This window comes from Rheinheimera oceanensis (assembly GCF_018831085.1).
Taxonomy (GTDB): Bacteria; Pseudomonadota; Gammaproteobacteria; order Enterobacterales; family Alteromonadaceae; genus Alishewanella; species Alishewanella oceanensis.
The window spans coordinates 230,686-288,356 of record NZ_JAGPNM010000004.1 but is presented as its reverse complement, the minus strand read 5'-3'; the positions used below and the strand labels follow the sequence as shown (position 1 = coordinate 288,356).

47 protein-coding genes (2 of these 47 only partly in view) are annotated in these 57,671 nt (G+C 47.8%); 33 read left to right on the top strand and 14 right to left on the bottom strand.

The window, feature by feature from the left end:
• Together J3B89_RS11435 and J3B89_RS11430 are read left to right on the top strand one after the other, a co-directional pair.
• Positions 1-2,404, top strand: the 3' portion of a protein-coding gene (locus J3B89_RS11435; RefSeq protein WP_215397696.1) for a S41 family peptidase. It extends 875 nt beyond the left edge of the window; 2,404 of the gene's 3,279 nt are visible here — the last part of the coding sequence; its start codon lies off the left edge, out of view; the stop codon is at positions 2,402-2,404.
• Positions 2,405-2,542: 138 nt separating this feature from the next.
• Positions 2,543-2,791 carry a TIGR02647 family protein gene (locus J3B89_RS11430; protein ID WP_215397695.1) on the top strand — a complete coding sequence of 83 codons (249 nt, stop codon included), beginning with the start codon at positions 2,543-2,545 and terminating at the stop codon, positions 2,789-2,791.
• Here the strand turns inward: J3B89_RS11430 and J3B89_RS11425 are convergent.
• From J3B89_RS11425 to J3B89_RS11410, 4 genes are all read right to left on the bottom strand, one after another.
• A complete protein-coding gene (locus J3B89_RS11425; protein ID WP_215397694.1) occupies positions 2,756-4,711 on the bottom strand; it encodes a transglutaminase TgpA family protein in 1,956 nt (651 codons plus the stop codon). The two genes, J3B89_RS11430 and J3B89_RS11425, sit on opposite strands and share 36 nt — an antisense overlap.
• Positions 4,705-5,685, bottom strand: a complete 981-nt coding sequence (locus tag J3B89_RS11420; RefSeq protein WP_215397693.1) for a DUF58 domain-containing protein — start codon at positions 5,683-5,685, stop codon at positions 4,705-4,707. The genes J3B89_RS11425 and J3B89_RS11420 overlap by 7 nt, the downstream gene beginning before the upstream one ends.
• Complete coding sequence (locus J3B89_RS11415; RefSeq protein ID WP_215397692.1) at positions 5,673-6,584, bottom strand: AAA family ATPase; 912 nt, start codon at positions 6,582-6,584, stop codon at positions 5,673-5,675. The genes J3B89_RS11420 and J3B89_RS11415 overlap by 13 nt, the downstream gene beginning before the upstream one ends.
• Positions 6,585-6,702: 118 nt before the next feature.
• The gene (locus J3B89_RS11410) at positions 6,703-9,192 is read right to left on the bottom strand and encodes a S8 family serine peptidase (protein WP_215397691.1); all 2,490 of its coding nucleotides are present in this window, start codon (positions 9,190-9,192) and stop codon (positions 6,703-6,705) included.
• A gap of 287 nt (positions 9,193-9,479) precedes the next feature.
• On the opposite strand from J3B89_RS11410, the gene J3B89_RS11405 reads away from it, so the two are divergent.
• The 5 genes from J3B89_RS11405 to J3B89_RS11385 all read left to right on the top strand — a co-directional run bounded on the left by J3B89_RS11405 (position 9,480) and on the right by J3B89_RS11385 (position 13,043).
• Positions 9,480-9,881 (top strand): curlin subunit CsgB, encoded by a 402-nt coding sequence (locus J3B89_RS11405; protein WP_251372356.1) that lies wholly within the window; start codon positions 9,480-9,482, stop codon positions 9,879-9,881.
• 81 nt (positions 9,882-9,962) lie between these two features.
• Complete coding sequence (locus J3B89_RS11400; protein ID WP_215397690.1) at positions 9,963-11,441, top strand: hypothetical protein; 1,479 nt, start codon at positions 9,963-9,965, stop codon at positions 11,439-11,441.
• Between the two features lie 49 nt (positions 11,442-11,490).
• Positions 11,491-11,871: a curli production assembly/transport protein CsgE gene (locus J3B89_RS11395; protein ID WP_215397689.1), complete on the top strand. Its 381-nt coding sequence runs from the start codon at positions 11,491-11,493 to the stop codon at positions 11,869-11,871.
• A gap of 11 nt (positions 11,872-11,882) precedes the next feature.
• Entirely contained in the window at positions 11,883-12,266 is a 384-nt protein-coding gene (locus tag J3B89_RS11390; protein WP_215397688.1) for a curli assembly protein CsgF, read from the top strand.
• The gene (locus tag J3B89_RS11385) at positions 12,267-13,043 is read left to right on the top strand and encodes a CsgG/HfaB family protein (protein WP_215397687.1); all 777 of its coding nucleotides are present in this window, start codon (positions 12,267-12,269) and stop codon (positions 13,041-13,043) included. It begins immediately after the preceding gene.
• Here the strand turns inward: J3B89_RS11385 and J3B89_RS11380 are convergent.
• Positions 13,016-13,693: a response regulator transcription factor gene (locus J3B89_RS11380; RefSeq protein ID WP_215397686.1), complete on the bottom strand. Its 678-nt coding sequence runs from the start codon at positions 13,691-13,693 to the stop codon at positions 13,016-13,018. The genes J3B89_RS11385 and J3B89_RS11380 overlap by 28 nt on opposite strands.
• Positions 13,694-13,828: 135 nt before the next feature.
• On the opposite strand from J3B89_RS11380, the gene J3B89_RS11375 reads away from it, so the two are divergent.
• The 3 genes from J3B89_RS11375 (at position 13,829) to J3B89_RS11365 (ending at position 16,879) form a co-directional block, all read left to right on the top strand.
• The gene (locus J3B89_RS11375) at positions 13,829-14,311 is read left to right on the top strand and encodes a low molecular weight protein-tyrosine-phosphatase (RefSeq protein WP_251372354.1); all 483 of its coding nucleotides are present in this window, start codon (positions 13,829-13,831) and stop codon (positions 14,309-14,311) included.
• 128 nt (positions 14,312-14,439) lie between these two features.
• Entirely contained in the window at positions 14,440-15,789 is a 1,350-nt protein-coding gene (locus J3B89_RS11370) for a class II 3-deoxy-7-phosphoheptulonate synthase (protein WP_215397684.1), read from the top strand.
• Between the two features lie 22 nt (positions 15,790-15,811).
• Positions 15,812-16,879: a 2-dehydropantoate 2-reductase gene (locus tag J3B89_RS11365; RefSeq protein WP_215397683.1), complete on the top strand. Its 1,068-nt coding sequence runs from the start codon at positions 15,812-15,814 to the stop codon at positions 16,877-16,879.
• Here the strand turns inward: J3B89_RS11365 and ppsR are convergent.
• Positions 16,876-17,685, bottom strand: coding sequence for a posphoenolpyruvate synthetase regulatory kinase/phosphorylase PpsR (gene ppsR, locus J3B89_RS11360; protein WP_215397682.1), 810 nt, complete (start codon positions 17,683-17,685; stop codon positions 16,876-16,878). The genes J3B89_RS11365 and ppsR overlap by 4 nt on opposite strands.
• Before the next feature lie 137 nt (positions 17,686-17,822).
• Here ppsR and ppsA point away from each other — a divergent pair, with 137 nt between their 5' ends.
• The 3 genes from ppsA (at position 17,823) to J3B89_RS11345 (ending at position 22,641) form a co-directional block, all read left to right on the top strand.
• Complete coding sequence (gene ppsA / locus J3B89_RS11355; protein WP_215397681.1) at positions 17,823-20,201, top strand: phosphoenolpyruvate synthase; 2,379 nt, start codon at positions 17,823-17,825, stop codon at positions 20,199-20,201.
• Positions 20,202-20,354: 153 nt separating this feature from the next.
• Entirely contained in the window at positions 20,355-21,041 is a 687-nt protein-coding gene (locus tag J3B89_RS11350) for a glutathione S-transferase (protein ID WP_215397680.1), read from the top strand.
• Between the two features lie 82 nt (positions 21,042-21,123).
• The gene (locus tag J3B89_RS11345) at positions 21,124-22,641 is read left to right on the top strand and encodes an alanine/glycine:cation symporter family protein (protein WP_215397679.1); all 1,518 of its coding nucleotides are present in this window, start codon (positions 21,124-21,126) and stop codon (positions 22,639-22,641) included.
• A gap of 168 nt (positions 22,642-22,809) precedes the next feature.
• Here J3B89_RS11345 and J3B89_RS11340 read toward each other — a convergent pair whose 3' ends face one another.
• A complete protein-coding gene (locus J3B89_RS11340) occupies positions 22,810-24,657 on the bottom strand; it encodes an ABC transporter ATP-binding protein (RefSeq protein ID WP_215397678.1) in 1,848 nt (615 codons plus the stop codon).
• A 302-nt stretch (positions 24,658-24,959) separates the two neighbouring features.
• Between J3B89_RS11340 and ribA the strand changes: the two genes are divergently transcribed.
• The 3 genes from ribA to ydiJ all read left to right on the top strand — a co-directional run bounded on the left by ribA (position 24,960) and on the right by ydiJ (position 29,224).
• Positions 24,960-25,544: a GTP cyclohydrolase II gene (gene ribA / locus J3B89_RS11335; RefSeq protein ID WP_252349449.1), complete on the top strand. Its 585-nt coding sequence runs from the start codon at positions 24,960-24,962 to the stop codon at positions 25,542-25,544.
• A 93-nt stretch (positions 25,545-25,637) separates the two neighbouring features.
• The gene (locus J3B89_RS11330) at positions 25,638-26,105 is read left to right on the top strand and encodes a YehS family protein (RefSeq protein WP_215397676.1); all 468 of its coding nucleotides are present in this window, start codon (positions 25,638-25,640) and stop codon (positions 26,103-26,105) included.
• 80 nt (positions 26,106-26,185) lie between these two features.
• Positions 26,186-29,224, top strand: a complete 3,039-nt coding sequence (ydiJ, locus tag J3B89_RS11325; RefSeq protein ID WP_215397675.1) for a D-2-hydroxyglutarate dehydrogenase YdiJ — start codon at positions 26,186-26,188, stop codon at positions 29,222-29,224.
• Between the two features lie 51 nt (positions 29,225-29,275).
• Here ydiJ and J3B89_RS11320 read toward each other — a convergent pair whose 3' ends face one another.
• A complete protein-coding gene (locus J3B89_RS11320) occupies positions 29,276-31,837 on the bottom strand; it encodes a TonB-dependent receptor plug domain-containing protein (protein ID WP_215397674.1) in 2,562 nt (853 codons plus the stop codon).
• Between the two features lie 216 nt (positions 31,838-32,053).
• On the opposite strand from J3B89_RS11320, the gene J3B89_RS11315 reads away from it, so the two are divergent.
• On the top strand, positions 32,054-32,620 hold the full coding sequence (locus J3B89_RS11315) for a GNAT family N-acetyltransferase (RefSeq protein WP_215397673.1): 567 nt from the start codon (positions 32,054-32,056) through the stop codon (positions 32,618-32,620).
• A gap of 14 nt (positions 32,621-32,634) precedes the next feature.
• Positions 32,635-33,972: an NAD(P)/FAD-dependent oxidoreductase gene (locus J3B89_RS11310; protein WP_215397672.1), complete on the top strand. Its 1,338-nt coding sequence runs from the start codon at positions 32,635-32,637 to the stop codon at positions 33,970-33,972.
• 31 nt (positions 33,973-34,003) lie between these two features.
• Here J3B89_RS11310 and J3B89_RS11305 read toward each other — a convergent pair whose 3' ends face one another.
• The gene (locus tag J3B89_RS11305) at positions 34,004-36,352 is read right to left on the bottom strand and encodes a TonB-dependent receptor (RefSeq protein ID WP_215397671.1); all 2,349 of its coding nucleotides are present in this window, start codon (positions 36,350-36,352) and stop codon (positions 34,004-34,006) included.
• A 174-nt stretch (positions 36,353-36,526) separates the two neighbouring features.
• On the opposite strand from J3B89_RS11305, the gene J3B89_RS11300 reads away from it, so the two are divergent.
• The 5 genes from J3B89_RS11300 (at position 36,527) to J3B89_RS11280 (ending at position 40,052) form a co-directional block, all read left to right on the top strand.
• On the top strand, positions 36,527-37,171 hold the full coding sequence (locus J3B89_RS11300; RefSeq protein ID WP_349814214.1) for a LysE family translocator: 645 nt from the start codon (positions 36,527-36,529) through the stop codon (positions 37,169-37,171).
• Positions 37,172-37,216: 45 nt separating this feature from the next.
• Entirely contained in the window at positions 37,217-37,747 is a 531-nt protein-coding gene (locus J3B89_RS11295) for a YaeQ family protein (RefSeq protein ID WP_215397670.1), read from the top strand.
• A gap of 94 nt (positions 37,748-37,841) precedes the next feature.
• Positions 37,842-38,756: an oxygen-dependent tRNA uridine(34) hydroxylase TrhO gene (gene trhO / locus J3B89_RS11290; protein ID WP_215397669.1), complete on the top strand. Its 915-nt coding sequence runs from the start codon at positions 37,842-37,844 to the stop codon at positions 38,754-38,756.
• 163 nt (positions 38,757-38,919) lie between these two features.
• Positions 38,920-39,468, top strand: a complete 549-nt coding sequence (locus J3B89_RS11285) for a cytochrome b (protein ID WP_215397668.1) — start codon at positions 38,920-38,922, stop codon at positions 39,466-39,468.
• A 14-nt stretch (positions 39,469-39,482) separates the two neighbouring features.
• Positions 39,483-40,052, top strand: a complete 570-nt coding sequence (locus J3B89_RS11280) for a YceI family protein (RefSeq protein ID WP_215397667.1) — start codon at positions 39,483-39,485, stop codon at positions 40,050-40,052.
• A gap of 20 nt (positions 40,053-40,072) precedes the next feature.
• Here J3B89_RS11280 and J3B89_RS11275 read toward each other — a convergent pair whose 3' ends face one another.
• The 5 genes from J3B89_RS11275 to ubiG all read right to left on the bottom strand — a co-directional run bounded on the left by J3B89_RS11275 (position 40,073) and on the right by ubiG (position 46,035).
• Positions 40,073-41,164, bottom strand: coding sequence for a tetratricopeptide repeat protein (locus J3B89_RS11275; RefSeq protein WP_215397666.1), 1,092 nt, complete (start codon positions 41,162-41,164; stop codon positions 40,073-40,075).
• A gap of 70 nt (positions 41,165-41,234) precedes the next feature.
• Positions 41,235-41,489 (bottom strand): class I ribonucleotide reductase maintenance protein YfaE, encoded by a 255-nt coding sequence (yfaE, locus tag J3B89_RS11270; RefSeq protein ID WP_215397665.1) that lies wholly within the window; start codon positions 41,487-41,489, stop codon positions 41,235-41,237.
• A gap of 8 nt (positions 41,490-41,497) precedes the next feature.
• On the bottom strand, positions 41,498-42,628 hold the full coding sequence (nrdB, locus tag J3B89_RS11265) for a class Ia ribonucleoside-diphosphate reductase subunit beta (protein WP_215397664.1): 1,131 nt from the start codon (positions 42,626-42,628) through the stop codon (positions 41,498-41,500).
• A 70-nt stretch (positions 42,629-42,698) separates the two neighbouring features.
• Positions 42,699-44,984: a class 1a ribonucleoside-diphosphate reductase subunit alpha gene (gene nrdA, locus J3B89_RS11260; RefSeq protein ID WP_215397663.1), complete on the bottom strand. Its 2,286-nt coding sequence runs from the start codon at positions 44,982-44,984 to the stop codon at positions 42,699-42,701.
• Positions 44,985-45,324: 340 nt separating this feature from the next.
• Positions 45,325-46,035: a bifunctional 2-polyprenyl-6-hydroxyphenol methylase/3-demethylubiquinol 3-O-methyltransferase UbiG gene (gene ubiG, locus J3B89_RS11255; RefSeq protein ID WP_215397662.1), complete on the bottom strand. Its 711-nt coding sequence runs from the start codon at positions 46,033-46,035 to the stop codon at positions 45,325-45,327.
• 187 nt (positions 46,036-46,222) lie between these two features.
• On the opposite strand from ubiG, the gene gyrA reads away from it, so the two are divergent.
• The 10 genes from gyrA to J3B89_RS11205 all read left to right on the top strand — a co-directional run.
• Positions 46,223-48,841, top strand: coding sequence for a DNA topoisomerase (ATP-hydrolyzing) subunit A (gene gyrA, locus J3B89_RS11250; RefSeq protein WP_215397661.1), 2,619 nt, complete (start codon positions 46,223-46,225; stop codon positions 48,839-48,841).
• 144 nt (positions 48,842-48,985) lie between these two features.
• Complete coding sequence (gene serC / locus J3B89_RS11245) at positions 48,986-50,068, top strand: 3-phosphoserine/phosphohydroxythreonine transaminase (RefSeq protein ID WP_215397660.1); 1,083 nt, start codon at positions 48,986-48,988, stop codon at positions 50,066-50,068.
• Entirely contained in the window at positions 50,065-51,345 is a 1,281-nt protein-coding gene (gene aroA, locus J3B89_RS11240) for a 3-phosphoshikimate 1-carboxyvinyltransferase (protein ID WP_215397659.1), read from the top strand. The genes serC and aroA overlap by 4 nt, the downstream gene beginning before the upstream one ends.
• A gap of 144 nt (positions 51,346-51,489) precedes the next feature.
• Positions 51,490-52,179, top strand: coding sequence for a (d)CMP kinase (gene cmk / locus J3B89_RS11235; RefSeq protein ID WP_215397658.1), 690 nt, complete (start codon positions 51,490-51,492; stop codon positions 52,177-52,179).
• 110 nt (positions 52,180-52,289) lie between these two features.
• The gene (gene rpsA, locus J3B89_RS11230; protein ID WP_092793925.1) at positions 52,290-53,966 is read left to right on the top strand and encodes a 30S ribosomal protein S1; all 1,677 of its coding nucleotides are present in this window, start codon (positions 52,290-52,292) and stop codon (positions 53,964-53,966) included.
• Positions 53,967-54,030: 64 nt separating this feature from the next.
• Entirely contained in the window at positions 54,031-54,315 is a 285-nt protein-coding gene (gene ihfB / locus J3B89_RS11225) for an integration host factor subunit beta (RefSeq protein WP_068237962.1), read from the top strand.
• Between the two features lie 41 nt (positions 54,316-54,356).
• Positions 54,357-54,599 (top strand): DUF1049 domain-containing protein, encoded by a 243-nt coding sequence (locus J3B89_RS11220; RefSeq protein WP_215397657.1) that lies wholly within the window; start codon positions 54,357-54,359, stop codon positions 54,597-54,599.
• 3 nt (positions 54,600-54,602) lie between these two features.
• Positions 54,603-55,739 (top strand): tetratricopeptide repeat protein, encoded by a 1,137-nt coding sequence (locus tag J3B89_RS11215; RefSeq protein WP_215397656.1) that lies wholly within the window; start codon positions 54,603-54,605, stop codon positions 55,737-55,739.
• 14 nt (positions 55,740-55,753) lie between these two features.
• Complete coding sequence (gene pyrF / locus J3B89_RS11210; RefSeq protein WP_215397655.1) at positions 55,754-56,458, top strand: orotidine-5'-phosphate decarboxylase; 705 nt, start codon at positions 55,754-55,756, stop codon at positions 56,456-56,458.
• Positions 56,459-56,475: 17 nt separating this feature from the next.
• Positions 56,476-57,671, top strand: partial view of a potassium/proton antiporter gene (locus J3B89_RS11205; protein ID WP_215397654.1) — the 5' portion only. It continues 529 nt past the right edge of the window; 1,196 of the gene's 1,725 nt are visible here — the first part of the coding sequence; its start codon is at positions 56,476-56,478; its stop codon lies off the right edge, out of view.

Here is a 57,671-nt window from a genome sequence, read left to right as displayed (position 1 = left end):
GTCAGATTTAGTACAGCAGCGCGAACGGATTATCAGCAAACCGCTAGAGTATTTTAATTCGGCTATTTATCAGGCGCAGCACGATAACAGCGACAAAGTGGTGGTAACCGCCCGCAGCCAGATTGCAGTTGCCGCGCCGGGTAAACAGCGCCTGGTGCAGATCAGTACACCGCCAGGCAGTCGATCCCGCGCGGCGGTACTGTCTAAAGACGGTAAATGGGTATATGCCATTAACGATCATAGCGGCGAGCATGAAATTTGGCGCTTTGCTGCCGATGGCTCAGATAACGCGCAGCAATTAACTAAAGATGGCAGTGGCCATCGCTGGCAACTAAGGTTATCGCCTGATGGTGACTATCTGGCACATGATGACAAAAACGGCGATTTGTGGCTGCTGCAGCTTAGCACTGGCCGCAATAGTAAAGTTCACAGCGGCGGTATAGGCCTGGCGGGTTACGATGATATTAGCTGGTCGGCCGATAGCAAACTGCTGGCTTTTACGCTTAACCCATCCAGACAAAGCCGCTCGCAGGTTGTGTTGTATAGCCTGGCCGAGCAAAAAAGTGCGGTACTGACTTCGGATAAATACACTTCTTTTGCACCGGCATTCAGCCCCGATGGCCTGTGGCTGTATTTTGTCTCGGATCGCCAGTTCACTGCCACTCCCGGCCATCCCTGGGGCGATCGTAACCTTGGCCCGATGTTTGACCGGCGCAGCCAGCTGTTTGCTGTCAGCCTGAAGCAACAAGCCTGCTTTGCATTTCGCCCGGTGCAGGAGTTGGAAAACTGTGACGACAAGGCAGCTAAAGCCAGCCTGGCTGGTAAAAAAGCGGCATTAGTGGATTGGGACGGCCTCAGTGCCCGTTTGTGGCAGGTACCGCTGGCATCAGGTAACTACAGTCAGCTTGCGGTAACGGATAAAAGGCTGTACCTGCTGGATCGCAACAGCGGCCCTGATAGCAAACCGGCATTAAAGCAAGTTAAATTCAGCCAAACGGAAGCCAGGGCTGAAGTGTTTGCTAATGATATTGCTGACTATCAGTTAGCGGCCAACGGCAAAAAGCTGTTTATGCGTAAGCACAGTGCCAACGGCGCCGGTACTATGTATGTGGTGGAGGCAGGTGATAAAGCACCTGCCGATCTGGCCAAAGCCCGGCTTAATAGTGACAGTTGGCAACTGAGTATTAACCCGGCGCAGGAATGGCAGCAAATGTTTGCTGACGGCTGGCGTATGCACCGTGATTTTCTGTTTGATAAGGGCATGCGTGGTCTGGACTGGCAAGCCAGCAAAGCGAAGTATCAGCCATTATTAGCACGGGTTACTGACCGCTATGAGCTGGATGATATTTTTGCCCAGATGATGGGCGAGCTTAATGCCTTACACTCGCAGGTACGTGGTGGCGAATATCGTACTGATGAAACAACAGCAAAAGCTGCCAGCCTGGGGGCAGAATTTAATGCCGGTAAAGATGGCCTGGTTATCCGGCATATCTATCGCACTGACAATGAGCTGCCGGCACAGGCCGCGCCACTGGCTAAACCCGGTGTTAATGCCAGCACAGGCGATACCCTTATTGCTGTTAACGGCCTGACGGTAAAAGATTTACCGGCCCTTACCCAGGCACTGCGCAATCAGGCGGGTAAACAGGTGCTGTTAACCCTGCAGCGCGGTAAGCAGCAATGGCAAACGGTAGCAGAGCCGGTTAGCAGCGCCAGCGACAGCATGTTGCGGTATCAGGACTGGGTTACGGCTAACCAGCAGCAGGTTGCTGATGCAACCAATAACCGGTTAGGTTATTTACATTTATATGCGATGGGCGCCAATGATATTGCCAACTTTGCCCGCGAGTTTTATGCCCATTATGATAAACCCGGTTTAATTATTGATGTAAGGCGTAACCGCGGCGGTAATATTGACAGTTGGATTATTGAAAAACTGCTGCGCCGCGCCTGGGCGTTCTGGCAACCGACACAGGGTGATGCCTATACCAATATGCAGCAGGCGTTTCGCGGCCATTTAGTGGTATTAGCTGATCAGCTTACGTACTCAGACGGCGAAACCTTTTCTGCCGGTGTTAAAGCCTTGGGGCTTGGGCCACTAATTGGTAAGCGCACAGCAGGTGCCGGTGTCTGGTTATCCGGCCGCAACCGGCTGGCAGATAACGGCATGGCACGGGTGGCCGAAACCGCTCAGTTTGCCATGGACGGGCGTTGGATCATTGAAGGCTATGGCGTGACACCGGATCAAGAAGTGGATAACTTACCTTATGCCCGCTTTAATGGCAAAGATGCACAATTAGAGCAGGCTATTGCTTATCTACAGCAGAAATTACAAAGCCAGCCTGTTGCGCCGCTAAAAGCACAACCTATGGCAAAGCCGCTGGCAGCGGATATTCTGCCATAGCGTCTTTGGCGTCAATTCAGGCTGATATAAGCCCGGTAATATAACCGGGCTTTTTTTACTGCCGTATTTAACATCAGAACTTTGCTTTTAGCCAAAGGCCAGCTATGGTGAGTAAAACAACAGAGCAGGAACGCACCTATGCCAATATCACCACAACTTAATGCTGAAATTCACGTGTTAACCTTGTTTAATCTGGACAGTGCCATGGAAGGGATTAAAGTGCACAAATCGGCCGATACAGATACGCTGGCAGCCATAAAGCGTCTGTACGAAAAAGGGCTGGTAACACAGGAAGACGGCGGTTACTTAACCGATCTGGGTATCCATTGTGCCGAGCATCTGCAAACGGCGTTACGTATTCTTAATGGCGCGGCGCAACCGGCCTAACTCTGCTTTGTGGCACTGAAGGTATTGTTTCAATTGCTTAAGTGCCACTGCATCTTCTTTATATAATGCCTGCTCGTATAGTGCAGTTAACTGCTTAAGGCATACATTCTGCCCCGGGGAATGGCTGACGTACTGCAGTAAAAATGCTGAAACAGATAGCGATGGCGGTTTTGCTGCCAGTGCCTTGCCCAGATAACGATACAGCTGTTTTGTTGCCTCTGGCGTATTGCCAGTGCTGCTTCGGGTTAAACGGTAATACAACAGCAATACAATAATAATACTAAACAGAACAGCCACCGCATAAGCAATAGCAGGCAAGTGGCGGTATAGGTTGTGCCACAGCTGCTGCTGGCTGTTTTCATTAAACCCCAGTACCCATACCGACCAGTAATAGTCGAGATGCATCAGCTGTTGCCGCACATTTTGCAGCAAAGCCAGCTGGCGCCAACCCGGATCCAGTAAAGCGCGCTGATCTTCCGGTAAGGCAGAGTCCAGGCTATTCAGAATGCGCTCAGGCGCTACCGCTGCGGTTGGATCAAATGGCTGCCATACGCCGTTATCAAGATACTCTACCCAGGCATGTGCTTCGCGCTGCCGTACCGCCAGATAACCTTGCTGCGGGTGCCAGTTACCCCCCTGATAGCCACCAACCACCCGTGCCGCAATACCGGCATGGCGCAGAATAACGGCGCTGGCCGACGCATAATGGCTGCAAAAGCCGGTACGGCTGTCAAACAAAAAGGCATCAATACTGTTGCTGCCAAGCGGTGGCGGGGTAAGGCTGTAATAAAACGGTTGCTGGCGAAAATGCTCAGCCAGAGCCTGCACCAGAGCATGGCTTTGTGGATACTGCTGCTTAAGCTGATAGGCAAATTGCTGTGTCTGCGGGTTACCCGCTGCTGTGCGCAGGTTAAGTTGTTGCTCCTGCTCAGATATCAGCATAACGGGTATAAGGCTGCCGCTTACCTGATAACTTAACCGCTGGCTTACCGGTTTGCTGCTGCTTAACAGGCCGCCCGGGCTGATAAAAACATTACTGCTGCTGGTAACCGGGGTAGCTAAAGCAAATAAGCCGGTTTGCTGGCTGGCCTCAGCAATAACACGGTAACTCAGGCTGCTATCTGCAGCATTGTCAGGCGCGCGCTGGCGGCTGGCATTTTGCCGCAGCGCATTTACCTGCCAGCGTCTGCCATCAAAATCTTCGTATAGCCTGGCGCGCCAGTACAGCTGCTGCCGGGGTGGCAGGGCACCGTCAAACTCGACCCGGAATGCCAGGCTGTCATCCTGCACCAGTTGCTCTATGCTGCCCGGATCCAGTGTATCGCTAAGGCCGGTACTGGCAATGTTAGCATTGGGGATCTGCCAGAATGGTGGCAGGCGGGGGAACAGCAAAAACATTGCCAGCCACAGTGGCAGAATAATCAGTAAGCTGCGGCCGCTCTGCCGCCAGTTTAAACGGCTGACAGAGGGCGAAAACAGCCGGTAGTGACTGTACAGGTTAGCAGCAAACACCAGAAAAATAAGCAGGGCTATCAGCATGTCCTGATGCAGAATAAAGCAACAGGCGATCAGAAAGTAATGTACCCACACCAGTTGGCGGGCTTCGTATAAATGCTGCAAAGCCAATAGGCGGGCGATGGCTGCCAATAGCAAAATTTGCAGCATAAAGTGCAGTACACCGGCTTGGCGGAGCTGCAAAAAAAATGTTATGGCGATAATACCTGCCAGCAGATTTACCAGTTTAAGGCTAACCGCCGCTTTGGCTTGAAATATACTCAGCAACCGGTATAGCAGTAACAAGGCAAATATGGCAATAACCCAGCCGGCAAACGCCTGTTGCAATAGCAGTAACAACGAAAGCTGAATGGCTGCCCAGCAAAGCAGTAACTTTTTTTGTTGCAGCATCTGTTGGGTCAGCACAGTGCCAGCTCCTGCAGGCAGCGCTGTAAATGCTGCGGGCCCTTTGCCTGCGGCAGTGTCAGTGCTGGCAATTTAAGCCCGTAACTGCTGCCGGATTGCTCCAGTTGCAATAATTGCTGGCAGGCATAACGTAGTGCACGCTCTAAAGCGTCGCCTGACAACGCCGGCACGACCACCCAGCTTGGCTCTGCCTGAGCCGAAAAGTGTTGTTGCCTGACAACCGGGTTCGCCGGGTCGCGGGCCAGGCGTTTCCATACCATATGCCGCACACTGTCGCCGGCGCGGTAAGGTGCCAGTGTTTCACCGGCATCGGTTTTAGCCTGTTGGCTGGCAGCATCTGATGAGAGGTTAACCGCAGATTTATCGGCATCGGGGCTGGGGTAAACCCAATAGTATTGCGCCAGTGCAACATAGCTCCAGGCACGCCATAAACCGAACGGATACTGGCTGGTTATTTTGATGCGTGGCAGGGCGTATTTGCCACGCTTTGTACCCACAAGGTTTAGTGATGCTGTTGTAGCGGGCTGGCTTAACAGTACGGTTTCATTCTGCTTTGTGTTATAGGGATTGGTGTTATAGGGCTGGACAAAATGCATATTCAGCATAAAGTGCTTTTTATCACTGCTAAGGTTTACCGCCACAGTGGTTTTTGTACCGGCAAAGCCTTCTGCAGCATGGCGGCACTGCAGTGTTAAGCCACTCATATTCTGGTAAACCAGCACAATACTGACCAAAAACACACTCAGCAGTAAATAACACAACAATAAGATCAGGTTGTTCTGATAGTTAGTACCCAACAAATATAACAGCGCAATTAATAACACAAACCACCAGCCATAGCGGGTTGGCAGAATAAAAATCAGTTTTTGCACCAGCCGGACCTTATCTGCAGCCGGTTGGCGCTTATCCAGATAGTGGCTGAGCAGTTGCCAGTATCGCTGATATAGCCGCTGTTTTAACATCAGATTGGGCATGGTGTCTGTAATAGCAGCAACTGGCTTAAACGGCTCTCCTGTGCATCCGACGCGGGCGCCAGGCGGTGTTCAGCCACATAAGGAAACACCTGCTGTACATCTGCTGCGGTAACATAATCACGTTGGTTAATTAAGGCGAACGCTTTGGCGGCACGCAAAATAGCTTTTGATGCTCGCGGTGATAATGGCAACATATCGCTGCGATGGCGGCTGCTGTTAACCAGTGCCAATAAATAATCAATCAGCGCATCTGATGCGGCTACTTTGGGCACTTGTTGCTGTAAGGCTCGCAGCTGTTCAGTATTCAGTTGCTCGGTTAACAGCTCCAGCCGCGAAGTACTGCTGTCGCGCTGTAATAACTGATGTTCAGCCTGATGATCGGGAAATCCCAGCGACAGGCGAAACATAAAACGGTCCAGCTGTGATTCTGGCAGTGCAGAAGTGCCGGCATGAAATAACGGATTTTGGGTGGCAATAACAAAAAACGGCGTGGGCAGGGCGCGGGTCTCACCATCGACAGACACTTGTTTTTCTTCCATGGCTTCGAGCAATGCGCTTTGTGTTTTCGGGCTGGCACGGTTTATTTCGTCGGCCAGCAATACCTGGCTGAATACCGGACCGGCCTGAAAGCGGAATTGTTGTGACCGGGCATCGTAAATGTTCATGCCGACTAAATCGCCGGGCAGTAAATCGCTGGTAAATTGTACCCGGCGGTAACTAAGGCCGAGGCTATTTGCCAGAGCATGCGCCAGGGTGGTTTTTCCCATACCGGGTAAATCTTCCAGCAGCAAATGGCCTTCTGCCAGCAGGCAGCATAGCGCCAGCCGGATCTGGCTGCTTTTTCCCAAAATCACCTGATTAAGGCTTTGCTCTACATTATGCAACTGAGTTAACACCATGGCTCCTTACTGCTGTGAGCGGAAAACACTATACCGTTGGCTCATACTACCTCTGCAATGCAGAACTGCAAATAAAAAAGGCGGCCGAAGCCGCCTGCAGATATTTTTAACGTTGCGATCAGAAGTTAACGGTTAAATCGGCTGAACAAGCATCTGTACCTGCCAGACAAATCTTGTATGTTACCGTTGCAGCTTGTGAGTTAAAACGATCACGGTAGCTGCCGCTGTTATCAATAGTGTCTACCAATTGACCATCGCGGAACAGATCTAACTCACCGGATGCGCCTGTCCAGCGCAGATCAACAATGGTTGAACCGGTGCGGGTACGTACAGAGCGTTGCAGGCTAAGTACAATAGTGCTGTCGGTTACGGTTACTGTTTTCTCTGCTGTGTTGCTCAGGCCGGTGCTGTCAGTGGTGGTCAGGCTAACACTATAACTACCGCTGCTGGCATAGGTATGGCTTGGGTTGGCTGTATCGGCCTGATTACCGTCACCAAAATCCCAGCTCCAGCTGCTGATGTCGTTATCATCATCGGTAGAAAGATCAGTAAAATTAACCGTTAAGCCCGACGCGACAAAACTGAAATCGGCTACCGGTGCCACGGGGCCGGGTGGGGTATCATCGTCAGATAATGCTGTCAGAGTCAGTGTCCAGCTATTGAGGGTGCCGGTATCCAGGCCAGCGTTATCAGACACTAGCAGCGTCCAGTCGCCCTGCATGCTTTCGCCGTTAAAGCTGTCTACTTGCCAGTTTTGTATCAAATCGTCAGCACTGCCGCCGGTACGGTTATGCAGCATGTGCTCTGTGCCCTCTGGCGAGCGCAGTTTAACGATTAGATCTCCGCGCCAGGTATGGGTAATATTTACGCCAACATCAGTACCAAACACCACGCCGGTTTGTGGCACATTAATAATGCTCTCTATACCGGCAGGATTGTTGTCCGGAATAGCCACTGCAGTGTTGTTGCTAAAAGAGTAATCCTGCAAGCCTTGCGGCAGTATACTCAGGCTGGCATTGACCGATTTCACCAGCTCACCGGTCGCGCTGTCAACGCCGGTAACAGTAAACTGATAGCTACCCCAGTCAGTTTCGGCCGACGTTGCAACGTCCAGCGTTACCGTATCGCCCGGTTGCGCTGTGCTGGCAGACAAGCTGACGCCGTCTAAAGCGGGTTGCACATCAACACTTAGTGCAACTTCACCTGTCCAGTCGGCAATATTACCAACGTCCAGCGTATACTGCGCGGCATCACCGGCGGTAATCTGCTGAGTACGCGGGCTGATAGCCAGTTTAAATGACGGGGTAGGATCGGCTTCAACCATGGCACTGGACAGATTCAGCCGCTTGCCTGATACCGTTTTACCTTCTAATGCAGGCAGGCTGTCGCCTGAATCCATCAGAATGGCCTTCATTTCAAGCGCTGTAATATCAGGGTTAACTGACCACAACAGCGCCGCAGCGCCCGCTACATGGGGTGATGCCATAGAAGTACCTGAATAGCTGGCATAGCCGCCACCGGGTACGGTAGATAAGATAGCAGAGCCCGGCGCACCCAGATCTACCGAGGTTGCACCATAGTTAGAGGCACCATTGACGAAAATAGACAGATTGTCATTTCTGTCGGTAGATGCAACAGACACGATAACATCAAGATCATAAGCTGCCGGGTACATTGGTGTGCTGTCGGCATCTGCGCCATTATTACCTGCTGCGGCAATAAACAGTATACCGGCATCGCCTCCGGACTGAATGGCAGCCCTTAACGTTTCAGAAAAGGCACCACCCCCCCAGGAGTTATTGGTTGCTTTAATATCAACACCATGGTTGAGTTTTAAATCGGTAAAATAGTTAATACACTCAATTGCGCCAGCAGTACTGCCGCCTAACGGCCCTAAAAACTGACAAGGTAATAAGGTTACACTCCAGTTTACGCCGGTAATGCCAATGCCATTATTACCTGATGCTCCTATAGTACCTGCTACGTGTGTACCGTGGCTGTCGCTGTCCATCGGATCTTGTTCAGCATTTAACGTTGAGTAACCATAAGTGCTGCCTGGCAGATTACCCGGATTTACCCAGCGGTTGTCTATAAGGTCCGGGTGGGTGTAATCCATACCGCTATCAATTACACCAATGATAATGTCATGGCTGCCCGTCGAGATATCCCAGGCATCAACTGCTTTAATATCGGCCCCAGCGGTACCGCCGTTTTGTCCGGTGTTTTGCAGGCCCCATAAATCACCAAAGCTGGGGTCATTTGGCACTGCCAAAGCATGTAACGGATAATCTGGCTCGGCTACTTCAACTGCCGGGTTTGACGCCAGTTTCTTGATCAGATGATCACGCTGAACCCCTTTAGGTACCTGAACTTTAACAATACGACCATCTGCAACATAGCGCATTTTCATATCGCGGCCTTGCGCGTCTAACTGACGCAGGCTGGCACCATGCTGCTGAATAACAGTTTCACGTTCTTGTTTGGATACGCCATGTTTAAACATCACCAGTACAGCATTTTCTGCTGAACTTGCTGCGGTGTCAGCCAGTGCATTTGCTGATAACAAGGCTGCCGCTACAGCCAGTGCGATCATTTTTTTATTAGTCATAACTGTCCCCAGATTAATTAATTGTGAAAAATATGCTTATTTTTAGCACCAGATAGGAATAGCATGCAATGCAACAACTATTAAACAATTTATACAAAAATAAGCCAAATTAACTAGGTTAATAGGTGGGGTAGTTGTAAATAATAATCTGTATATTTTTGTTTATTAAAGGTTATATTATTTTAACTGGTGTTATTAATTGTTTTAAAAATAGCTCTTTATTCCTATTGCACCTTTTTCGTGGTGCTTTAGCCTAACTTTCGTCGTAACGATTTGAGGTAGGTATTTTGCATAGTATTAACAAAAAGCTGGCATTATTGAGTTTGTTGCTGTTAAGCAGCTCAGTGTATGCAGATATCTCGTTGCAAATGACATCTCTGCTGGAACGACACGCACTGGCAAGCGGTGTTGATATCACACAATTGGGCGATCTGAATGTAGCTGATGTTACCCAGTCTGGTCAGGCTCATTACGCTGTGCTGTTACAACAAGGCGTGTTAAATCAGATTTTGTTGCAACAAACCGGCTATGGGCATCAGGCTGAACTGGTGCAAACCGGTAATAACAATATTGCCAACATCATCCAAACTGGTGAAAGCAACCTGATCCGGGTCGAACAGTGGGGCAACAGACAATTGTCCATTGAGCAAAGCGGTGTGGGAGAGCGCATCTCTATTGTGCAGTACTGAGAGTATTTCACTTGGCTATAGCGTTATCCGGCAATAAGAGATAAATAAATTAATAAACAACAATGAGTTAGGGAGAATTAGATGAAAGGTTTAATTTCACGTAAACATATACTCGGCCTTACAGTTGCGCTGGCGATGTCAGCACCTGCAATGGCTGTCAGCAATGAAGTTATAATTAACCAAACATCGGCAGCTGCGGTTGAAGGAAACCTGGCTGAAGTGACGCAAAGCGGCGAAATCAGCCTTGCTGTTATTGATCAAAACGGCAGCATAAATACTGCCAGTGCTATGCAGGATGGTGTTTGGCTGGAGGCTTATCATTTTGTCAGCGGTAACGACAACCAAACCCGCACCGAACAGCTGACTGACTGGCATATTGCCTATATTGATATTGTTGGCGACGACAACACTGCAAGCATGACGCAAGACGGATTTTATAACGTTGCTGAAGCAGTTATTACCGGTAATATCAATGATGTGGCGGTGTTACAGCTTGGCGATTTGAACGAAGCTTTTGTCAACATTACCGGCAACGGTAATTTGGTTGAAACGACACAGGAAGGTTTTGCTAACTGGACCAACGCTGGCTTCAGTGGTAACGATAACAGCCTGTTCAGTGTGCAGGTTGGCGATAACAACGAAGCCGGTATGTTTAATCTGGCCGGCAACCGCAATACCTTTGAGTCAGAACAAATCGGTAATGCCAACGTTGGCGGTATTGTTGGTGTAAACGGTGACAACAACAGCACCTTTGTGCAGCAGCAAGGTGATGGCAACGTTTTTATCCTGTCTGACCTGATTGGCAACGATAACCTTGTTGATGTGTATCAGCATGGTAATGCCAACCAATTCCTGCTTGACCCACTGCAGGGCGAGCAAAATATGGTGTTAATTGATCAACGTGGCGATGGCAACCTTATTGAAGCTCCGCTTGGCCTGGTTGGCAACGACAACCAGATTGATATCTGGCAAAACGGTAATCTTAACGCCACCCTATTTGCCACTGACGGCGATGGTCATAACGTTGAAGTTATCCAGCGCGGTGACGGTAACATAGCAGAGCTGGTGCTGGCAGGCAGTGATAACAGCGCCACTATATACAGCCGTGGCGATGACAATATTGCCGCTGCAGGCTTATATGGTGCTGGCAACAGTGCCGATATTCAGCAAATAGGTGATGCAAACTTCGCTGTGGTTGATGTGCTTGGTGATAATAATGATTTTTATATCGACCAGTCAGGATCTGCTAATGAACTGCTGATAACCAGCGATGTAGCCGTGCATGGTAACAGTGTCAATGTAGAGCAAAACGGCGACATTAACCTGGTTGATGTATTAATTGCCGGCAATGCCAATACGCTGGATATCCTGCAGTCAGGTAATGGTAACTGGGTTGCCGGTGACAATGGCTATTTTGCATTAAGCGGTAACAATGGCCTGGTGGCCATTACTCAAAACGGCAGTGATAACCTGATACTGGGTAGCCAGGCAGGTCAGGGCAATGTAATGAGTGTTACGCAAAATGGCGATTTTAATACCGCCATCGTAGTACAAAACTAATGCATTGGCTCAGGCAGCCTGCCTGTCTGAGCCTGCAGTATTACCTGCTATGAAATTACTTTTTATTCTGTTGTTGGCCTGCGGCATTAGTTTGCCGTTGGCTGCTGCTGATATTGAGCTGGAAGGGCTGGTGCTGGATCGCACCATTTCGCGTTTTGGCAAAGATTTCACTTACTACTATGCCGGTTACTGGCGCGATATGCCAGGCACCGATGGTATCACTGTTGTGGTGTACGAACAGGTTTACCCGCAAGCGGGTACCTTTTTGTGGGTAGAAATGAATCAGAGCCGGGTATATCAGACTTATTTCGGTCGGCGCTATAACGACGTCAAACAAATGGCTGAGCAAGCTATTCTTTTAAGTATTAACGAGTTAGCCAATATACAAACTGCACGTATGCTGGGTGACCCACAGAGCAATGAGCTGTGAAAGGATTAAAAATGAAGTGGATATTTCTGCCGTTATTCATGCTAAGCGCCGGTATTCAGGCAACTGAGCTGGTGTATACACCAATAAACCCCAGTTTTGGCGGCAATGCATTAAACGGAAACTTTTTACTGCAAAAAGCCCAAAGCCAAAATGCTCATACTGCCGCTAAACCGGGCCAGTCATTCGTTGATAAGTTTCGTGATGCCTTAGAGCGTAATATTATTAACTCGTTAACAAGACGCATAGCTGACGGCGAGTTGGTTGAGGGGGTATATAACACCGGCGAGTTTATGGTGGAGGTTGTTACTGACTCAGATGGCAGTGTCATTGTAAATATCACCAACCTTAATAGCGGTGAAGTGACCATTATTACTATTCCGGTAATTGGAGGATAAATGAAAGCAGTATTCTTCCTTACCGCAGTGTTGCTGAGCGGCTGTTCGTTATTACCCAAACCGGCAATTAATATCTCTGCTGCCAGTATTGACGTACCCAGCACGCTGATGCAGGAATTACAGCAAGGTAATAAACCCAGGCTGGCTATTCCGGTGTCAGTGTATACGTTTCGTGATCAAACCGGGCAATACAAGCCTCAGGCGAATGTATCCAGTTTTTCTACCGCTGTTACACAGGGCGCTACCTCTATATTGACTCAAACCTTGCTGGACAGTGGCTGGTTTGCACCGCTTGAGCGTGAGGGACTGCAAAACCTGCTAACGGAACGTAAAATTCATGGCTCGAATAAAAAGGCGGCTGAGCTGCCACCGCTAAAAGAAGCGCGCTTACTGTTTGAAGGCGGTATTATTAGTTATGAAACCAACCTGACAACCGGGGGTATAGGTGCGGAATATTTCGGCGTAGGTGCATCTGAGTTATATCGTGAAGATCAGGTTACCATTTATCTGCGCGCAGTGGATGTACATACCGGCCAGGTATTGTTGTCTGTTGCCAGCAATAAAAAGGTATTTTCGCAAGAATTGCGGGCCGGGCTGTTTCGTTATGTATCGTTAAATCGTTTATTGGAAGCAGAAGGTGGCTACTCAACCAACGAGCCGGTACAGTACTGTGTGAAGCAGGCCATTGAAACCGCCGTTGCTGAACTGATAAGTCAGGGCCAGCAACGTGGGTTTTGGCGGGCAGATACTCAGGCCGGTCTTACCAGCGAGGGCTGATCATTTCTACCGGGCTGCTGCAGCCATCGCAGCAGCTCTACCCGGTTTCGGGCCTGGGTTTTGCGGAATATCGAAGACATATGCGCTTTTACAGTATGAGCACTGATATTGAGGTTATCGGCAATTTCTTTATTACGCGAACCTTCGGCTACCAGTTGAATAATACGTTTTTCTTGTCTTGTTAACAGATTGCTGTCTGTGACAAGACGTTGTCCGGCTGTAGAGTTCAGCTTTTGCAGTAGCAGTTCATCCAGCAATTCGGACATTACCGGGCGGGCGTAATACAGCTGGCCATCCATCATGGTTTTCAGGGCCGTCAGCACCCGATCTAACTGCTCGTCGCGGAATATTGCACCGCGGATGCCGTTTACCAACGCCTGGGTCGGGTTAAGCAGGGCGCGTTCTGCCTGAAAAAAGAATAAGGGTGCTTTTTGCTGTAAACATTGCAGTTCTACCGACATGCCTTTTTTATTTAAGTCTATGCTGTGATATGGGCAGGCCAGTAACGTACCTGCTTTAAGTTGGGGCATTTGCAATATATCTGAACGACTCTGTTGTTGTACTTTAATGCCGACGGACTGCGCCAGCAGTGAAATATTGTGTACAGTTTCTTGTTCCGTCAGCACGATAAGTTTGACAAACTTATCCATTTACTTCTCTCCGAAAAACAATCAAATTCTCCTGTCAGGAAACGCCATACTGAACCTGTGCTTAGCAATATGCAACCATTTAACGTTCAGGCCAAAGCATGCTAGCATAGTAAAATTCAGATGCAGGGAGTTGTTATGCCAAGGAAAATATTGTTTGTTTGCCTGGGGAATATCTGCCGTTCGCCCACGGCTCATGCGGTTATGCGCTATAAAGCGGCCCAATATGCACTGGCGGTTGAAATAGAATCGGCCGGCACCAGTGCATCCCATCGCGGTGAATCTCCAGACTCACGTAGTGTCCGTGAAGGGCAGGCGAAAGGTTATAAATTTAACGGTATCACATCCAGGCCGGTAAAAGAGCAGGACTTTGCATACTACGATCTGATCCTGGCAATGGATAATGATAATTTGCAGGAACTGAACCGCCGTTGCCCGCCAGAGCATCAACACAAGCTACAGCTATTTTTACAATACCATCCTGAATTTCCGACTATTAGTGAAGTACCTGATCCTTATTATGGTGGCAGCCGTGGCTTTGCGCTGGTATTGCAACTGATTGAGCAGGGCTGTGATGGCCTGGTGGAATATTTGTCAGATCCGCGCTCCAGGCAAGCCTGACTGAGCAAAACTGCAGCAGTTTTTTGCGGGCAGATAAAATTGTCATAAATTATGCCATGTTCAGCATTGAATTTACGTCCAGAAGTCTATAACTTGCATGGCAATTCATCAAACATAGGAAAATCATCGTGACCACCTGGACGCCTCAAAGCTGGCGCAAGTTACCGATCCAACAGCAACCAAGCTATAAGGATCAGGATTTGCTACACCGTGTTGAACAGCAATTACATAAATATCCGCCGTTGGTGTTTGCCCAGGAAACGCGGGATCTGTTTAGCCAGTTGGGTCAGGTTGCTGAAGGTCAGGGGTTTTTACTGCAGGGCGGTGACTGCGCCGAAAGCTTTAACGATTTTAATGCTCCTAAAATTCGTGACACCTTTAAAGTATTACTGCAAATGGCAGTAGTGCTGACATTTGCAGGTGGTTTGCCGGTAGTAAAAGTTGCCCGCATGGCCGGGCAATATGCCAAGCCACGCTCAAGTGATCTGGAAACCATTAACGGCGTGTCGTTGCCAAGCTACCGTGGTGATATTGTTAACAGTTTTGAATTTACTGAAGAAGCAAGGCTGCCTGATCCAAACCGGTTAACCACGGCTTATCATCATTCAGCTGCTACGCTAAACCTGTTGCGTGCTTTTGCTCAGGGTGGTTTGGCTGACTTACATCAGGTCAGTAAGTGGAATATGGGCTTTGTTGAGTCTAACCCGCTGAAAGACAGGTATCAGGATGTGGCGCAACGTATTCAGGAAGCACTGCGTTTTATGGAGATTTGCGGTATTACCGGACAGAACTCCCCCTCTATCCGTGAAACCCAACTGTATACGTCGCATGAAGCTTTACTGTTAAATTATGAAGAAGCCCTGACACGGCGTGATTCGTTAACCGGTGACTGGTACGACTGCTCGGCCCACATGGTGTGGATAGGTGAGCGCACCCGCCAGTTAGATCATGCACATATTGAGTTTTTCCGTGGCATTCATAACCCGGTTGGCGTAAAAGTGGGGCCGGGTATGCAACCGGACGACTTAATCCGCCTGATTGATGCATTAAACCCGGACAATGTCGCCGGGCGTTTAACGCTCATCACCCGTATGGGGGCCGACAAGCTGGCCGATAAATTACCCGCTTTGGTACGTAAAGTGCAGCAGGAAGGCCGCAAAGTAGTGTGGAGCTCAGACCCCATGCACGGCAATACGGTAAAAGCGAGCAATGACTACAAAACCCGTGATTTTGAAGCTATTTTACGTGAAATCCGTAATTTCTTCGCAGTGCATAAAGCCGAGGGCAGCCATGCAGGTGGTATTCACCTGGAAATGACCGGTGAGCATGTAACTGAATGCACGGGCGGTGCTTATGGCTTAAGTGAGCATGATTTGGGTAAACGCTACTTTACTCAATGCGATCCGCGGTTAAATGCTGATCAGGTACTGGAATTAGCCTTCCTGATTGCCGATACTCTACGCACTGCGCGTAAATAATCACGCGCTCAAAGGAGCGTAAGTGTTATCAGGACAACAGGCTCAGGATGATGCTGGTCAGTGTTCTACTGCTGGCCAGCGATACTGCATTGGCATAGTGGGCGCGGGTAGTGTCGGCTGCTATCTTGGCGCTTACTTATGCCAGGACAGTGCACTGGACGTTAAATTTTTTGGTCGTGAAACTATGGCACTGGAGCTGGCTGCCAATGGTTTAAGTGCAACCTCCTTTGATCATCAGGCATACTTCGCTCAGCCTGTAGCATTTTACAGTTCGCTGAACAGTTTAATTGAATGTGATGTGGTGCTGTTGACAGTAAAAGCTCCCGCTCTGGTGCCGATGCTACCCCAGCTAAAACGCTTTTTACGCCCGGAAGTGCCTGTGATTGCTATGCAAAACGGTATCGGCATTGGTGAAATGTTAAACCAGGATCTGGCTAATCCGGTACTGCGCGCCATAGTACCGTTTAACGTGGTAAAAAACCGCGCTGGTCAGTTTCACCGTGCCACTGCGGGTAATATTATTTGGCAGCAAAACCAGCATGCTGCGGTAAATTACGTAATCAGCGTGTTTAATCATTTACACTTACCGGTGCAACTGACCACAGATATTACTGGGGCAGAGTATGGCAAGCTATTACTTAACTTAAACAACGCATTAAATGCTATCAGCAATTTGCCGCTGAAACAGCAACTGCTGGACGCCGACAGCCGTATGTTACTGGCAACGGCCATGCAGGAATGCCTGGCAATATGTAGTAAGGCAAAAATCCGCCCGGTGCCCTACACCGGGTTGCCAAACGCCATGCTGCCGTGGTTACTGCGCTTACCTACCATGTTGTTCCGCCGTATTGCCGCTAAAATGTTGCCGATGGATGAGCAAGCCCACTCATCGATGTGGGATGATATACAGGCAAAAAAGCGCACTGAAATTATGTTTTTAAACGGGGCAGTGGTACGGATGGGGCAACTGTATCAGTTGCCGACACCGGTAAATACGCTGTTGGTTGAACAGATAAAGCGGCTGGAAAGCGGCGAGGGTGAACCGCTTTCTATTAGTGAAATGTTGCAGCACATAAGGCTGGAAACCTAATATTTATGCCGTTTAAGCCCGGTTTTGGCGATAATTTTCGCTGAAATCTCTTCAATTGACAGATGTGTGGAGTTTAAAAACGGGATTTGCTCGCGCTGATATAAGTTTTCTACTTCTGCCAGCTCCAGCTGGCACTGCCGTAGCGACGCATAGCGGCTATTGGCCCGGCGCTGTTCGCGAATTTGGCTTAAACGCTCGGCAGTGATGGTTAAACCAAACAGTTTACTCTTGTTGCGCTTTAATACCTCAGGTAAACCCAGCTGTTCCATATCTTCCTCTACAAACGGATAATTTGCTGCTTTAATACCGTATTGCAGTGCCAGATACAGGCTGGTAGGGGTTTTTCCGGAGCGGCTTACCCCCACCAGAATAATATCGGCCTGATCAAAGTTTTTCAGGTTAGAACCGTCATCATTGGCCAGCGCAAAATTAACGGCATCTATACGAAAATCATAACTTTGCTCATGAATGCTGTGAGTACGATGGGTTTTGGGTACCGGCGCCACACCAAGCTCGCGCTGAATAGGCTCGACAAAAGTATTGAGAAAGTCATAGCAGACACCATTACTGCTGTTAATAATCTGCCGTAACTGGTCATCAACAAAGGTTTGAAAGATTAATGGCCGTTGCCCCGTTGTTTTATAACGATCGTTAATACGTTGCCTGACCTGCTCGGCCATGTCGGCGGTTTCAACAAACGGAATAGTAACATGCTCAAATTGTGCTGGAAAAAGAGTAAGTAAGGCATGGCCAAACACCTCTGCAGTAATGGCGGTTCCATCTGATATATAAAAGGCTGTACGCACCGGAAACTCCGTTTTGTTGTTATAAAATTACATTGAAATTAAGGTTTTAATTAACCCTGACGCCAGTGTAAAATTGCCTGGCCCTGTAATGCTGAATGTAAGCTTACACGCCACACGACAAAAATTGGAGACGAACTGTGCAAGAATTTGTGATTTGGTATGAAAACCTGGGAATGCACGATGTAAACCGGGTGGGGGGCAAAAATGCCTCACTGGGTGAAATGATCAGTAATCTGGCTAATGCCGGGGTACAGGTACCTGGCGGCTTTGCTACTACAGCCTATGCCTTTAACCAATTTCTTGAACAAAGCGGCGTTAACGAGCGTATTTACCAACTGCTCGATGGCCTGGACGTTGACGATGTAACAGCACTGGCCAAAGCCGGCACGCAAATACGGCAGTGGGTTATTGAAACACCATTTCAGCCAGAGCTGGAACAGGCCATTCGCGACGCTTACCAGCAGCTGCATCCGGACGCTGCGCAGGATGTATCTTTTGCGGTACGCTCATCAGCCACTGCCGAAGATATGCCGGATGCATCTTTTGCCGGCCAGCAGGAAACTTTCTTAAATGTGCGCGGTTATGACGCCGTGATTATTGCTATTAAACATGTGTTTGCTTCGTTATTTAATGATCGTGCTATTTCTTACCGTGTGCATCAGGGTTATGACCACCGTGGTGTGGCGTTATCGGCTGGCGTACAAAAAATGGTGCGCTCTGATTTAGCGTCTTCCGGCGTAATGTTTAGTATTGACACTGAATCTGGCTTTGAAGATGTGGTGTTTATTACCTCTTCTTATGGCTTAGGTGAAATGGTGGTGCAGGGCGCCGTTAATCCGGATGAGTTCTATGTACACAAACCCACACTGGCAGCTGGCCGCCCGGCGGTGGTAAAACGCAGTTTAGGCAGCAAAAAAGTTGAGATGATCTATTCCGGCGAACAAGGCCATGGCAAGCAGGTTAAAGTAGTTGATATTGAGGCAAAACGTAGCCAACAATTTTCACTAACCGATGCCGAAGTAGAAGAGCTGGCCAGACAAGCCGTTATTATTGCTAAGCACTATGGCCGCGCGATGGATATCGAATGGGCAAAAGATGGTAATGACGGCAGGCTCTATATAGTTCAGGCGCGGCCGGAAACGGTAAAAAGCCGCGAAGACAGCAACAGCATGGAGCGTTTTCAACTATTGGCGAAAGCGCCGGTATTGGTAGAAGGCCGGGCTATCGGCCAGCGTATTGGTGCCGGTACGGCTAAGGTGCTTAAAGGCATAGAGCAGATGGAGCAGATTCAGCCGGGCGATGTGCTGGTAACCGACATGACCGACCCGGACTGGGAGCCAATTATGAAGCGGGCGTCGGCAATTGTGACCAATCGTGGTGGCCGTACCTGCCATGCGGCTATTATTGCCCGTGAGCTGGGTATTCCGGCGGTAGTTGGCTGTGGCGATGCTACAGCGAAAATTAAAACCGGTCAGCAGGTTACGGTGTCTTGTGCTGAAGGCGATACCGGTTTTATCTATGAAGGTAAACTGGACTATAAAGTTGCCAGCAGCCGTGTTGATCAAATGCCGAAGCTGGATTTAAAAATAATGATGAACGTTGGCAACCCGGAGCGGGCGTTCTCGTTTGCCAAACTGCCGCATGCCGGTATTGGCCTGGCGCGGCTGGAGTTTATTATTAACCGTATGATTGGCGTACACCCTAAGGCATTGCTGAATTTTGATGCGCAAACTCCGGAGCTTAAAGCAACTATTAGTGACATGATTGCTGGCTACGCCAGCCCGGTCGAGTTTTATATTGCCAAGCTGACCGAAGGTATTGCCACTTTGGCTTGTGCTTTTGCGCCGCAAAAAGTCATCGTGCGGATGTCTGATTTCAAATCAAATGAATACGCTAACTTAGTCGGCGGGCGCCAGTACGAGCCGCACGAAGAAAACCCGATGATCGGCTTTCGCGGGGCCTCGCGTTATATCTCTGAAGATTTCCGTGATTGCTTCGCACTGGAAGTTGAGGCATTAAAACGGGTGCGTAATGTAATGGGCTTTACCAATGTTGAGGTTATGATCCCGTTTGTACGTACACTGGCTGAAGCAAGTAGTGTTATTGATTTACTGGCCGGGCATGGCTTAAAACGTGGTGATAACGGCCTGCGTGTGATAATGATGTGTGAGTTGCCATCTAACGCACTGCTGGCTGAGGAGTTTTTAGAATACTTTGATGGTTTTTCGATTGGCTCAAACGACTTAACCCAGTTAACGCTTGGGCTCGACAGAGACAGCGGCCTGATAGCCCATTTGTTTGATGAGCGTAACCCGGCGATTTATAAGTTGCTGGAAATGGCCATCAAGACCTGTAAAGCCAAAGGTAAGTACATTGGTATTTGTGGTCAGGGGCCTTCTGATCATGACGATTTTGCCGCCTGGCTAATGCAACAGGGCATCGACAGCGTATCGCTGAACCCGGATACCGTGCTGGAAACCTGGCTGTATCTGGCGGACAAATACGGTAAACAGTAATTTTTTATCGCTATGATATTGCAAACTAAGCCCCTTTAACCGGGGCTTTTTTATATCAGCTATATAGCGTTACATAGCCTGATGTAAAAGCTGATTGTGATTTTTGTCACTTCAGCACATAGTAAATAGCTATACGTCACTAAGGAGCCGACTATGCGTGAACTCTATATCGCCAACAAAAATTATTCTTCCTGGTCGTTACGGCCCTGGATACTAATGCACCAGCTGAATATTCCGTTTATTGAGCAATTAGTACCTTTTAGCCAGCAGGGTAACTTTGAGAAATTCCGCACTTTTTCTCCTTCAGGCAAAGTGCCATGTTTAGTGCAAAAAGATATTGTGGTATGGGATTCATTGGCTATTGCTGAATACCTGTATGAAAACTATCCGGCGGTGTGGCCAAAAGACGTGAAAGCCCGTGCATTTGCCCGCTGCGCAGCGGCAGAAATGCATTCCGGCTTTAACACACTGCGTAATACCTGCGGTATGAGCTGCGGCCACCGCGTTAAATTGCATCAGCTAACTTCGGCTCTTTTGCAGGACATTGACCGCTTAAGTGAATTATTTGAGCAAGGGATAAGGCAGTTTGGTGGGCCATTTTTAGCCGGTAAGGCGTTTTGTGCTGCAGATGCGTTTTTTGCACCGGTGGCGTTTCGTATGCAAAGCTATGGCTTGGTGTTTAGTAAAGTCGCCACCAGCTATCTGCAGAATTTGTTGGCTTTGCCGGCAATGCAGGATTGGTATAAGCAAGCATTGGCAGAACCATGGGTTGATCAGGCACATGATGATGAAATTGCCGCTGCCGGGCAAATTATCGCAGATCTGCGGCAAACCAGCTAACGGCATAGCAATTCTGGTTTTGCTGTGGCAAATTAAGCGGCGTATAACACAATTAGCTTAAAAATAATTATAAGGAAGGGAAATGGAAGGCTTTATTAGTGCGCTAAATGGCATTATCTGGAGCCCGGCGCTGATCTATCTGTGTCTTGGTGCCGGCTTATTTTACTCAATACTCACCCGGTTTGCGCAGGTTCGCCATTTTAAAGAAATGTGCAAACTGCTGCTGAATAATAGTGAATCAGCTAAAGGTATCTCGTCATTTCAGGCGCTGGCAGTGTCGTTATCCGGCCGGGTGGGTGTGGGTAATATTGCCGGTGTAGCAGCGGCTATTGGCTTTGGTGGCCCCGGTGCTGTGTTCTGGATGTGGGTTGTAGCATTTTTAGGCGCCAGTACGGCCTACGTTGAATCTACGTTGGGGCAAATTTATAAAGTTGAAGAAAACGGCCAGTATCGCGGTGGCCCGGCGTATTATTTTGAGCGCTGCCTTGGTTGGCGCTGGTTAGGTATTTTGTTTGCTATTTCAGCCATTATTGGCTGCGGTATCTTCTTGCCGGGTGTGCAGGCCAATGCCGTAGGTAATGCGGTAACCCAGGTTTTTGGCGACGGCAATATGGTGGTAACCAGCTTTGGTGAAGTAGGTACCCATAAACTGATTGCGCTGGCCGTGATCCTTATCGTACTGGCGTTTATTATCTTCGGCGGTATTAAGCGTATTGCACACTTTACCCAGATTGTTGTGCCTTTTATGGCGCTTGGTTACATTGTACTGGCACTTATCGTGGTATTTCTTAATCTGGACAAAGTACCTGGTGTGTTTGGCATGATACTTACTGATGCTTTTACTGCACAGGCTGGTTTTGGTGCCGCAATAGGCTGGGGTGTGAAGCGGGGCATCTACTCGAATGAAGCTGGCCAGGGCACAGGCCCGCATGCTGCGGCAGCAGCTGAAGTTGATCATCCGTCACAGCAGGGCTTAGTGCAGGCGTTTTCGGTTTACGTTGACACGCTGTTTGTTTGCACCGCCACAGCGTTAATGATTTTAATTACGCAGCAGTACAATATTCAAACCGAGAACTTTAATGCAATCACTGGTGCTGGCACCATGATTATGCAGAACATTGATGCGGCAACTGAAGTGGCTTCACCTGCCTTTACCCAAATGGCCTTATTAAGTGTGTTTGGTCAGTTTGGCCAGGTGTTTGCAGGTCTGGCTATTTTCTTCTTCGCTTTTACCACTATTTTAGCCTATTACTACATTACAGAAACTAACGTGGCTTATTTAAACCGGGTGTTTAATAACAAACTGCCAGGTATCGTATTTAAACTGTTGCTGATGTTTATGGTGGCCTACGGTACGGTAAACAGTGCCGGGTACATCTGGAATATCGGCGATATAGGTGTAGGCCTGATGGCCTGGGTTAACGTTGTTGGTATTCTGATTATATTTTTTATGTACAAACCCACAATGCGTTGTCTGCGTGATTTTGAAGAGCAGAAAAAAGCAGGTGGCCCCATTACCTTTGATCCGGTAAAACTGGGTATCAAAAACGCCACCTTCTGGGAAAAACGGCTGGCTAAACAGCAACAAGAGCAAAAATAACTCAACCTGAGTACTAAAATCTGCTTAAAGAGCCCGGCCAAGTGCCGGGTTCTTTATAACAGCCAGAAACGGCAACGCCAGAGTGAAATGCGGCCCAACATACATATATCTAAATGTAAACGCCGGCGAAGTGCCGGCGTTTTACTAAGGTTAATTTAACGCTTTGCTTTACTCTACCCCAATAAAACCGCCGGTTTGGTGTGCCCACAACTGAGCATAAATACCGCCGCTGGCAATCAGTTCATTGTGGCTACCTTGCTCAACGATATTTCCCTGATCCAATACAATAAGCCGGTCCATCTGCGCAATGGTAGACAAGCGGTGGGCTATAGCAATAACGGTTTTACCATCCATCAGCGTATTTAAACTTGCCTGTATGGCGGCTTCTACTTCTGAATCCAGTGCCGAGGTGGCCTCATCCAGAATTAAAATCGGTGCGTTTTTAAGCAGTACGCGGGCAATAGCGATACGCTGGCGCTGGCCGCCGGATAATTTAACACCGCGTTCCCCCACCTGGGCGTCAAAGCCTCTGTTACCTTTGGGATCGGTTAAATCACGGATAAAATCACTGGCTTCGGCTTGTTCTGCAGCCAGTTGTAACTCAGCTTCAGTGGCGTCTGGTTTGCCATAGGCAATATTGTCGCGCACCGATCGGTGTAGCAGGGAAGTATCCTGTGTAACCATAGCAATATGTTGGCGCAGGCTTTCCTGGCTTACCTGGCTAATGTCCTGACCATCGATCAGGATTTTACCGCTCTCAATGTCATAAAAACGCAGCAGCAGGTTTACCAATGTTGATTTACCGGCACCGGAGCGGCCAACTAAACCTACTTTTTCACCCGGTTTTATACTCAGGTTCAACTGTTGTAATATTGCGGCTTTATCGCCTTGCGTTGGGGTTTTGCCGTAATTAAAACTAACCTGCTGAAACTCTATTTTTCCCTGCGGTACAGTTAGTTGCGCCGCGTTATCGGCGTCTTTCACCTCAACCGGGCGTGACAGGGTAGCGATACCATCAGCAACAGTACCAATATTTTCAAACAATGCGCTGACTTCCCACATAATCCACTGTGCCATACCATTTAAGCGCAGTGCCAGACTGATTGCGATAGCAATAGCACCCACCGTAATGGCGCTGCCTGCCCACAAATACAACGACAATGCCGCGACACTAAAAACTAGCAGGTAGTTAAGCGTTTGCACTGATACACTTAACCCGGTAGCAAGACGCATTTGCTTATATACCGGTTGCAGGAAGACATCCATACTGTCTTTGGCGTAGCTTTCTTCGCGGTTTGTATGCGAAAACAGTTTAATGGTGGTGATATTAGTGTAACTGTCAACGATACGGCCGGTCATCTCTGAGCGGGCATCAGCCTGAGCAGTGGACACGCGTTTTAAACGTGGTACAAAATAAAACTGCAGCATTATGTAAAATACCAGCCAAATCAGCATAGGTACTATTAAACGTATATCGGCATCTGCAACAAAAAACAGCATGGCGCTAAAATACACCAGCACGTATACCATCACATCCAGCAGCTTCATTACGGTTTCCCGCACCGACAGTGCAGTTTGCATAACTTTGGTAGCGATACGGCCGGCAAAATCATTCTGATAAAAACTGACACTCTGGCGCAGCAAATAACGGTGAGCCAACCAGCGGATCGACATCGGGTAATTGCCCAGTAAAGTTTGATGCACTATCGCCGAGTGAAGAAAGGTCATTAATGGCAGTAATACCAGGGTTACCAGCGCCATCCAAATCAGGGTGGTGCGCTCGTTGGTAAAAAAGTTTTCCGGATCATTAGCAACCAGCCAGTCAACTAACTGCCCCATAAAGCTAAATAGTGATACTTCCAGTACGGCTAGAATAGCTGAAGATAACGACATAAATAACAATGATGCTTCCATGCCCCTGGTATAGTGACGACAAAAAGCCAGTAAACCGCGCGGTGGTTGGCCTGGTTCAGCAGCTGGAAAGGGCTGGGTAAGGTGTTCAAAAAAGCGTAGCATGGAAAACAACCGGTAGTAGAAACAGCGGCTATTGTAGCGGGTTTAATAAAAATTGCATGGTTGCTGCGTCAATTTGCCTGATTTTATCGGTGTCAGCGTTTCATGCATCTGCAGTGCGTTAATGATGTTATTACCAACATTCGCGTTAGAATGAGCGAAGGCTGTATAATAATGCCGGCACTGGGCCTACTTGAATTACCGGTACTATGGCCCAACTTATGGCTCAATTAAAGGTCTGTAAAGCTTGCACTGTAGTTAATAAACTTTGCGCCGGATTAAGTGCAGCCGTTATCTGAGAAGTCATGATGAAACTAAAACTTGTAACCTCAACACTATTACCCACACCTTTTGCTGAGTTCCGTTTGCATGGCTTTGAAGCACCTAATGGTAAAGAGCATGTTGCGTTAACATTGGGCGACGTCACCACAGATGAACCCGTGCTGGCACGGGTGCATTCAGAGTGTTTAACCGGAGATGCCTTGTTTAGCCTGCGCTGCGATTGCGGCCCACAATTAGAAGCCGCGATGCGAAAAATTGCTGATGCGGGCCGCGGTTGTATTTTGTATTTACGCCAGGAAGGCCGCGGTATTGGTCTGATTAATAAAATTCGGGCCTATGCCGAGCAGGACAAAGGCCTGGACACGGTAGAAGCGAACGAAATTCTGGGCTTTTTGCCGGATATGCGCGAGTACGGAATAGCGGCTCAAATGTTTGAGCAACTGGGTATTAAGCAAATTCGGCTGCTCACCAATAACCCGCGTAAGCTCAAAGCATTAACTGATGCTGGCGTTAACGTTTTAGAAAGAGTACAACACCGGGTAAAAACCTCAGCACACAGCCATCGTTACCTGGCCACCAAAGCCAGTAAACTTGGGCATTTGCCTTAGGCAGCAGTGCTATTACAGCAAAATACGGATTTAACGGCGGCTGTGGTATTATAGCGGCCGTTTTTCTTCTGACTTTTGCTACAGGATATTATCTTGACCAACAATGACGTACTGCGCAGCCTGCGTTACACGCTAAACGCTCCCAACCACAGCATGATTGCTATTTTCGCCCTCACCAATGTCACGGTAACGAAAGAACAGGTAATAGCCTGGCTGGAATCTGACGAAAGCGAAAATTTTGCACTAATCAGTGATGTGCTGCTGGCCGGCTTTCTTAATGGTGTGATTATTCAGCGTCGCGGGGCTAAAGACGGTGTTATTCCCGAGCCGGAAACCAGGCTCAATTACAATATTATTTTGCGTAAACTCAAAATTGCCTTTGATTTAAAAGACGATGACATTTTAGCTTTGTTAGACGGTGCTGAGTTCCGTTTAAGCAAGCATGAACTCAGTGCTTTTTTCCGCCGCCCGGATCATAAACACTATCGCGCGTGTCAGGAGCAGGTTCTGCGTTATTTCTTACGCGGCTTGCAGCAGAAAATACGGCCGGCAGTCAGTTAGTTTTTACCGTGCAATTGCAGTTAAATCTGCTGGCAAGTTAATGTTATACTGCAGGTACTTATTGCCGAGTGTCTGCAGTTATGATCCCAAAGCTTAATCCCGAACTTGCGCTGGATGCCAGCATTGTTGCTTTTAGTAAAGCTTTAGTTGCCGCTGGCTTTGACGGCGATATTGAAACCAGTTATGGCAGCCGTTTAGCGGTTGCTACCGATAACAGTGTATATCAGGCCTTGCCGCAAGCAGTATTGCTGCCCAAATCTACCGATGACCTGGTTATCCTTACGTCATTGGCACAAACATCCAGTTTCTCGCATATTAAATTCAGCCCGCGCGGTGGTGGTACCGGCACCAATGGTCAGGCGCTGACGGAGCATGTGGTGGTAGATTTATCACGCCATATGCGCAAAATTCTTGAGATTAACGTTGAGCAGCGCTGGGTACGGGTGCAGGCGGGGGTCATTAAAGATCAGCTGAACGCATTTTTAAAACCCTACGGTTTTTTCTTCGCGCCGGATTTATCTACCTCAAACCGCGCAACCATCGGCGGCATGGTAAATACCGATGCTTCAGGGCAAGGTTCATTAGTATACGGTAAAACCAGTGATCATGTGCTGGCATTAAAAACGGTGCTTATAGACGGCAATATCTTAAATACCCATAAAATGGCCACCTTTGAAGCTGAACACCGTGCTCAAATGCCCAACAGCATAGGCCGTATTTACCAGCAAGTGCTTGATAGCTGTCGTAATTTCCGGCCGAAAATTTTGGAAAAATTCCCACGTTTAAACCGTTTTTTAACCGGTTACGATTTAGAGCATGTGTTTAATGACGACCTCACCGAGTTTGATTTATCGCGCATTATCACCGGCTCTGAAGGTTCGCTTGGTTTTGTAGCAGAAGCCAAGCTGAATATTACCCCCATTGCCAAATACAAATGTCTGGTAAATGTTAAGTACGACAGCTTTGAAAGCGCATTGCGCAACGCGCCGTTTCTGGTTGCGGCTGAGGCAACATCGGTTGAAACCGTTGACAGCAAGGTGCTGAATTTAGCCCGCGCCGATATTATCTGGCACCAGGTAAAAGACTTAATCACAGATGTGCCGGGCGTTGAGATGCAAGGCCTGAATATGGTGGAGTACAACAGTGAAAGCCAAACAGAGATAGAGCAGAAAATTACCGCACTAACGGCGCGGCTGGATGGCGCAATTGCCGATAAAACCGATGGTATTATTGGCTACCAGCTAACCTATGATAACGCTGCTATTGGCAATATTTACGCTATGCGTAAAAAGGCTGTGGGGCTGTTGGGTAATGCAAAAGGGCGGCAAAAACCCATTGCCTTTACCGAAGATACCGCAGTACCACCAGAAAATCTGGCCGATTTTATTATGGAGTTTCGCACCTTGCTCGATAGCCACGGCTTGCAATATGGCATGTTTGGTCATGTTGATGCAGGTGTATTGCATGTGCGCCCGGCGCTGGATTTATGCGACCCACAGCAGGAGCAACTGTTGCGCACTATTTCCGATCAGGTAGTGGCGCTAACTGCCAAATACGGCGGCCTGATGTGGGGCGAACATGGTAAAGGTTACCGTAGTGAGTATGGCCCGGCATTTTTTGGCGATGAGCTGTTTAACGAACTGCGCAAGATTAAAGCGGCTTTTGATCCGTGCAACAGAGTAAACCCCGGGAAAATCTGTACGCCGTTTAACAGTGCTGACAGCTTAGTGTCGGTAGATGGTGCAAAACGCGCCTGGTTTGACCGGCAAATACCGGTAGCAGTGAAAGACAGTTTTGACAGCAGCTTAAACTGTAATGGTAACGGCTTGTGTTTTAACTACGAAGAAAACTCGCCGATGTGCCCGTCCAGTAAAGTGACGAAAGATCGGCGGCATAGCCCTAAGGGCCGGGCCGGTTTAATGCGTGAATGGTTACGCTTAACCGAACTGCAAGGCCTGGATGTACTGGCACAAGAACAACAGCTGCTTAGCAAATCATCTGGTATCAATGGCTTATGGCAGCGCATAAAAAACACTGTAGCCAAGCGTCAGGGCGAAGAAGACTTCTCGCATGAAGTGATGGACGCCATGGAGGGGTGCCTGGCCTGTAAAGCCTGTGCCGGCCAGTGCCCGATAAAAGTAGATGTACCGTCATTTCGTGCGCGCTTTTTACAGTTGTACCACAGTCGTTATTTACGCCCGGCGAAAGATTATATTGTTGGTAATATTGAGCGCACAGCACCATTATTAGCCAAAGCGCCCACGCTGGTTAATTTTGTGCTAAAGCGCAGCATTACCGCTAAGCTGCTTAAAAAAACAGTAGGCTATGTTGATACACCGCTATTATCGGTGCCTACGCTGGCACAGCAAATTGGTGAGCAGTATCGTTTTGATTTAGTTAGCTTGCAGCAGCTTCCAACAGAGCTAAAAGCGCGCACCGTCTTGCTGGTGCAAGACCCTTTTACCAGCTTTTATGAAGCAGAGCTGGTAGCTGATGCGCTGAATTTACTGCAAAAACTTGGTTTTAACCCGGTGTTGCTGCCGTTTTTACCTAATGGTAAGCCGCAGCATGTAAAAGGCTTTTTACGCGAATTTGCCAAAACTGCAGCTACGGCGGCACAGTTTTTAAATCAGTTACAACAGCTGGGCTTACCGATGCTGGGGCTGGATGCCTCTTTAGTATTGGTATACCGCGATGAGTACAACAAAGCACTCGCGGATAAACGCGGCGATTTTAACGTACAGTTACTGCATGAATGGCTGGTACAACAAACTTTACCCAGGGTAAGTAAAACTGCTGAGTTTGCCTTGTTGGCACATTGCACAGAAAAAACGGCCTTACCGGCTACTGAAAAGGCCTGGCAGCAAATATTTAGCAGCACAGGGCTGAGCTTAAAACCGGTGAGTGTGGGTTGCTGTGGTATGGCAGGTACTTATGGCCATGAAGCGCAGAACCAGGATAACAGTAAAGCACTGTTTGATATGAGTTGGCGTGCGCCGGTAGAGCAGTTTGGCACTGAACACATACTGGTTACCGGTTTTTCTTGTCGCAGCCAGGTAAAACGGCTGGTAGGAGATAAGCCCAAACATCCACTGCAGGCATTATTGGCTGCACTGTAAAACAGAAAAATCCGCCGGTTAAGGCGGATTTTTGTTTTACAACAGAGTCTGTCAGAAGCGGTAAATGCCCTTCAGATAGTAATAACCACCATTGATACCCATCGGAGAGGTTTCAAAGTACTTGGCGCCGAGTATATCGCTCATCCATTGTGGCAGACGCTCTGGTTTGGTATCGAACAGATTTTGTGCACCTAAGGCGACAGAGAAGCTGTCATTGAAGTGGTAGCTAACTTCTGCATCGAATGTCACCTTAGATGATGCCATCTGCGTAAGCTCAGGATCATCGGCATGCACGCCCTGATAGCTGCCATAATAGTTTGTGCGAATAAACATATCGATGCTATCCCAATCTTGTTTCCAGGTCAGAGTAGCACGATGATCGGGCAAATCTTTTTCCAGCCGGGATACTTTAAAATCACCTGTCACTGCGGTGAAATTAGTGACAGTGGTATCGGTCCAGTTGTAAGCCAGACTAAAAGTACTGCGGCCGTTAAGTAAGCTGGCAGAGTAGTTGGCAACCAAATCCAGGCCACGGGTGACGGTATCAAAGTCATTAGTCAGGAATGTGATCTGCGACAAGCTCTCAACGCCCCTGACACCTGCCGCCCGCAGTGCATCCCGGTCAGCCTGGGTTACATCAAACTCAGCAGATTGACCTATGCGATCATCAACTTCAATACGAAATACATCCGCGGTAAAGAAGAAGTTATCACCGTTATACACCAGGCCCACAGCAAAGCTTTTTGATTCTTCCGGCGTTAACTCTTTGCCGCCTTTAAGCAATGAAACCGGATTAGTGGCGGGTAATAACGCGATATCAACCAACTCGCCGCCAATCAGTGCCGTACGCACATTCCGCACATTTGCCTGGCCTACCGTAGGCGCTCTGAAACCTGTACTGTGCGAACCGCGCATAGCCCAGTCTTCACTTAAGCGGTACTGAGCAGTTACTTTATAGTTAGTAGTGGAACCGAAGCTTTCATAGTCTTCAAAACGCAGAGCTGCAGCCATCAAAAAGTTTTCGCTAAATTCGGCTTCAACATCAACATAAGCTGCATAGTTACGGCGGGTATTCGTACCGGCATCATCTGGCTGAAACCCGGGAAAGCCATTAGAGCCATTAGTTAACTGACTGACATAAGGCCCGATTTCCCATGATGCAACTTCGCCTGCTACTATCTCAAAACTCTCTTCGGTCCATTGCAGGCCGCCTGCTACAGTCAAGTCCTCGTACAAGCCTGCAGCAACATATTTGACAAAATCTGCAGTAAAGGTTTTTTCTAACTGAATGTATTTACCGGCTTCAAACTCAGTAGGAGTATTGGGGCCTAGTGACGCATTCACAGTGTTAACAATGTTAAATGTTGATTCGCTGCGGCCGACTGAGCCTGAGAAGTCATATAATATGCCTTCCAGCCAGCCGGATTTAAACTCGCCTTTAGTGCCTGCTGTTAATGAGGTATCAGTGATATTGCCGCCAAAATTAGGTGTAAAGCCGCCCGGAAACATCGAGAAGAACGTGAAGCAGTTAGCAGGTAAAGCATCTACTGCTGTGGTTATCTGTTGATGATTAAGCCCGCCAATAGGGACATTTGCACAACCGCCAGCGCCGGTTGTATCGACAACCTCCAGTGTTTCACCGCCGTCGTTCGAGAACACACCGCCACGGTTATGTGGGTTACGGTAATAGAAACCGCCTGTCACATCACGCTCAGAATAGTTACCAAACAGATAGGCTTCACGGCCATTGCCTAATTCCAGGCCGGCATTAGCAAACAGCGTGATGTCGTCTTTAATTTTAGGCGAGCCCCATACCTGAGTAATCGGGGCAATAAACGGGTTGCCGTCATCAGCAATAGCCTGCGCATCGGCGCGTTGCACACTGCGGCTGGTTGGATCAGCATTTTTCAGTTGTGCACTGATATTGACAAAACCATTGTCGGTTAATGGCATACCAATATTCGCCGCTATTTCCGTTGAAGTGCCATCACCGGCGTAATATTCACCGCGTTTTACTTCTAAAGAACCACCTTGATCCGCATCTTTGAGCACAAAGTTAATTACACCCGCGATAGCATCAGATCCATATTGTGCGGCTGCACCGTCCCGTAATACCTCAACTTGCTTCATTGCAATACCTGGGATCACTGAGATATCAGAACCCTGAGCACCATCGTTAATACCACCACCTAAAAAGGTAATGACAGACGCTTTATGCCGGCGTTTACCGTTTAGTAAAATTAGAGTGCTGTCTGAAGACAGGCCGCGTAAATTTATTGGTCGGATCAAACTGGCCGCATCACTGATCGGATTAGCATGCACGTTTAACGACGGCACTGAACTGGTTAGCATGTTTAACATGTCAGAGTTGCCGCTTTTCATCAGTTCGTCGCCGCCAATAATGTCGATGGGTACCGGAGAATCCCCGATAGATCGTGGAGCTGAGCGAGTACCTACCACAGCTATTTTTTCTACGGCTTGTTCTTTCTTGGCTGTGTCTGCAGTGTCTTCCTGCGCCATAGCTAAGCTGGTACTGATACCGAACGACAGCGACGCTGCAAGGCCAAATTTTACGGCTCGAGCAACCGGATGGTAATTATTATGGTTTTTCATAGTTTGTTCCTGGATTATTTTTGCTATTTAGCAGACGCTTATGTTTTTTATCTCGCGTCCAGATAACCATATTGGATAACTCGGATGTTGTCTATCGTATATTTCTGTTATTTCGACTCTAAAATAGGAAATTACATTCGATTGCATAGAAAAACATTGCCGTAGTTACAGCGACTGATTTATAACAACGCTACCGTTATTGTCATGATCACAACGATGCAAATAACCGAACTTACCCCGGCTTTTTTTCCTGCCGTCGTCCGCCTGGCCAATACCATCCACGGCGATAATTATCTTAGCCATACCAGCCTGACAACAATGCAACTACAAGGTATCGCAAAAGGTATTAATGCCAGTTTTGTTGCAATTGATGAACAACAACAGCTGATAGGTTACCGCTTAAGCTTTGCAGCCGGGCAGTGGCAAAGCGACAACTGGTGTACAGAAGCACTATGGCCTGTGGCGCGTGCTGATATGGCGTATTTTAAATCTGTGGGGGTAAGCGCTGGGCAGCGGGGTAAAGGCGTTGCGTCTTCACTGTTACAGGCCTCAGTTACAGCATTAAAGCAACAGGGGGCTAAAGCCGGGCTGGCACATATCTGGCGTGAGAGCCCGGGCAATGCAGCACAACGTTATTTTAGCCAGGCGGGAGCTGTTTTAGTTAAAGTTCACCCGCAGCGCTGGCGGCATTTGTCTGAAACCATGGGTTACTTTTGCCCGGTGTGTGGCGCATTGTGTAACTGCAGCGCCGCTGAGATGGTGCTAACTTTTAATGCCAGCTAGTTCAGGAGCACGTTATGTATGATCCGCTGGTGGATAAGGATATCGGGCAGGGGGCAGCTTACCCGTCTTCGTACTGGGCTGCGCAAACTAAAACCAGTGCAGGCACTGGTGCAATTGTCGCAGACCAAAGCACAGACATTGTAGTGATTGGCGCCGGTTATACGGGGCTGAGCTGTGCTTATCAGCTGGCAAAACGGTTTAACCGTGACGTTACCGTATTGGAAGCGCATCACAGCGGCTGGGGCTGTAGCGGCCGCAACGCCGGTTTTGTGCTGCGTGGCACCGGGCGCCTGGGGCTGGCGCAGTTAACACAGCGTTTTGGCTTAGATACTGCACAGTTGTTTCATCAGGAATACGGCGCAGCTATAGCGCAGGTTAAACAGATGATTGCAGAGGGCGGCATTGCTTGCGATATCCAGCCAGAGGGTTATTTAAAAGTCGCTCATAATGCAACGATAGCGGCAGAGTTACCGGCACAGGCCGCGTTTTTACAGCATCAGTTTGGTTATCAGGCGGAGTATTTGTCTGCTGAGCAACTAAAAAACGACTACATGCACAATGTCCACGCATATGGGGCAGTGAGGTTCCCCGATTGTTTTGGTGTTAACCCGTTGGCGCTTGCTCAGGGCTATGCAGTTATGGCGCAACAAAGCGGGGTCAAGCTATATACCGGATCACCGTTACTGAGTTGGCAGCGCGGTGCTGACGGCAGTTTTTTGCTGCAAACGCCACAGGCCAGGGTGCGTTGCAAACAGCTGATGCTGGCGACTAATGGTTACACACCCAAGTGCCTGTACCCACCGCTAAACTGCGCTTGTTTGCCGGTGCTCAGCAGTATTATTGTTACCCAACCGCTCACGGCGGAGCAACTTGAACAAAGTGCTTTACACCACACCCAGTTGGTAATGGATACCCGTGCGCTGAAATACTATTACCGTAAGTTACCAGATAACCGCATTTTATTCGGCGGGCGTAGTGCAGTGTATGGTAAAGATGCTGAAAAAGCCGTGTATCCGGCGCGCCTGTTGGCTGCACTTAAAACCTGTTTCCCGATGTTGGCACAGCTACGTTGTGAATACCACTGGAGTGGCTGGGTTGCAGTGTCATATGATGATTTACCACGGGTGTGTGAAGCTGAGCCCGGTTTGTTTTATGCCGGCGGTTATTGCGGCAGTGGTTTATCGTTCAGCACTCTGGCCGGAGTGCGTCTGGCGGAATTAACTATGGGTATTAAAGTGCCACAGTTGCCGATATACCAAAACCGCCTGGTGCCGTTTCCGTTACCTGCTTTCAGGCGGCTTGGCCAGCAGGCCTATTACCAGTGGGGCCGCGTTAAAGACCGTTTCCTGTAATAAAAAGCCCGGTTAAACCGGGCGTAAGTTACTAGAAGGTTGCCCGCAGGCCAAGTGTTATCGCCCGCCCCGGCAGTGGTGCATCGGCTTTAATAAAAGAGCTGTGCACAAAACTCAGCTCGTTGGTTAAATTAGTGCCGCGTAAAAAGACGGTCATATCTAACTGTGACAAGCTGAAATCATAATTTACGCTGGCATCAAGCAGGGTATAGGCTTTGGTAACGGTTTCGTTTGCCGCTACTTTGTTCTGCTTTGCGTAACGTGTTACACCTAAATCTGCACTCCAGCTAATACCTTGGTACTGATAGCCCAGACCGGTTTTATAAGGCGGAATACGTGGCAGATAATCGCCTCCGTCCAGCTTGGCGCGTACAGCGTCAAAAAATACATTGAGTGATTGAGCATGATCTAACTTGTAGCGGGCTTCAAACTCTGCGCCGTACAAGGTGGCATCCTGTTGTTGATACTGATACAGGCCAAAATTGTCATGGCCGTGATCTTCTTCACCGGTTTCGTCACCGTGGCCTGCTTCTAAATCTGCCATGGTAAGGCCGGTATCTGCCAGGTACAGATAGTTGTGTACCTTGTTGTAGAAAAAGTTATAGGTGAAACTCAGATCGCCGTTAAAACTGCGAAAGGTAATATCGATATTATTTGCTGTTTCTTTTTTTGCTTTTTGTTCAGATAACTCCAGTTCACCATCATCTAGCTGGTACATCAGGCCAAGCTCATAGCTGCTGGTAGCAATATGCGCACCGTTAGAATACAGCTCTGCTGCACTGGGTGCACGCTCTGAGCGGCTTACAGCCAATGCCCAGGAAAAGCCCGGCACAAATTCCCAAACCACACCTGCCGATACACTGGCAGCTGCAAATCTGTCAGCAATACCATTGGCTAAGGCGCCATCGTGCCCCAGCTCCAGAGCGCCGGCATCGTGTTTTGTTCGCTCAATACGGCCACCCAGCTGAGCGGACAAATTACCAAACTGTTTTTCTTCCAGCAGAAATAAGGCGTGCGTTAATGTTTTGCTGTCTGGTGTAAAAGCCTCTTCACCAAAGGCCTGATAATCAGAGTGTTGCAAATGGTAACCCACCAGGCCATGCCAGCCGCCAATGGTTTCGTGTTCCAGCGTAATACGGCTTTCCAGAGCTTTATTTTTAAAGGTGGTACCTACACTACCTGCTTCAATTTCCTGATGTTGATAGTCGGTGTAAGCAGTATTCAGCGATAAGGTCTCAATGCCTGACAACGGGCTATACCATTCACCGGCTACGCTGATGCGGTTTTGCTTTAGTTTGGCAAAAACACCTTCTTCCTCATGCAAATGTTCATCTTCATGTTCGTCGTGTTCTTCCGCATGATGGTGATGGCCCGGTATGCCATAGTCAAACTCTAACCGGCCAATGCTGATACCGAATAAACCGCGCTCACCAATATAGCTAACACCTCCATTAACAGCTTTGCTTTGTATCCAGGAGTTTTCCAGTGTTTTACTGCTGTCACCTTCATCGTTAGTAAAACGTGGTACATCATAATCTGAGCTGTCACGGTTAAAGCCATCAAAGTGCCAGGCAACATTATTGTTACTGCCTTCATGGTTTAGCGCGACAGTTTTTTCATCTGAGACATCAACATAGCGGGTTTCCACTTTGGTTTCGCTGCTGCTGCGTAACTGGCGCGGAATACGGTTATCTACAACATTGATCACCCCACCAATAGCGCCACTGCCATACAGTAAGGTGGCGGGGCCACGTAATACTTCAATTTGTTGTGCAGTGATAGCGTCAGCACTAATTGCATGGTCCGGCCCGATACGGGATACATCCGCAGTGTCCAGACCATTATTTAAAATACGTACGCGTGGGCCGTCCAGGCCGCGGATCACCGGGCTTGATGCCACCGGGCCATAATAATTGGCGTGTACACCAGGCTCGTATTTCAGGGTTTCGCCGATGGTAGGTTCCGTGCGCCGGCTTAACGCTTCTCCGGTTAATACGGATACCGGCGTTGCCATTTCCAGGTTGTATTTATGAATACCTGAGGCGGCAACCACAATACGCTCGACACCACCTGGTGATAAGTTGATATTCAGTTGTGGTTGCTCAGGTGTTACGGTAATAAAGCTATCGCCATAACCGGCAGCTGAGATATGCAGTTCTGCATGGGCCGGAGCCTGGATACTAAAACGGCCTTGCTCATCGGCATAAACATATTGCTGACGGCCATGGATATGAACACGGGCATTTTTCAGCGGTTGGCCCTGGATATCCGTTACAACGCCGGTATAGCGTTGTGATGGTTCTTGTGCTGCAACATTAAATGCCAGACCGACAAATATTGATAACAGGCTGTAACGTCGCAAAGCAGGGGTTCGGCGCATGTTGGATTCTCTCAATAAAATAGCGTGATGTTGTAACATTTTACAGCTTTATGCTGCGTCAGCAAACGCCATCCGGATTGAATAGCCTAAATGACAGCTATGAGCGATTAAATTCTGGTACAACACCGGTAGAAGTTATTAGAATATTTGTTTTTTTACTGTTGAGGTTTCTACGTGGCAGATTTTTGGCCGGAGTTCTTACTAATTGCAGTAGTACACCTGATGGCTGTCGCAAGCCCCGGGCCCGATTTTGCCATAGTACTGCGTTACGCAGTGCGGTTTGGCCGTCAACCGGCGCTTGCTGCCAGCCTCGGTATTGGTACTGCAATACTGCTGCATGTTACCTGGTCACTGGTGGGCATCGCCGTGCTTATTCAAACTACGCCCTGGCTATTTAAGGTACTGAGTTTTGCCGCAGCAGGTTATTTGTTCTATATCGGCGTAATGGCACTAAGAAGCACTGCACCGTCGCATCCTGAACAAGCGATTGCTGGCAGCGCAAATGAGTATATGCCCTCAGCCGGCAAAGCCTTTGTCGCCGGTTTTATTACGAATGGCTTAAATCCCAAGGCTACCTTATTCTTCTTATCGCTATTTGCGGTCATTATTTCGCCAGTGACGCCACTTTTTTACAAAGTAATTTATGGTGGTTATATGGCTGTTGTCACAGCGGCCTGGTTCTGTATGTTATCGATAATTCTAACCCAAACAAAAGTAAGAGGTTTTTTGCTGTTAAAAGGCTACTGGTTTGATCGGTTGATGGGGGTATTATTATTGGCACTGGCTATGCATCTGGTTGTTTCAAGTATTAACAGCTAAACTCTGCTTATGCCAGGCAGAGTCTGGTTTAGTGAGGTTGTGATCATGCAAATGGCCAGTAAGCTGATAAAGCTGGATCTGGATTATAGCTGTGATGCCAGTCATGCTTATCAACAGCAACGTCATTATGTCTCACCGTGGCAGGGGGAGAGTGCAGAGCATTTTGCCAAACGCTTACTGGCGTATCTTAGCTTGTACGAGCTGCACCCTAGTTTTGCTAAAGACAACTCCGCTGGCAAAGCGCCTGATCTGTATATCCAGGATCAACAACAGCATTTTCAACTCTGGTGCCAACTGGAGTTGGTACCCGAAAAACGCCGGTTGCGCGCCTCGCATCTGGCAGACCAACTGCTGCTGGTGCTGGATGAACAGGAAACCAGCAAAGCACAACACGACCAGTGGCCGGCTAATCAACGTATTTTTACGCTGAGTTCTGCACAGTTGGCAGAGTTTTGTCTGATGCTGAAAAGCCATATGAAACTTAGCGTGTGGCGCGAAGATCCACTGCTGTCCATTACCGATGGCGAGCATTTATTACAGCTTAATCTTGCTGCATTGCTGGAAAAACCACATTAAGTATGTGGACTTGCCTTAATTACTGCGAACGCTATAATACGCCCGATTTTAATATTGCTGCGGATTTACGGTCCGCCTTTGCAAGAGGTAAGTTATGTACGTAGTTGCTGCTTTATATAAATTTGTCCGTTTGCCTGATTACGTGACACTGCGCGATGCGCTGTACGATCACATGGTAGCGAACAAAGTCAAAGGGACGTTATTACTGGCCGAAGAGGGGATTAACGGTACCATTTGTGGTGAACGTGCCGGTGTGGACGCAGTTAAAGCCTGGCTGGATGCAGATAGTCGTTTTGACGGTATGAGCTACAAAGAATCGCTATCCGACGAGCTGGCGTTTTACCGCACTAAAGTAAAGCTGAAAAAAGAGATTGTTACTATGGGCGTAGAAGGCATTAACCCTGCGCATATTGTCGGCACCTATGTAAAAGGCGATGACTGGAATCAATTGATCAGCGATCCCGACACCATTTTAATTGATACCCGCAATGACTACGAAGTGGCTATCGGCACTTTTAAAAATGCGATAAACCCCAACACTACCACCTTTCGTGAATTTCCACAGTGGGCGGCAGAGAATTTAGATAAAACCAAACATAAAAAAGTGGCGATGTTTTGTACCGGTGGGATCCGCTGCGAAAAATCCACTGCTTTTTTAAAAGAGCAGGGCTTTGACGAGGTGTATCACCTTGATGGCGGTATTCTGAAATACTTAGAAGAAATGCCGGAGCAGAATAGCCTGTGGCAAGGCGAGTGCTTCGTATTTGACCAGCGTGTTGCGGTAAAGCATGGCCTGGAACAAGGAAGCTATGATCAGTGTTATGCCTGCCGTATGCCGCTGTCTGTAGAAGAAATGACATCTGATAAATATGTTAAAGGCTTGAGCTGCCCACATTGTTATGACAACACGACAGCCGAGCAAAAAGCGGCCTTTGCTGAGCGCCAGCGTCAGGTTGAGCTGGCCAGACAGCGGGGAGAAAAGCATATTCGTGATGGTAAATTTGAATAAATAATGATCTTTTTGTATAAAGCCGGCACTTTGCCGGCCTTATTTTTAGCTGCAATATATTACCTTCTTATTTTCTTTCTATAAAATAGAACATATAGGCGCTAATAATGTAGTTTTAGTTTTGCTAAATTGCATTATCATCTGTTTTCTGTCAGGAGTACTTATGTTTAAAAATTCACAGACTCAATTTGGATTAATTAGTGTAAGTTTGCACTGGCTGGTTGCGCTGACGGTATTTGGCCTGTTTGCAGTTGGTTGGTGGATGGTCGATTTAAGCTACTACAGTCAATGGTACCGTACTGCTCCGCATTGGCATAAGAGTGTTGGCATTTTGCTAGGTATGGTTATGTTGTTCCGCCTGTTTTGGCGCGTTATCAGCCCACCGCCAGGGCCACTTACCACACATAAGCGCTGGGAAAGGAAAACAGCTACGGCAGTGCAGATTTTACTATATCTGCTTATTTTTATACTGGTGTTGAGCGGCTATCTTATTTCTACTGAAGATGGCAGGCCAATAACTGTATTTGACTGGTTTGACGTACCGGCGTTGGGTGCTTTGTTTAATAAACAGGCTGACATTGCCGGGCTGATACATGAGTATGTCGCCTACAGTGTAATTATACTGGCTGTTTTGCATGGTCTGGCGGCGTTAAAACATCATTTTATTGATAAAGACAATACGTTAAAACGTATGTTTGGGCGTAAACCTTAACTCTGGAGATAACAATGAAAAAACTATTATTGGCTGCGTCAATGGCCGCTATGATGGCAGTACCGGCGCAAGCGGCTGACTATGTTATTGATACACAAGGTGCGCATGCCTTTGTGCAATTTAAAATAAGCCACCTAGGATATAGCTGGTTATATGGTCGCTTTAATACGTTTTCCGGTGATTTCAGCTATGATGCTGATAAGCTGGAAGCCTCTAAAATTCAGCTGACTATCGACACTAACAGTGTCGATTCTAACCATGCCGAGCGCGATAAGCACCTGCGCAGTGGTGATTTTCTAAATGTTAGCAAACACCCTAAAGCCACTTTTGTCAGCACTAAAATTGTACCCAAGGCAGGCGACACTTTTGATCTGCATGGCAACCTTACCTTAAATGGTGTTACTAAAGAAGTGGTTATTGCCGCTGAAAAACTGGGTGAGGGTAAAGATCCGTGGGGCGGTTACCGGGCCGGTTTTGCCGGCACTACTACCTTAACCCTTAAAGATTTTGCTATTAATACCGATTTAGGCCCCGCATCTGCCACTGTGCAGCTGGATTTAACGGTAGAAGGTATCCGTAAGTAATACCGCAAAACAGGAGATCATCAGATCTCCTGTTTGGTTCCGGCCTGATCTTGTCCGTTGTCCTGCTTTTCTTCCTGTTTTTCTTGCACCCGCTCTGTTGCCGCTTCTGGTTGGTCAGTTGCTGGTTGCTCAATAATGGCTGGTGCGTCTTTAGCTTTTAATGCGCTGAGTAAACTTAACAGAATAAGGTTGAATTCTTCATCGGCAACCCTGGCGTGTGTCAGGCTGCCTACCAGCAAGGTAGCTTCAAAATTATCACCGGTACGATACATCAGTTGTGCCAGACGTAGCGTAGCCCAGGGCAGGGTTTTGTTTTCGCTGTCACTGTAAAACTCCAGATATTGCTGCAACGCTGTAATACCCAGCATAGCATCCTGATCGGCCACAACTGCCAGGCGGCCGATATGGTATAGCGCGTTGTATTTGTCGGTTAGATCGGTAGCGTATTCTGCCGCCAGTTTGTAATTGTCAAAAGCGGCGTCATAATCTGCCAATTCATTGAGAATTTGCGCTTTGCGCGCCAGCAGGCGGGCGTTAGGCGGATCTGGCATCATCTGTTCCAGCAAAGCAAGAGCTTCGGCTGGCTTCTTTTCATTTAGCAAAATACGGCTTTGTGCCAATAATGCCTGGGCCGGATTTTCTTTTGCCAATTGTTCTGTCATTGCCAATGCCAGCTCTTTATCGCCGCCGGCATTGGCAGGTGCAACGCTGTAAAAATCAATCAGTGCCTGGCGGGCAGCATAGTGATCCGGTTTTATAATCACAGCTTTTTGCAATAATTCCACACCACGCGCAGCCCGTTCTTTAGCCGAAAATACGTTACCATTACTTGCTAAACGAATTTTACTCAGGCCGGCCAGATAATTCAGCTCGCTGTTACCCGGAAATTGCTCTACGGCAAAGTTAAGCAAGGTGTTGGCATCTTCCAGCCGTTGCTGGGCAATCAGTGCTCTGGCATATATCACTAAGACATCGCCATGTTGCTTATAATCGCTTTGTTGTAAAATCTGATGTTCAAGTTCGCTAAACTGAGATTTGGCCAGCAATTCTTCGTACTGGGCTATATTGCTGGATGGCAGGGCACCTGCGAGCAAAAACAATAAGGCTTTCATTATCGATCTCCTTAAAGATCAACGAATATTATCAATAGTCTGCGGGAATACGCCGGAAATTACCATCAGTTCAGGGGATTTCAATTTCTATATCTGTAACCGGAACGCTACAGCAAGGCAGAAACTCACCTTTACGAACAAAAGCCAGCGGTTCATTTATATAATTTACCTCGCCGCTGAGTAATTTACAGCGGCAGGCACCACAATAGCCTTCACGGCAATGAAAATTTACTTCTAATTGCTCACGCTCCAGTGCATCAAGCAAAGTTCGTGCGCTGTTATCAAAATTGATAACAACGCCATTGCTAAGCTTAATGTCGGGCATAAACAGGCTTAGAGATCGAAATCGCCGAAGTCGCCACCATCAACTTCGTTATCAATCTGGCCAACCAGATAAGAGCTGATTTCGGCTTCCTGCGGTGCCACCTGCACATTGTCTGATACCAGCCAGGTATTGATCCACGGAATAGGGTTTTGCGTGGTAGGAAAAATAGCTTTCATACCAATAGCCTGCATCCGGCTGTTAGTAATGTATTCGACATACTGGCACAAAATATCTTTATTCAGGCCAATCATCGAGCCATCTTTAAATAAGTACTGAGCCCAGTCTTTTTCCTGCTCTGCAGCTTTACGGAAAATGGTATAAGCTTCTTCTTCACATTCTTTGGCTATTTTAGCCATGTCGGCATCGTCATCTCCGGCGGCCATTATATTCAGCATGTGCTGGGTGCCGGTTAAATGCAGAGCTTCGTCACGGGCAATCAGACGAATAATTTTCGCATTGCCTTCCATCAGCTCGCGCTCAGCAAAAGCGAAACTGCAGGCGAAGCTAACGTAAAAGCGAATAGCTTCCAGCACGTTTACTGACATCACGCACAAATATAAGCGGCGTTTTAACTCGTACAGGCTGATACTGTGTGTTTCGCCATTAATACTGTGTGTACCTTCACCGCAGCGCTGATACAGGTTAATGCCGTTTATCAGGTCGTCATAATAGCGGGTAACATCTTCCGCGCGTTCAAGAATCTTCTCGTTCAGCATAATGTCGTCAAACACTTTGTGCGGCTCGGCACTGATGTTACGCACAATATGGGTATAACTGCGGCTGTGGATGGTTTCACTAAAAGCCCAGGTTTCAATCCAGGTTTCCAGCTCAGGTAAAGAGACAATAGGCAAAAAAGCAACGTTGGGCGAGCGACCCTGCACCGAATCCAGTAAGGTTTGGTACTTCAGATTACTGATAAAGATATGCTTTTCATGTTCCGGCAGGTTTTGGTAGTCAATCCGATCTTTACTGACATCAACTTCTTCCGGCCGCCAGAAAAAGCTCAGCTGTTTTTCGATCAATTTTTCGAAAATACCGTATTTTTGCTGATCGTAGCGCGAAACATTCACCGGGTTACCGAAGAACATTGGCTCTTTCATTTGATCGTTAATTTGTCGGTTAAAGGTTGTGTACGCCATTGCCGCTTATCGTCCTAATAGGGTGTCATTACAAAGTACGGGCTACCGAAGTAGCCCGTTTAGTCCGGAATTAAATTTTGCAGGCACCGCCTGCGCAGCCATCATCTTCTACCTGAGGTTTAATATCTTCCTGCATATCAGATGCACCGTCACGGGTGTTGTGGTAGTACATGGTTTTTACACCCAGCTTATACGCTGACAGTAAGTCTTGCAGCAACAGCTTCATTGGTACTTTGCCGCCGTCAAACTTACTCGGGTCATAGTTGGTGTTGGCAGAGATGGTCTGGTCAATAAACTTCTGCATAATCGCCACCAGCGAGATATAACCGGTGTTGTTCGGAATATCCCACAACAGCTCGTACTGGTTTTTCAGACGTTCGTATTCCGGCACTACCTGTTTTAAAATACCGTCTTTACTGGCTTTAACACTAATATGGCCGCGCGGTGGTTCAATGCCGTTAGTAGCATTGGATATTTGCGATGAGGTTTCTGACGGCATCAATGCCGACAGCGTAGAATTACGCAAGCCATGATTCAGAATATCTTTACGCAGCTGCTCCCAATCCAGCAACAATGGCTCGTTGCAGACTTTATCAAGATCTTTCTTATAGCTGTCAATTGGCAGTATGCCCTGAGCATAAGTGGTTTCATTAAATTTAGGGCAGGCACCAAATTCCTGCGCCAATTTGTTCGACGCTTTGAGCAGATAATACTGAATAGCTTCAAAAGTGCGGTGCGTTAAACCATTGGCTGAACCATCGGAGTATTTAACGCCGTTTTTCGCCAGATAATAAGCGTAATTAATGACACCCACACCTAAGGTGCGGCGGCTGATAGAAGCATGAAATGCAGCCGGAATAGGGTAGTCCTGATAATCCAGCAGACTGTCCAGTGAGCGCACCGCCAATTCTGCCAGTTCTTCAAGTTCGTTCAGGTTTTCAATGGCACCTAAGTTAAACGCTGACAGCGTACACAGTGCAATTTCGCCTTCCGGATCGTTGACATCGTTCAATGGTTTGGTTGGCAGGGCAATTTCCAGACACAAATTGCTCTGGCGCACCGGTGCCAGTTTCGGATTAAACGGGCTATGGGTATTACAATGGTCAACGTTTTGCAGATAAATACGGCCGGTACTGGCGCGCTCCTGCATAAACAGCGTAAACAATTCCAGTGCCTTTAAGCGTTTTTTCCGGATAGACGCATCGGCTTCGTACTTAACGTACAATTCTTCAAACTTTTCCTGATCCTCAAAAAAGGCGTCGTACAAGCCGGGTACATCAGACGGGCTGAACAACGTGATGTAATCATCTTTAATCAGCCGGGTGTACATCAGGCGGTTAAACTGCACGCCATAATCCAGGTGCCGTACGCGGTTTTCTTCTACACCGCGGTTGTTTTTCAACACCAGCAAGGACTCCACTTCTAAGTGCCACAGCGGGTAGAATAACGTAGCCGCCCCTCCACGGACGCCACCTTGCGAGCAGCTTTTAACGGCAGTTTGAAAATGCTTATAAAACGGAATACAACCGGTATGAAACGCTTCGCCGTTACGGATTGGGCTACCCAATGCACGAATACGACCAGCATTAATACCGATACCGGCGCGCTGGCTAACGTATTTTACAATGGCACTGGAAGTTGCATTGATGGAATCCAGGCTGTCACCGCACTCGATCAGTACACAAGAGCTGAACTGACGGGTAGGGGTACGTACACCGGACATAATCGGGGTTGGCAGTGATAATTTAAACAAAGAGCAAGCATCGTAGAAACGGCGCACATAGCTTAAACGGGTCGATTTAGGGTAAGTTGCAAACAGGCAGGCAGCAACCAGCATATAAAGAAACTGCGCGCTTTCGTATATTTCACCGCTTACCCGGTTTTGCACCAGATACTTACCTTCTAACTGCTTCACCGCAGCGTAGCTGAAGTTTAAATCACGGCTGTGGTCGATAAAGCTGTTCATTTGCTCCAGCTCATCACGGCTGTAATCAGCCAGAATATGCTGATCATAGCGCTTGGCTTCTACCATTTTGACAACCTGATCATACAGGTGTGGTGGCTCAAACTGGCCGTAGGCCTTTTTACGCAAATGAAACACTGCCAGGCGGGCAGCCAGATACTGGTAGTCGGGGCTGTCTTTTGAGATCAGATCTGCTGCCGCCTTAATAATAGTTTCGTGGATGTCTTCAGATTTAATACCATCGTAAAACTGAATATGAGACTTTAGCTCAACCTGAGACACCGATACATTCGACAAGCCTTCGGCGGCCCAGGTAATAACGCGGTGAATTTTATCCAGATCTAACGCTTCACGGCGGCCATCACGTTTAGTGACGAAAAGAGATTGAGTCATTGCTGCAGCTTTCCATTTCAGTTGTAATTAATGGTTATAGTCAGCCATGTAGCGCACGGCTATTTTACCAGCAGCCATTGTTGCTTAATTACACAACATATAGGTGCTTTTTTGAAAGTGATCACAAGATAGTGTGTATTTTGACTTTTTGCAAGGCTTGACACTGAGGAAAAATAGCGCCGTTAAGCTTGGGGTTAGTAGCCGCTAACCGCCTTACCAGTGTGCAAAGATATACCGGAACAACGCAAGCTTTTTCTCTGAATAAATTTATTTATTCTATCAATATTTTTTTTATAGCCAGCAGCTATTTAGACGCCGGAAAAATAACCAGCCTGAGGCTTCAGGCTGGCTTACGGGCAACGACGATATAGTTTACATCTACACCCGGGCCGGTTTTAAAGCTTTCATTAATCGGGTTAAAGTGTAGCCCGGTGGCATCTGTTACTTCAAGCCCGGCTTGTTCGATAAAACGCATCAGCTCGGAAGGGCGGATAAATTTACTAAACTCATGCGTACCTTTGGGCACCAGTTTTAACAAGTGTTCTGCGCCAATAATGGCCAGCAGATAGGCTTTCCAGGTTTTGTTCAGCGTAGAGAAAAACAGTGTTGCACCGGGTTTAGCCAGATCAGCACAGGCCTGAATAACCGACATTGGCTGTGGCACATGTTCCAGCATCTCCATACAGGTCACCACATCAAACTGTGCTGTATGGCTTTTAGCATACTGTTCGGCAGTATCTTGCCGGTAGTTTACTTCGACTCCCGCTTCCAGCGCATGCAACCGCGCTACGTTAAGCGAATCATTAGCCATATCCAGCCCGGTTACCACTGCACCGCAGCGTGCCATGCTTTCAGCCAGAATACCGCCGCCACAACCTATATCAATAACGGTTTTGCCAAACAAGCCTTGTATCTCGTCGCTGATATAGCTTAATCGTACCGGGTTGAGTAAATGCAAGGGCTTAAATTCACCCGATGGATCCCACCAGCGTGAGGCAATATCGTTAAATTTGGCGATTTCGCCCGGATCAACATTCATATCTGCAGTCATATCTGATGCTCGTTAGTTTTTGCGCATTATAAAGCCTTGATCCATTTGAGCAATGCCAAAGCTGGCTTTGCCTTGCATTTGGGGCATGGCAAGTGAGATTTTCTGTGTTAGAATCCTGCGTTGTCTCGCGCTTTATAACATCGAAAAAAGCGAGTTATCTATCTGATTTAAGGGAAATTAGCGTTTTATGACAGATCTGGCCAGAGAAATAGTTCCTATAAATATCGAAGACGAATTAAAGAATTCGTACCTCGATTACGCAATGAGCGTCATTGTTGGCCGCGCCTTACCGGACGTAAGGGATGGTTTAAAGCCGGTACACCGCCGCGTGCTGTTCGCGATGAAGGAACTGGGCAATGACTGGAACAAAGCCTATAAAAAATCTGCCCGCGTGGTAGGTGATGTTATCGGTAAATACCACCCGCACGGTGATAGTGCTGTATATGACACTATAGTGCGGATGGCGCAGCCATTTTCACTGCGCTATATGCTGGTAGACGGTCAGGGTAACTTCGGTTCTATCGACGGCGACTCCGCGGCAGCAATGCGTTATACCGAAGTACGGATGGCGCGTATTGCACACGAGCTGCTGGCCGATTTAGACAAGGAAACCGTCGATTTTGTACCTAACTACGACGGCACCGAGCAAATTCCGGCGGTAATGCCCACCAAATTACCAAATTTACTGATTAACGGCTCCAGCGGTATCGCCGTGGGCATGGCTACCAATATTCCACCGCATAACTTAACCGAAGTTATCGACGGCTGCTTAGCCTTAATTGCTAACCCGGATATCGAACTGCACGAATTAATGCAATATATCCCGGGGCCGGATTTCCCTACAGCCGCTATTATTAACGGACGCAAAGGTATTGAAGAAGCCTACCGCACTGGCCGTGGCAAGGTGTATATCCGCGCTAAAACCGTGGTAGAAACAGACGAGAAAACCGGCCGCGAAGCCATTATCGTTAATGAAATTCCGTACCAGGTGAACAAAGCCCGTTTAATTGAAAAAATAGCCGAGCTGGTAAAAGAAAAGCGTATTGAGGGTATTTCAGCGCTACGCGATGAGTCTGACAAAGACGGTATGCGTATTGTTATTGAGCTTAAACGCGGTGAGTCAACCGATGTTATGCTGAACCAGCTGTATACCAACACCCAAATGCAAACCGTGTTTGGTATTAATATGGTTGCCTTGGATCAGGGGCAGCCTAAGCTGCTGAGCTTAATTGAAATGCTCAAGTGCTTTGTGCTGCACCGCCGTGAAGTGGTTACCCGTCGTACCGTGTACGACCTGCGTAAAGCCCGTGATCGCGCGCATATTCTTGAAGGCTTAGCCATAGCACTGGCTAATATCGACGATATTATCGAGCTGATTAAAACCTCTCCCAGCCCATCTGAAGCCAAGTTACGTTTAGTTGACCGTGGCTGGCAGTTAGGCGGTGTCAGTGCCATGTTAGAGCGTGCCGGACAAGATGCGGCGCGTCCGGAGTGGTTAGAGGAGCACTTCGGTATTCGTGATGGCTTGTATTTCCTGACCGAGCAACAGGCACAGGCCATTTTGGATCTACGTTTACACAAACTGACCGGGCTTGAGCACGAGAAAATCCTTGATGAATACAAGCAGCTGTTAGAGCTTATTGCCGAGTTACTGCATATCCTGGCCAGCCCTGAGCGCTTAATGGAAGTGATCTGTGAAGAGCTCGAAGCGGTTAAAGCGCAATATGCTGATAAACGCCGCACTGATATCCAGGACAATATGCTGGATATCAATATGGAAGACTTGATCACCGAAGAAGACGTCGTTGTGACCTTGTCACACCTGGGCTATGCCAAGTATCAGCCATTGTCTGATTACGAAGCTCAGCGCCGCGGAGGTAAAGGTAAAGCCGCCACCACGGTAAAAGATGAAGACTTTGTTGATAAGCTCTTAGTTGCCAGCACCCATGACACTATTTTGTGCTTCTCTAACCGTGGTCGTTTGTACTGGATGAAGGTGTATCAATTACCGCTGGCCAGCCGAACTGCCCGCGGTAAACCGATTGTGAACATACTGCCGCTGGAAGAAGGCGAGCGTATTAACGCTATTTTGCCGGTACGTGAGTACGAAGCCGACAAGTATGTATTTATGGCTACCGCCAACGGTACGGTGAAGAAAACCTCACTGGTAGAATACTCTCGGCCACGTTCAAACGGCATTATTGCCGTTAACCTGAACGACGGAGACCGTTTAATCGGTGTGGGCATTACTGATGGCAACAGCGAGATTATGCTGTTCTCTGATGATGGTAAAGTCGTGCGCTTTACCGAAGACCAGGTGCGTGGCATGGGCCGTACCGCTACCGGTGTACGTGGTATTAAACTGCGTGAAGGTGGGTCTGTCGTGTCGTTAATTATTCCAAACGGCGAAGGCCCAATTCTTACGGTTACAGAAAACGGCTACGGTAAACGTACTGCGTTAACAGAATATCCGGCGAAAAGCCGTGCTACACAAGGCGTGGTATCCATTAAGGTATCTGAGCGTAATGGCCTGGTGGTAGGGGCGGTACAGGTGAACGAGTTGGATGAAATTATGATGATTTCCAACAAGGGCACGCTGGTACGTACCCGTGTTAATGAAGTATCGGAAGTAGGGCGTAATACCCAGGGCGTGATCCTGATCCGCACTGCCGAAAATGAAAAAGTAGTTGGTGTAGCCAAAGTAGACGAAATTCAGGATGCGGAAGAGTTAGCCGCTGCCGAGGCAGAGAAAGCCGCCAATACTGTGTTGACGGACACCCAGTTAGCGCAGGATGAAGAAGAGTAACACCCAGATAAAACGGGCGCTTATGCGCTCGTTTTGCTTTTAACTGTAGCAAAATTAAAACAACAAGATCGGCATTGAGCCGGCAGCAGCAAATACTACCAGGCCAGTTGAATAGACGCGCTAAATCAGGAGTAAGCAGTAAAAATGACAACCTTTAATTTTTGTGCCGGCCCGGCAATGTTGCCGGTAGAGGTAATGCAGCAGGCACAACAGGAATTTATTAACTGGCAACAACATGGCTGTTCCGTAATGGAGATGAGCCATCGCAGCAAGCCGTTTATCCGTGTCGCCGCAGAAGCCGAGCAGGATTTACGCGATTTACTTAATATTCCGCCAAATTATAAGGTGCTGTTTATGCATGGCGGCGGCCGCGGCCAGTTTTCCGCTGTGCCACTTAATTTGTTAAACCCGGGTTCATGTGCAGATTATATTGTCTCCGGTGCATGGTCTAAATCAGCGGTAGAAGAAGCGGTAAAATACGGTGATATCAACGCACAGGATATCCGTCAAAAGAGCGCTAATGGTATTCGTACCGTTACGGCACCGGATGACTGGCAGTTAACCACAGGCGCAGCTTATGTGCATTGTTGCCCGAATGAAACCGTTGATGGCATCGAGTTTACTGCATTACCGCAAACCAACAGCCCCATCGTTGCTGATTTATCTTCGACTATTTTATCCAGGCCAATTGACGTTAGCCGCTACGGCGTAATTTATGCCGGTGCGCAGAAAAATATCGGCCCGTCAGGTTTGACACTGGCCATAGTGCGCGAAGACTTATTGCCTGGCAAAGACGCGGTTATTCCATCGGTACTGGATTACCGTTTAGCTGCAGAGAACGACAGCATGTTTAACACTCCGCCTACCTTTGCCTGGTATCTGGCCGGCTTAGTATTTAAATGGCTAAAACGCCAGGGTGGTGTGACTGAAATGGCTACGCGTAACCAAGCTAAAGCCAGCTTGTTATATGATTATATTGATAGAAGTGATTTTTACAGCAATGACGTCGATCCAGCGTACAGGTCGTGGATGAACGTGCCGTTTTTCTTAAGTGATGAGCGCTTAAACGATATATTTGTTGATCAGGCAGAAACTCACGGTTTACTGGCACTAAAAGGCCATCGTATGGTTGGTGGTATGCGTGCCAGTATTTATAACGCTATGCCACTGGAAGGTGTGCAAACTTTGGTGAGTTTTATGCAGGAATTTGAGCGGGTGCACGGATGAAAACTTTAACCTTAAACCCCATCAGTAAAATGAACGGCGAAGTGCATTTGCCGGGCTCAAAAAGTATTTCGAACCGGGTATTGCTGCTGGCTGCACTGGCAGAAGGCACGACACAGATCACCAATTTACTCGATAGTGATGATATTAAGCATATGCTTAATGCCTTAACGGCACTGGGTATCAATTATACGCTGTCTGCCTGTCGCACCGAATGCAAGGTACAGGGGATTGGCGGTCTATTCAAACACCCGCATGCACTAACTCTGTTCCTTGGCAATGCAGGTACAGCAATGCGGCCGCTAACCGCAGCTCTGGCAGCATCGGATGTAGATGTCACGCTTACCGGCGAGCCACGTATGTACGAGCGGCCAATAGGCCATTTAGTGGATGCGCTTAACCAATGGCAGGCCGATATCCGCTATCTTGGCACTGCAGACTTTCCACCGCTGCAGATCAAAGGTAAAGCGTTATCCGGCGGGAAAATGCAGATCGACGGCAGTATCTCCAGTCAGTTTTTAACCGCAGTACTGATGGTAGCACCGCTATTAAATGGTGACAGTGAAATAGACATCATCGGTGAGCTGGTATCCAAGCCATATATTGATATTACCCTGGCATTGATGCAGCGTTTTGGCGTTAGCGTGCAAAACCATGACTACAAACGTTTCAGCATCAGTGGTAAGCAGGTGTACCGCTCGCCCGGCCAATGGCTGGTTGAGGGCGATGCGTCATCAGCATCTTACTTTTTGGCGGCTGCGGCCATTAAAGGCGGCAGCATAAAAGTGACCGGCATTGGCAAACACGCAGTACAAGGTGATATTCACTTCGCCGACGCACTGGAAGCCATGGGAGCCAGTGTTGAGTGGGGCGATGACTATATTATGGTTACGCGTAATGAGCTTAACGGTATAGACCGTGATTATAACGCCATACCTGATGCTGCCATGACTATTGCTACAACAGCGCTATTTGCCAAAGGCCAAACCGTTATCCGTAATGTGTATAACTGGCGGGTAAAAGAAACTGACCGCCTGGCAGCGATGGCGACTGAACTTAGAAAAGTGGGCGCAGAGGTAGAAGAAGGCCACGATTATATTAAAGTGACGCCACCAGCCACGCTTAGGCATGCCAGTATTGCTACCTACAATGACCACCGTATGGCGATGTGTTTTTCACTGGTTGCTCTGAGCGATACCCCGGTAACCATTGAAGATCCGGATTGCACCGCTAAAACCTTTCCGAATTACTTCAGTTTATTTGCCCAACTGGCTGGCTAAATAACTAAAAACATCCAGACGCGTAGCCTTCTGACTGCGCGTCTTTCCTCCGCTTTAGCGCAATTAAACACAGATTTTGTCGCAAAAAGCTGTATAATACCGCCGTTTTTAAATCCGATTAACCAGTAGTTTGAAGGGGGTAGGATGCCACATTCTGCAGCAGTAATTACCATCGATGGCCCCGGCGGTTCCGGTAAAGGTACCATTTGCCGTTTACTGGCCCAGCGTTTAGGCTGGCAATTACTCGACAGTGGCGCTATTTACCGCGTGCTGGCTTTGGCAGCTATGCATCATCAGATTGTTTGTGATGATGAGGAAGCCTTACAGCCGTTGGCGGCACATCTGGATGTGCAGTTTAACAGCGATGAGCACGGCAATATCCGTATAACCCTCGAAGGCGAAAATGTGTCGCATACTATACGTACACAAGAAGTTGCTGATTTAGCATCAAAAATTGCTTCATTGCCGCGAGTAAGAGAAGCATTGCTACGCCGGCAGCGTGCCTTTGCTGAAGAGCCGGGTTTAGTAGCAGACGGCCGTGATATGGGTACTGTGGTATTTCCGCAAGCCGCAGTTAAAATATATTTAACAGCTACCCCGGAAGAGCGCGCCAGGCGGCGCTATTTAGAGTTGAAAGAAAAGGGCTTTGATGTTAACATCGGCGACCTTTTGAGCGAAATCCAGGCAAGAGACGAGCGCGATATGAACCGCGCTACAGCACCGCTAAAACCAGCTGCTGACGCCTATATGCTGGATTCGACCAATAAAACTATTGAACAAGTGTTGGAAGAGGTACTGAACTACGCAGGTATGAAAATACCGGGCTTAGTGTGAACCAGGCCAAAACCACATTTTGGACAGCCTGTTAAATGGATTTAAACAGGTAAATTTAGCAACCCCACAACGCACGACGCGGCGTGGAGCACTTAACTGAAAAAGTGACTATGACTGAAAATTTTGCACAACTACTTGAAGAAAGCTTCAAATCTGAAACACGCCTTGGCTCTATCATCAAAGGAACAGTTGTTGCTGTTCTGAAAGATGTTGTTATGGTTGACGCAGGTCTGAAATCAGAAGCCGCTATCCCGGTTGAGCAGTTCAAATCTCTGAACGGCGAAATCGAAGTAAGCGTTGGCGACATCATCGATGTAGCGTTAGACGCTATTGAAGATGGTTTCGGTGAAACTCAGCTGTCTCGTGAGAAAGCTAAACGCCACGAAGCCTGGGTACGTCTGGAAAAAGCCTGTGAAGACAAAGAAACTGTTATCGGTGTTATCACTGGTAAAGTTAAAGGTGGTTTCACAGTTGAAGTTGACAGCATTCGTGCATTCCTGCCTGGTTCATTAGTAGACGTACGTCCGGTGCGTGACACTCTGCACCTGGAAAACAAAGAACTTGAGTTCAAAGTTATCAAACTGGATCAGAAGCGTAACAACGTGGTGGTATCACGTCGTGCCGTTATTGAATCAGAAAGCAGCCATGAACGTGACCAGCTGTTAGAAACACTGGAAGAGGGCATGGAAGTTAAAGGTATCGTTAAGAACCTGACTGACTACGGTGCGTTCGTAGACTTAGGTGGCGTAGACGGCTTACTGCATATCACTGATATGGCATGGAAGCGCGTTAAGCACCCAAGCGAAATCGTTAATGTTGGCGACGAAATTCCGGTAAAAGTACTGAAATTCGACCGCGAGAAGCAACGTGTATCTTTAGGCCTGAAGCAAATGGGTGAAGATCCATGGGCTGCTATCGCATCACGTTACCCGGAAGGTGCCCGCATCACTGGCCGTGTAACTAACCTGACTGATTACGGCTGCTTCGTAGAAATCGAAGAAGGCGTAGAAGGCTTAGTACACGTTTCAGAAATGGACTGGACTAACAAAAACATCCACCCATCTAAAGTGGTTAACTTAGGTGATTCAGTGGAAGTTATGGTGCTGGAAATTGATGAAGAACGTCGTCGTATTTCTTTAGGCCTGAAACAATGTAAAGCTAACCCATGGGAAGAGTTCGCTAAGGGCTTCAACAAGGGTGATCGCGTAAGCGGTAAGATCAAGTCAATCACTGACTTCGGTATCTTCATCGGTTTAGATGGCGGCATCGACGGTCTGGTTCACTTATCAGACATCAGCTGGAACGCTACTGGCGAAGAAGCGGTACGTGACTTTAAGAAAGGCGACGAAGTACACGCAGTTGTGTTACAAGTTGACCCAGAGCGTGAGCGTATCTCTTTAGGTATCAAGCAACTGGACGAAGACCCGTTCAACGGCTACCTTGCTGACAACAAAAAAGGTGCTATCGTTAAAGGTGAAGTAACTGCCGTTGACGCTAAAGGCGCTACTGTGATGTTAGAAGGTGCAGTAGAAGGTTATGTTCGTGTATCTGATATCGCGCGTGAGCGTATTGAAGATGCCACTACAGTGCTGAAAGTTGGCGAAGAAATTGAAGCTCGTTTAATGGGTGTTGACCGCAAGAACCGCGTAATCAGCCTGTCAATCAAAGCTAAATTTGAAGCTGAAGAAAAAGAAGCTATGGATACTGTCAACAGCAAGCAACAAGAAGCTGATTTTGGTGGTAACGCTATGGCCGAAGCATTTAAAGCTGCTCAGAAGCAGGATTAATTGCTAACGAAGCAGGGGGCTTAAGCCTCCTGCTTTATCCAAAATCAGGTTTGCCGGAGGGGCTATGACCAAGTCTGAATTAATTGAAAAATTAGCTACTGATTTCCCGCATATTCAGGTCAAGGATGTTGAAGCTTCAGTTAAAGAAATCCTCGAGCAGATGGCGCAATCATTAGCCGCTAACGAACGCATTGAAATTCGTGGTTTTGGTAGTTTTTCACTGCATTACCGTGCACCGCGTGTAGGGCGTAACCCTAAAACCGGTGACAAGGTTGAACTTGACGGTAAACATGTACCACACTTCAAACCTGGTAAAGAATTACGTGACCGGGTAAAAGACAACACCTGAGTCTCAATTTATTGAGTTTGCAGGCGTAAACGGAGTTTCCCTTGCGCAGACTACTTTATATCGCAGTAATAGTAGCCCTGATTGTAGTAGGGGTGCTGTTTGGTTCTATTAATCAGCAGCTTGCTGATTTAAATCTTCTTGTTGTCAGCGCACGCCTGAGAGTTGTTGATATTGCGCTGATTTTCCTGCTGCTGGGCATCTTGCTTGGCCTGATGATAGCCCTGCTGTATTCACTGCAACGTAAAGCAAAGGGTTGGCTGCGCAAATCAACGGAAAACAGCTAGCCTATGTTAGAGCTGCTGTTTTTGTTATTGCCGGTAGCTGCAGCCTATGGCTGGTTTATGGGGCGCAACAGCGTTACGCATAAAGAACTTAAAGGCCGTGCCAACATTACCCGCAATTTATCTTCCGGTTTAAATTTCTTATTAACCGATCAGGAAGATAAAGCTATTGAGCAATTATTAGAGCTGCTTGATATAGAAGCTGCAACCATTGAAACCTATCTGGCGCTGGCGAATCTGTTTCGCCGTAAAGGCGACTGGGATAAAGCTATTCGTATTCACGAAAAACTACACCAGCTTAAATTGCCAAAACCGCAGGCGCAGCAAATTCAGTTTGAACTGGCCAAAGATTATTTTTCTGCCGGCTTGTATGACAGAGCTGAAAAATTACTGGTTAACCTGGTTAAGTCACCGGTACTTGGAGAAGCGGCACTAAAGCAACTTTTTAGTATTTTTATTGCCACTCACGAGTGGCATAAAGCTAAGCAATATAACGCTGTGGTAGACAGCACTGAATCAAGCACTTTGCGTATTGCTCAGGCCAATATGCAAATTGAAGCGCTGAAACAACAGAGCGAACACAGCACCGAGCCACTGCTGGAGTTAGCTTCACGTTACCCGGCTGCGGTGCGGCCTAAATATGAACTTGCTAAGCGGGCACTGGCAGAGCAGCATACTGCGCTGGCCAAATCAGCCTTGTTATATATTGTTGAACACAGGCCGCAATGGAGTGCTGATATCCTGCCTTTGTTACAACAGTGTGCGCTTACCGATGAAGAGTGGTATCAGCTATTAAGTCAGTTAGCAAACAAACAGCACAATATCAGTGCCGTAGTGCTGCTTGCCAGCTGGTTGGCTGAGCATGGTTCAGCCACTGCAGCTGAGCAATTTTTGCTGGATAAATTAAAGCAGCAACCCAGTATCCGGTTGTTTCAAAAATTACTGCAGATCCGGCAACAGCAATCGGCACCGGCTGCTGAAGCTTTATCGTCTGTAGAAGAGCTTGTGAACGCCTATCTGGATAAAAAATCGTTATACAGTTGCCGTAACTGTGGCTTTAAAACCCGTAAACATTATTGGTTGTGTCCGTCTTGTCAGCAGTGGGAAACTGTAGAGCCTATCAGCGGTATTGACGGTCGTTAGTGAAAGGAAAAAGCATGTCCTGTAAGACCCCTGTGGTGGTAGCTCTTGATTTTGAACAAAAAGCAGAAGCACTAAACTTAGTTAGTCAGTTAGACCCAACGCTGTGCCGGCTGAAAATCGGCAAAGAAATGTTTACTTACTTTGGCCCACAGTTTGTACAACAACTGCAGCAACGCCATTTTGATGTGTTTCTGGATTTGAAATTTCACGATATACCCAATACCGTAGCTAAGGCAGTAAAAGCGGCCGCTGATTTAGGTGTGTGGATGGTAAATGTGCATGCCAGTGGCGGCAGTAAAATGATGAATGCAGCGCGTGAGGCACTGATAACTTATGGCGCTGACAAGCCTTATCTTATAGCTGTTACTGTGTTAACCAGTATGGAGCAAAGCGATTTAACAGAGTTAGGTATTAACCAAACACCCGAGCAACAGGTACTGAAACTTGCTACTTTGGCGCATGGGGCTGGTTTGGATGGTGTTGTGTGTTCAGCGCAAGAGGCCGCATTGTTAAAACAACAATTTGGCAAACAGTTTTGTTTGGTTACGCCAGGTATTCGCCCGGCCAGCAGCAGCCAGGACGACCAAAAACGTGTAATGACACCCGCACAGGCGCTGACTGCTGGCGTTGATTACATGGTGATCGGACGCCCAATCACTAAGGCAGTACAACCACTGCAAGCACTGAATGCTATAGTTCAGGAGATATCAAACGCTTAATTTATCCGGAGGTTAGAATGGATGGTATAAACCTCGCGATATTAATTGGCGGTTTTCTTTTTGTTATCAGTATCATCGCTACTCTTATTTCAGCTCGCCTTGGCGCGCCGATGCTACTGGTATTTCTTATAATTGGCATGTTGGCAGGCGAACAAGGCCTGGTTGGCATTAAGTTCGATAATCCGCAGGTAGCATTTCTAATTGGCTCTATAGCCTTAGTTATTATTCTGTTTGACGGTGGTATGCGCACCCATCCGGAGCGCTTTCGTGTGGCTCTTGCACCGGCATCAATGCTGGCCACTGTTGGCGTAGTGCTTACCTGTTGCATTGTAGGCATTGCTGCAGCATATTTGCTTAACCTGACGTTGCTGCAAGGCTTGCTGCTTGGGGCTATTTTAAGTTCGACAGATGCTGCTGCGGTATTTTCTATTTTCCAGTCACAAGGGTTGCGGATTAAAGATCGCGTGGCATCAACGCTGGAAATAGAATCAGGCAGTAATGATCCTATGGCAGTTATTCTAACGCTGACCTTAGTAGGAGTATTAGCTGAAGGCAATACTTTAAGCTGGGACGTTGGAGCAACCTTTTTACAGCAAGCTGTAGTAGGGGGCGTTATGGGCTATACGGCAGGGCGGGTATTTGTTTTTTTATGCCGTAAATTACCCCTCAGCTTTGCTTTTTTCCCTTTATTGGCAGTAGCCAGCTGTATCTTCATTTATGCGGCAACCAACTCTTTTGGCGGTAGCGGTTTTTTAGCAGTGTATTTGATGGGTTATCTTGTCGGTAATGCGCGCTTGCCGCAGATTATTCATATTTTGCGGATGCACGATGGTTTAGCCTGGATCAGTCAAATTGGTATGTTTTTGATGTTAGGCTTACTGGTTGTACCCAGCAACTTAATGAATCATCTGGTACCGGCGTTATTATTGGCGGCAGTGCTGATTTTTATAGCCCGGCCGGTAGCCGTATTTTTCAGTTTAATACCATTTCGTTTCCCGGCACGCGATCAGCTCTTTATCAGCTGGGTTGGGCTACGCGGTGCAGTGCCAATTATTTTAGCATTATTTCCCTGGTTAGCTGGCATGCCGGATGAGCATTTGTATTTTGACGTTGCCTTTGTTGTGGTTATCGTATCGTTAGTAGTGCAAGGCTGGAGCATAGTGCCAATAGCCCGCTGGTTAAAACTTGAAGTGCCTGCCGAGCTGACACCAGA

Bases quoted from the DNA above. Each gene is read 5' to 3' on its own strand.
- J3B89_RS11430 (WP_215397695.1), top strand. From the start codon at position 2,543: ATGCCAATATCACCACAACTTAATGCTGAAATTCACGTGTTAACCTTG.
- J3B89_RS11420 (WP_215397693.1), bottom strand. From the start codon at position 5,685: ATGCCCAATCTGATGTTAAAACAGCGGCTATATCAGCGATACTGGCAA.
- J3B89_RS11415 (WP_215397692.1), bottom strand. From the start codon at position 6,584: ATGGTGTTAACTCAGTTGCATAATGTAGAGCAAAGCCTTAATCAGGTG.
- J3B89_RS11410 (WP_215397691.1), bottom strand. From the start codon at position 9,192: ATGACTAATAAAAAAATGATCGCACTGGCTGTAGCGGCAGCCTTGTTA.
- J3B89_RS11400 (WP_215397690.1), top strand. From the start codon at position 9,963: ATGAAAGGTTTAATTTCACGTAAACATATACTCGGCCTTACAGTTGCG.
- J3B89_RS11395 (WP_215397689.1), top strand. From the start codon at position 11,491: ATGAAATTACTTTTTATTCTGTTGTTGGCCTGCGGCATTAGTTTGCCG.
- J3B89_RS11390 (WP_215397688.1), top strand. From the start codon at position 11,883: ATGAAGTGGATATTTCTGCCGTTATTCATGCTAAGCGCCGGTATTCAG.
- J3B89_RS11385 (WP_215397687.1), top strand. From the start codon at position 12,267: ATGAAAGCAGTATTCTTCCTTACCGCAGTGTTGCTGAGCGGCTGTTCG.
- J3B89_RS11380 (WP_215397686.1), bottom strand. From the start codon at position 13,693: ATGGATAAGTTTGTCAAACTTATCGTGCTGACGGAACAAGAAACTGTA.
- J3B89_RS11375 (WP_251372354.1), top strand. From the start codon at position 13,829: ATGCCAAGGAAAATATTGTTTGTTTGCCTGGGGAATATCTGCCGTTCG.
- J3B89_RS11350 (WP_215397680.1), top strand. From the start codon at position 20,355: ATGCGTGAACTCTATATCGCCAACAAAAATTATTCTTCCTGGTCGTTA.
- J3B89_RS11345 (WP_215397679.1), top strand. From the start codon at position 21,124: ATGGAAGGCTTTATTAGTGCGCTAAATGGCATTATCTGGAGCCCGGCG.
- J3B89_RS11340 (WP_215397678.1), bottom strand. From the start codon at position 24,657: ATGCTACGCTTTTTTGAACACCTTACCCAGCCCTTTCCAGCTGCTGAA.
- ribA (WP_252349449.1), top strand. From the start codon at position 24,960: ATGATGAAACTAAAACTTGTAACCTCAACACTATTACCCACACCTTTT.
- ydiJ (WP_215397675.1), top strand. From the start codon at position 26,186: ATGATCCCAAAGCTTAATCCCGAACTTGCGCTGGATGCCAGCATTGTT.
- J3B89_RS11320 (WP_215397674.1), bottom strand. From the start codon at position 31,837: ATGAAAAACCATAATAATTACCATCCGGTTGCTCGAGCCGTAAAATTT.
- J3B89_RS11315 (WP_215397673.1), top strand. From the start codon at position 32,054: ATGCAAATAACCGAACTTACCCCGGCTTTTTTTCCTGCCGTCGTCCGC.
- J3B89_RS11310 (WP_215397672.1), top strand. From the start codon at position 32,635: ATGTATGATCCGCTGGTGGATAAGGATATCGGGCAGGGGGCAGCTTAC.
- J3B89_RS11305 (WP_215397671.1), bottom strand. From the start codon at position 36,352: ATGCGCCGAACCCCTGCTTTGCGACGTTACAGCCTGTTATCAATATTT.
- J3B89_RS11295 (WP_215397670.1), top strand. From the start codon at position 37,217: ATGCAAATGGCCAGTAAGCTGATAAAGCTGGATCTGGATTATAGCTGT.
- trhO (WP_215397669.1), top strand. From the start codon at position 37,842: ATGTACGTAGTTGCTGCTTTATATAAATTTGTCCGTTTGCCTGATTAC.
- J3B89_RS11285 (WP_215397668.1), top strand. From the start codon at position 38,920: ATGTTTAAAAATTCACAGACTCAATTTGGATTAATTAGTGTAAGTTTG.
- J3B89_RS11280 (WP_215397667.1), top strand. From the start codon at position 39,483: ATGAAAAAACTATTATTGGCTGCGTCAATGGCCGCTATGATGGCAGTA.
- J3B89_RS11275 (WP_215397666.1), bottom strand. From the start codon at position 41,164: ATGAAAGCCTTATTGTTTTTGCTCGCAGGTGCCCTGCCATCCAGCAAT.
- yfaE (WP_215397665.1), bottom strand. From the start codon at position 41,489: ATGCCCGACATTAAGCTTAGCAATGGCGTTGTTATCAATTTTGATAAC.
- nrdB (WP_215397664.1), bottom strand. From the start codon at position 42,628: ATGGCGTACACAACCTTTAACCGACAAATTAACGATCAAATGAAAGAG.
- nrdA (WP_215397663.1), bottom strand. From the start codon at position 44,984: ATGACTCAATCTCTTTTCGTCACTAAACGTGATGGCCGCCGTGAAGCG.
- ubiG (WP_215397662.1), bottom strand. From the start codon at position 46,035: ATGACTGCAGATATGAATGTTGATCCGGGCGAAATCGCCAAATTTAAC.
- gyrA (WP_215397661.1), top strand. From the start codon at position 46,223: ATGACAGATCTGGCCAGAGAAATAGTTCCTATAAATATCGAAGACGAA.
- serC (WP_215397660.1), top strand. From the start codon at position 48,986: ATGACAACCTTTAATTTTTGTGCCGGCCCGGCAATGTTGCCGGTAGAG.
- aroA (WP_215397659.1), top strand. From the start codon at position 50,065: ATGAAAACTTTAACCTTAAACCCCATCAGTAAAATGAACGGCGAAGTG.
- cmk (WP_215397658.1), top strand. From the start codon at position 51,490: ATGCCACATTCTGCAGCAGTAATTACCATCGATGGCCCCGGCGGTTCC.
- rpsA (WP_092793925.1), top strand. From the start codon at position 52,290: ATGACTGAAAATTTTGCACAACTACTTGAAGAAAGCTTCAAATCTGAA.
- ihfB (WP_068237962.1), top strand. From the start codon at position 54,031: ATGACCAAGTCTGAATTAATTGAAAAATTAGCTACTGATTTCCCGCAT.
- J3B89_RS11215 (WP_215397656.1), top strand. From the start codon at position 54,603: ATGTTAGAGCTGCTGTTTTTGTTATTGCCGGTAGCTGCAGCCTATGGC.
- pyrF (WP_215397655.1), top strand. From the start codon at position 55,754: ATGTCCTGTAAGACCCCTGTGGTGGTAGCTCTTGATTTTGAACAAAAA.